Genomic DNA, 56,558 nt, shown 5'->3' with positions numbered 1-56,558 from the left:
ACAGGCGATGAAGGACGTGATACGCTGCGAAAAGCCGTGGGGAGCTGCGAATGAGCTTTGATCCATGGATCTCCGAATGGGGCAACCCACCTTAAATGCTTGGAAAATCTGATGCGCCGTTGGCGCAGGCAGTAGGAATTAGGCAATAGGCAGTGGTGGCGACACTATTGGCTAGTGCCTACTGGCTATTGCCTGATGCGTCGAAGACGCCTCAGGTTTCCAAGCATTGTGATAAGGTATCTGCACCTGAATCCATAGGGTGTAAGAAGCGAACGCAGGGAACTGAAACATCTAAGTACCTGCAGGAAAGGACATCAACCGAGACTCCGCAAGTAGTGGCGAGCGAACGCGGACCAGGCCAGTGGCAATTGTGATTAAAGTGGAACGCTCTGGAAAGTGCGGCCGTAGTGGGTGACAGCCCCGTACGCGTAGATATCACGATTGTCCTAGAGTAGGGCGGGACACGAGAAATCCTGTCTGAACATGGGGAGACCACTCTCCAAGCCTAAGTACTCGTGCATGACCGATAGCGAACAAGTACCGTGAGGGAAAGGTGAAAAGCACCCCGACAAGGGGAGTGAAATAGAACCTGAAACCGGATGCCTACAAACAGTCGGAGCCCGCAAGGGTGACGGCGTACCTTTTGTATAATGGGTCAACGACTTAGTGTAACGAGCAAGCTTAAGCCGGTAGGTGTAGGCGAAGCGAAAGCGAGTCTGAATAGGGCGTCATAGTTCGTTGCATTAGACCCGAAACCGAGTGATCTAGCCATGAGCAGGTTGAAGGTTGGGTAACACCAACTGGAGGACCGAACCCGCATCTGTTGCAATAGATTGGGATGACTTGTGGCTAGGGGTGAAAGGCCAATCAAACTCGGAAATAGCTGGTTCTCCGCGAAATCTATTTAGGTAGAGCGTCGAGCGAATACCCCCGGGGTAGAGCACTGGATGGGCTATGGGGACTCACCGTCTTACTGATCCTAACCAAACTCCGAATACCGGGGAGTACTACTCGGCAGACACACGGCGGGTGCTAACGTCCGTCGTGAAAAGGGCAACAACCCTAACCTCCAGCTAAGGTCCCCAAGTCATGGCTAAGTGGGAAAGGATGTGAGGATCCCAAAACAACCAGGATGTTGGCTTAGAAGCAGCCATCATTTAAAGAAAGCGTAACAGCTCACTGGTCTAAATAAGGGTCTTTGCGCCGAAAATGTAACGGGGCTGAAGCCATGCACCGAAGCTGAGGATTCCTCTTTGAGGAGTGGTAGCGGAGCGTTCCGTAAGCTGATGAAGGAGTACCCGTGAGGGGCTCTGGAGGTATCGGAAGTGCGAATGTTGACATGAGTAACGATAAAGAGGGTGAGAGACCCTCTCGCCGAAAGACCAAGGGTTCCTGCTTAAAGTTAATCTGAGCAGGGTTAGCCGGCCCCTAAGACGAGGCGGACACGCGTAGTCGATGGGAACCACGTTAATATTCGTGGGCCTGGTGGTAGTGACGGATTGCACAAGTTGTTCTGGTTTATTGGATTATCAGGGCAGCGGAGCGGTTCCAGGAAATAGCTCCACCGTATAGACCGTACCCGAAACCGACACAGGTGGTCAGGTAGAGTATACCAAGGCGCTTGAGAGAACTATGTTGAAGGAACTCGGCAAATTGCACGCGTAACTTCGGAAGAAGCGTGACCCCATTTTAGGCAACTATGATGGGGTGGCACAGACCAGGGGGTAGCGACTGTTTATCAAAAACACAGGGCTCTGCGAAGTCGCAAGACGACGTATAGGGTCTGACGCCTGCCCGGTGCTGGAAGGTTAAGAGGAGAGGTGCAAGCTTTGAATCGAAGCCCCAGTAAACGGCGGCCGTAACTATAACGGTCCTAAGGTAGCGAAATTCCTTGTCGGGTAAGTTCCGACCTGCACGAATGGCGTAACGACTTCCCCGCTGTCTCCAACATAGACTCAGTGAAATTGAATTCCCCGTGAAGATGCGGGGTTCCTGCGGTCAGACGGAAAGACCCCGTGCACCTTTACTATAGCTTTACACTGGCATTCGTGTCGGCATGTGTAGGATAGGTGGTAGGCTTTGAAGCGGGGACGCCAGTTTCCGTGGAGCCATCCTTGAAATACCACCCTTATCGTCATGGATGTCTAACCGCGGCCCGTCATCCGGGTCCGGGACAGTGTATGGTGGGTAGTTTGACTGGGGCGGTCGCCTCCGAAAGAGTAACGGAGGCGCGCGATGGTGGGCTCAGACCGGTCGGAAATCGGTCGTCGAGTGCAATGGCATAAGCCCGCCTGACTGCGAGACTGACAAGTCGAGCAGAGACGAAAGTCGGTCATAGTGATCCGGTGGTCCCGCGTGGAAGGGCCATCGCTCAACGGATAAAAGGTACGCCGGGGATAACAGGCTGATGACCCCCAAGAGTCCATATCGACGGGGTTGTTTGGCACCTCGATGTCGGCTCATCGCATCCTGGGGCTGGAGCAGGTCCCAAGGGTTTGGCTGTTCGCCAATTAAAGCGGTACGTGAGCTGGGTTCAGAACGTCGTGAGACAGTTCGGTCCCTATCTGCCGTGGGTGTAGGAATATTGACAGGATCTGTCCCTAGTACGAGAGGACCGGGATGGACATATCTCTGGTGGACCTGTTGTCCTGCCAAGGGCATAGCAGGGTAGCTATATATGGACGGGATAACCGCTGAAGGCATCTAAGCGGGAAACCCACCTGAAAACGAGTGTTCCCTATCAGAGCCGTGGAAGACGACCACGTTGATAGGCCGGGTGTGGAAGTGCGGCAACGCATGAAGCTTACCGGTACTAATAGCTCGATCGGCTTGATCGTTCTCATTGACAATGCTCATCAGCCAAAGCTGATGAAGCCAGAAGGGAATAGGCAGTCGGCAATAGCCACTCCTCATTCGCTTCAAAGACGTGTTCAAAAAAACGATGACAATAGCGCTATTGCCTAATGGCAACTGCCTACTGCCTCATCCCCAGCTTCTCAAAACATAAGTTGCGCTTTGCCGACCTGGTGGTTATGGCGGGGTGGCTGCACCCGTTCCCTTTCCGAACACGGCCGTGAAACGCCCCTGCGCCCATGGTACTTCGTCTTAAGACGCGGGAGAGTAGGTCGCTGCCAGGTCTGCTAAGCGCAACTTTAATCTTCTCTGATCAATCAACGGCCCACGCCGTCACAAAAGGGTCGCTCAAGCGGCCCTTTCTGCTGTAAAATAATATCGCGGGGTGGAGCAGCCCGGTAGCTCGTCAGGCTCATAACCTGAAGGCCGCAGGTTCAAATCCTGCCCCCGCAACCAAATCTCTTCCTTCTAAAAGCAGAATGCTCCTCGTGGAGCAGCCCGCTCGGCGGGCAATCGATTCACTGGATCGATTGCTTTCCGCCTCGCCTCGTCAGGCTCATAACCTGAAGGCCGCAGGTTCAAATCCTGCCCCCGCAACCAAACTTCCAAAAGCTAAAGCAAAACGATCCCCTCGGATGAGCCCGCTCGGCGGCAATCGATTCACTGGATCGATTGCTCTGCCGCCTCGCCTCGTCGTTCGCTAAGGCTCACCATAACCTGAAGGGTGAGCCTGCGAACGGTTCAAATCCTGCCCGAAACCAAATCTCTTTCCAAATAGCCCGCCTCCAGCGGGCTTTTTGATTCCGGAATATGTCAAATAACGCCCCTTCAGGGGCCCGAAAGAAGGCAAAACCGACGCAGCCGGACACAAAACTACAAACCTGGCCACCCAACCAGATCTCCTTCATTATCTCAAAAGCCGATGACGGGGGCTTTTGCGTTTCGGGACGTCAGAAATGATAGCCTTCCAAGTTGCGATCGACCTCTGGCGGTGACTATATAGTTGCTAAAGAGATAATATTCTAATATACATAGACTAGGCGCATCTTATATTTTCATTGCAGCAAGCAACGTCCGTCCATTCGGCGGCGCCTATTATCCTGTTCAGAGGGAATTCCGATTTCATGAAGTAGATCAGAGATTATAGGGGGAATCATGCGGAAATGGCGATTTTCTCTACCGACCTCTCCGTGTCGGAGGCGTCGTCTTCTTTCGGTAGTCTCCGGCTTGCCTGCTTTCTGCGCGGTGGTGTTCTTCACCGGGATCGTTCTAGCGCAAGCGCCGACCGAAGAGCAGCGCAATGCCATCAGGTCGGAGTGCCGCTCCGATTTCATCGCAAAATGCTCCGGAGTGACGCCGGGAGGCATCGAGGCGCTGACCTGTCTACAGCAGCATAGTGCGACGCTTTCGGCGGGTTGCCGGAATGCAGTTTCGGCGGTGAACGTAAAACCTAAATCGACATCCGCGGAGCCGACGCCGGCTGCGCCTGCAAGTACTGCGGTGACCACCCCGGCGCCTGCGACCGGCACGCCGGCGCCTCAGCCGACGCAAGCGCAGCGAAATGCGGTCAAATCGGCCTGCCAGCGCGACTTCATGGCGCAATGTTCCGGAGTGGCGCCGGGCGGTGCGGCGGCGCTCAGCTGTCTGCAGCAGCATAACGCCGCTTTATCGGCGCCATGTCAGCAAGCGGTTGCGGCTTTGGGGGGATCGGGGGTGCCGGCGGCCGGCGATGCGGCCGCCACCGGCGCGATTACGCCGGCCCCTCGGAGAATGATGCCAGCCTTCTCCCCACGTGAGGAAGTGATGATCCTGCGGGAAACCTGCGGAGCGGACTTCCGAGCCTTGTGCGGCATGGTGCCTTTAGGCGGAGGCCGGGGGGTTGCCTGCCTGCGCGACAATCTGCAACGCGTGTCACCGGCCTGCCATCGTGTCTTGACCTCTGGATTGTAGTGCCCGTTTGAAATTTGCTCTCTGAAAGAGCTCATCGCGCGCCAGCGAGAAATTCGGCGCGCGATCCTGCAAAAGCCGGCTGACGGCTATGCGTCCGCATGCATGCATTTGCTTCTCTCAGATTTTATGTCCGGCTGCGGCAAGTCCGCCAGCCGCTATCTGCAATTGGATGGAATCAATGACGACACCAAGGAAAGGCATTGCCATGTCATCGACCTTCTCTTTGCCGCGATGGAAGCGGATGCTCCTATATGCTTCGCTTGCCGCCACCCTCGCGCCGCCGACCAACGCATGGGCGGATGATTCGAAAGCCCTGCTCAAGACGATGTCCGATTTTCTGACGGCGCAGAAGACGATATCCTTCACCTACCAATCGTCGCTCGAAGCGGTAACGCCTGCCTTCGAGAAACTCCAGTTCGTAAGCTCCGGCACGGCCAACCTGACGCGTCCCGACAAGCTGCGCGTCACCAGGACCGGCGGCTTTGCCGACCTCGACGTCAGTTTCGACGGCTCGTCGCTGACGGTGCATGGCAAGAATCTCGACGCCTATGCCAAGATCGATGGCAAAGGTTCGCTGGATGAGCTGATCGACAGGCTGATGACCGCTGGCGTCGAGGCCCCCGGCGCCGATCTCTTGTCCACCAACGTCTACGACACGCTGATGTCGGATGTGATAGAGGCCAAGCATATTTCCAGCGCTTTCGTGGACGGGGTCGAATGCGAATATCTGGCCTTCCGGACGCCCGAGATCGACTGGCAGATATGGATACAGAGCGGCCCGCAACCGATACCCCGCCGCTATGTCATCACCAGCAAGCACGTCGTCCAGGCGCCGCAATACACGCTCGAAATCAGCGATTTCAAAAGTGGGGCTGAAGTCGCGGCCGTTTCCTACACCATCGAGGTTCCAGCCAGCGCCAAAACGGTCGATCTCAGTGAGCTGCAATCGCTCGATGAGCTGCCTGAGGCTGCCGATATGGGAGAGGTAAAATGACTTATAGCAAGCTGTTCTTCGCGCTCGGCTTTGCCGGCGTTCTGACATTTACCGGCTTTCACATCGAGGGGCAGGGATCCACGCCGGTACCGGTCGGCTTCGTCACGCCGGCGGGCGCCGCTATCGGCAGGCCGCTGACGCCGCTCTCTTATGCCGGCGTCGCCCGCCGGACGACGCGGCGGGTCGTCACCCGCACGACGACTGCTATCGCCGTGCTTCCGGCGGGCTGCCGCTATGGTCCCTATTACGGCGGCTACTATTATCGATGCGGCGGTTATTATTACGCGAAGAGCGGCAACGTTTATGTGCAGGTGATCGTGCAATAACGGCGATCGCTTCACCCGACGTTCGATATCTCCGCCTCTGTCACGCTCGCGGCCGTGTTTGCGGTCGCGCCGCGCCGCTTCCAATATTCCTCGAGGCGCTGCAGCAGCACGTAGAAGGAGGGAACGAAGAGGATGGCAAGGCAGGTCGAGGCGATCATGCCGCTGAAGACCGATATGCCGATCGACTTGCGGGCCGATGCGCCGGCGCCCGTCGCCAGCACCAGCGGCAGGACCCCGAGGATAAAGGCGAAGGACGTCATCAGGATCGGCCGGAAACGCAGACGGGCAGCCTCGACGGCCGCGTCCAGGATTTCCATGCCTTCCGTTCGTTTTTCACGCGCATATTCGACGATGAGGATGGCATTCTTGGCCGCAAGCGCAATCAGCAGGATGAGGCCGATCTGGGTGTAGAGATTGTTGGCGACGCCGGCAGCCGTGAGTGCGGCCACCGTGCCGAGGAGGGCCAGCGGCACAGCCGCTATGACCGCCAGCGGCAGGATCCAGCTTTCATATTGGCCGGCCAGCACGAAATAGACGAGCAGCATGGCAAGGGCGAAGATGAAATAGATCTGACCGCCCACAGCCTTCTCCTGATAGGAGAGCGCCGTCCATTCGAAACCGGTTCCCGCCGGCAATGTATGGTCGGCGATCTGCTCCATGACCTCCAGCGACTGGCCCGAGCTGAAACCGGCGGCTGGTCCGCCGACGATGGTGGCGGTGGGATAGAGATTGTAGAGGCTGATCAGTGAGGGACCCTGGGTCATGGTAACGTTGACGACCGTGCCGAGCGGCACCATCGTCCCGTCGCCGGCCTTGACCTTCAGATTACGGATGTCGTCAGGGCTGACGCGGAAGTCGGAAGCGGCTTGCGCATAGACCTGGAAGGTGCGGCCGAATTTATTGAACTGGGTCACATAGCTTGATCCGACATAGCCGGAGAGAGCGGAAAACACCTGGCCCACCGTAACTCCCAGCGTCTCCGCCTTGATGCGATCGACGGAGACTGCAAGCTGCGGCACGTTCGAGCGAAACGGCGTGCTCAGCCTTTGCAGCGATGACTGGGCGTTGCCGTTCTTGACGATCGTGTCGGCAAGCGTCTGCAGCAGCGGATAATCGGATACACCGTTCCTGAGCTCGACCTGCATGGTAAAACCGTTGGCATTGCCGACGCCCTGTATCGGAGGCGGCACGACCACCAGCGTTTTTGCGGTCAGCACATGCTGCAGAGCGTCATTCAGATGCTGATAGATCGACAGCAGATCCTGTCCCTTCTCCTTGCCGCGCTCGTCCCAATCCTTAAGGACGACATAGGCGACGCCGGCATTCTGCAGGCTGGCATTGTTGTCGAGAACGGAAAGGCCACTGATGGTCAACACCTGATCGACGCCGGGGGTCGCCTCGGCGATCTTGCCGACCTCTTCCATCACAGAATCCGTCCGCTCTTTCGATGCGCCGTCCGGCAATTGCGCACTAATCAGCAGATAGCCCTGATCCTCCAGGGGTAAGAACGCCGTCGGCAAGCGAGTGAGGCCCCAGACCGCAACCCCGATCAGGACGAGCGCCGCGATGGCCATGATGCCGCTGCGGCGGGTCATCGCTCCGATCAGACCGGCATAGTGGCGCTCACCCCAGTCATATCCCCTATTAAAACCGCGATAGAGAATGTTGCGTTTTTCGGGGGGCACCGGCGTGCGAAGCCAAAGGGCGCACTGCGTCGGCTTCAGCGTGACGGCATTGATGGCGCTGATCAGGGCGGTTGCGGCGATGACGAGTGCAAACTGCCGATAGAGTTGACCGGTCAGGCCGGGCAGGAAGGCGGCCGGAATGAAGACGGCCATTAGCACAAGCGTGATCCCGATGACCGGGCCGAGCAGTTCCTCCATCGCTTTCTCAGCGGCCTTTCGGCCCGACATGCCGGCCTCGATGTGGCGGGCGACGCCTTCGACGATGACGATGGCATCATCGACCACAATGCCGATCGCGAGGACGATGGCAAAGAGCGTCGATAGGTTGACCGTGAAGCCCAATGCCGCCATCGCCGCGAAGGCGCCGATGATGGTGACCGGAACGGTCGTCGCGGGCACGAGCATCGCCCGCCAATCCTGCAGGAAAACCAGAATGACAATGAGGACGAGTACGCCCGCTTCGATCAAGGTGACGTAAACCTCGTCTATGGAAGCTTCGACGAATTTCGTCGTATCGAACGGCATGTGATATTCGAGACCCGGCGGAAAGCTCTTTGAGAGTTCTTCCATCTTGGCGCGCACCGCCTTCGCCACCGCAATGGCGTTCGCCTCCGGCAGCTGGAAAATGCCGATGCCTGCTGCCGGCCGGCCGTTTTGCGTGAAGGACTGGCTGTAGGTCTGGGCGCCGAGTTCGACGCGACCGATATCGCGAACGCGGGTGATCCGGCCGCCCTGTCCGCTTTCGACCTTGACGACGATGTTCTCGTAGTCGGCCGCCTCGTTCAGCCGGCCATTGACATTCAGCGTGTACTGGAAGACCTGCCCTTTCGGCACCGGCGGAATGCCGATCTGGCCGGCAGTGACCTCCTGGCTCTGCTGCTGCACGACGTTGACGACGTCCTGCGGCGTCAGGCCGCGGGCCTGCAGCAGGTTCGGATCCATCCAGATGCGCATGGCATATTGGCCGGCGCCGAACACGGTGACATTGCCGACGCCCGGCAGGCGGGAGAGTTCGTTCTGCAGGTTGATGACGGCATAGTTCGACAGGAACAGGCTGTCATAGCGGCTGTCGGGCGAGGTCAGGCTGACGAAGCCGAGGATCGCCGTCGATTTCTTCTGCGTCGTCACGCCCTGAAGCTGCACCGCTTCGGGAAGCGACGACATTGCTATGGCGACACGGTTCTGCACCAGAACCTGCGCCTGGTCCGGATCCGTTCCGATGGCAAAGGTCACGATCAGCGAATAGGTGCCGTCGCTGGCGCTTGTGGACTGCATGTACAGCATGTCCTGCACGCCGTTGACCTGCTGCTCGATCGGCAGGGCGACGGTGTCGATGAGGGTCTGTGCGCTGGCACCGGGGAATCGCGTCGTGACCTGCACCGTCGGCGGGACGACATTGGGGTATTGCGCCACTGGCAGCTGGAACAGGGCAACCGCGCCGACCAGCACGAAGACCAATGCCAGCACGTTGGCAAGCACCGGCCGCTCAATGAAGAAACGCGAGATCATGCTGTTGCCCTCAAACGTTCAAATGGAGCGTGGTGGCGAATTCATTGCGTGGTTGTGTCTGCCTTGGCATCGCCGGCGGCGTTAGTCGTCGGGTTCATATCCATCTTCTCGGCGGTGACCTTGCTTCCCGGAATGGCCTGTTGAATTCCCTGGGTCACCACCCAGTCAGCCGGATCGAGGCCGGATTGAATGACCCGGAGCGCGCCCTCACGCTGGCCGATCTTGACCTGCTTCTGCTCGATGACATCATCGTTGCCGAGAACCAGTACGTAGGTGCCAAGTTGGTTCGTTCCGATCGTGTCGTCGCGCACCAGTAGGGCCTTGTCATCGTGGCCGACCGGTACCCGGACTCTGACGAAGAGCCCGGGCAACATGGCGTGGTCCTTGTTGTCGAACAGCGCGCGCACCTGAAGCGTGCCTGTGGAGGCATCGAGCTGAGGCGATACGTAGTCGAGATGTCCCTTGTGCGGATAGCCTTCCTCGGTCTGAAGACCGATCTCCGCGGGGATGCTTGGAAGGCCCGTCTGCCTGAAAGTATGTCCTTGCTTTGCCAGGGTTTGCTTGATCATCAACACCTGCGTTTCGCTGACGTTGAAGTAGGCATAAAGCGGATCGGTCTGGACAATGCTGGCGAGTTTGGTGGGGCCGGACACGCCGACCAGCGTGCCGATGTCGACGAGGTGGTCGGTGACGATGCCATCGAAGGGAGCGAGCACCTCCGTATAGCCGAGGTTGATCGTCGCCAGATCGACATTGGCCTGGGCGTTGAGAATGGCGGCATTCGCCTCGTCGAGCGTTGCCTTGGCGCTGTCGACCGCGGTCTGGGTGGTGACCTGTTGCTTCGACAGATTGAGCTGACGGTCATATTCCTGCTTCGCGCCGACCTGCGAGGCTTGTTGTGAGGCGAGTGATGCCTTGGCCTGATCGAGTTGCGCCTGGTAGGTGTCGCGTTCGATGCCGAAAAGCTTGGTGCCCTTCTTCACCATCATGCCGTCCTGGTAATCGATGGATTGGATAAAGCCCTGGACACGCGCCTCGATATCGACGGCATTGAGCGGCGCCGTATTGCCGGTGAGCTCGAAGTAAAGCGTTACCGGTTGCTGGACGGGCTGTGCAACCCGAACCACGGGAGGTGGAGGAGGAACATAGGTGTTCCCGCTTTCCTCACAGCCGACGAAAAGCGCCGTGCAGGCAAGTGTCAGAAAAATTCGCAGACCCTGATGCAATCCCCCACGCATTGCCGCCGCCTCGACATCTCAAGAGCCCAGTCTTCGATGCGTGCCTCGCCGGCGGCCCCCACCGGCCGGCCGAAGGTTCAAGGCATGTGATATTATGTCGCGGCATTGCTAATAATTGCAATAGTCCTTGATGCACAATTGAACTGCTTCGCAGAGGCGGAGCGCAGTGTGAAGGGCTCTGCCGGTTCAGCCGCCATCGTAAGCCGGCTACGGTTTGCCCAGACGTTCAAGGGCGGACTGCAAGGGTGCGTCGGAAACGCGGACCAGACCGATGTAAGGATTGGCCATGTCGGAAACCAGGAATACGGCACCGGCGACCGACAGGGCACAGACAAGGAGAATGGCCAGCACCGTCGGGTTGGGCGGTGCCTGAAGCCCGAAGGTTGTGAAAAGCAGCGAGAGCCAAAAGACGACAACAACAAGGAAGGACCAGGGCAAGCCCTCGCTCCCGGATTCGACCAGCAGCCAGTGGGTTTCGGCCAGCATGCCACTCACTTCGAGAGCGCGCGCTTGGAGGGAATGCTGCACAGCATCGCGCGGTGACAGCGATCGAAGAACGCCTTGAACCGCCTCGATATTCTGGTATTCCCCTGCCGCTCCGCCCGATGGCTTATCGGTGGTCTCGGCAGTCCAGCCGCGGCTCAGCCGCCTTTCGATGAGCTGACGCAGCAGCTGGCGCGCATGATCGGTTTCCGGGCCGTATTGCGCCATGACGCGGTCCAGCAGAAGAACCCGCGCAGCCGCCGTCCTCATCTCCACTTCGGCACTGTCATAGCTCGACTTAGCAGATGCGATCAGTAGACCGAGGGCCAAGGCCGACAGCGTTCCTACCACCGCGGTTGCGAGCCTGATGGCATCCTTGGATTCCGAGCTGAGATGATGATCCGGCAAGCGACCGCGCACCACCATTCCCATCGATGTCGCCGCCGACAGGAAAACAAATACAAGCCCGCCAAGCAACAGTGAGCTCAAGTCCCGTCTCCGTGCCGACACGACAATGCCGCAAGCTGCGATGCCTGCAAGCTCTATGCAAGAATGCGGCCATCATAGCGGAAGACAGAGGGAGCGTGGGAACTCCTTACTTCCTCATTCCAGAGCGGAGATCACTGCTGGAAGATCAGCAGCAGGTAAGCCAGGAAAAGCACCAGATGGACGGCGCCCTGCATGAGATGAGTGCGACCGCTGGCAAAGGTGATGATGCTGACGGCAAGGGTGAGCAGGAGCATCACCAGATCACCGTGTTCCAGCCCAAGGGTGACCGGATGTCCGTAAAGACGGCTGACGGCGAGCATCGCCGGCACGGTCAGTCCAATCGTGGACAAGACCGAACCCAGAAAGATATTGACGGAGCGCTGAAGATTATCGGCGATGGAGGCGCGCACGGCACTGATCGCCTCCGGCGTCGCGACGAGGATGGCCATGACAACGCCGCCGAACGCGGTCGGCGCATGCAATGTCTCGATGATGTAATCGATCGGCCGCGCAAGCTGTTCGACCAGAAAGACCACCGGGCCCATATAGGCGAAGAGCAGAACGGCATGCGGCCAGACCGGCCGGTGCGAAAGGGTCTGTTCGCCAGGATGCTCATGGCGATGGCCATCGGTGGTGAAATAATCCTGATGGCGGCCAGCCTGGAGAAACAGGAATGTGGTGTAAAGGCCGACCGAGATGATGCCCAGTACCAATTGCCGCGGCGCCGATGGATGCGGTCCGTCCGGACCGGCTAGAAATGTGGGCATGACGAGGCTGAGGGTCGCTAGCGGCACGATGACGCCGAGATAGGCGTTGGCGCCCTGGAGATTATGCTGTTGCTCCGGCCGCCGCCACGCCCCCAGCAGCAATGACAGGCCGACCATGCCATTGAGGATGATCATGACGACGGCAAACAGCGTGTCGCGAGCAAGCGTGGGATTGTTCTCGCCGTGAATCATCACGGCGGAGATCGCCATGACTTCGATCGAGGTTATGGCGAGCGTCAGAATGAGCGTGCCGTACGGCTCCTTCAGCCGCTCGGCCAGGTGATCCGCGTGCCGGACGACAGATAGGGCGGAGCCGAGAACGACGGCAAACAGCCATCCGAACACCACGGCGAACCAAAGCGGATCGGGAAGACGCCGGAAGAGTTGCTCCGGAAAGGCGAGGAATATCAGGCTGGTTGCGACGCTGACGCCGAGGAACCATTCCTCGCGCAGGCCGATCTCGCCCGCGGTGCGCACTGCGGGCCTGTCAGTCATCGAGACCACCGCAATTCCGCAAATTCCGTCGCAATGCGATCATCAGCACCATCGTGTCCCGCCCGCTCTCCTGCGTCACTTCAGTGAAACAAGCTCGACCCCCAAGCCGGCCCCTAGTCGCCACTCAGAATACAAAAGGACCGTATCTCACGCCAGATGGCATCCGCCCCAGGCGCGGGCGCAGCAAGCCAAGCAAGACTTTGTTATTCGCGGCCAGTCGCCGGGATTGCCGCGCCGGTGACGACGGCTGCCGCTGGCGAAATCAGGAAGGCGATGAGCCGGGCGATCGACTGTGGCGATACCCAGGCGTCCATTTTTGCGTTGGGCATGGCGGCGCGATTCTCGGGTGTATCGATCGTGCCGGGCAGAATGCAGTTGGCGGTGATGCGGTCGTCGCGGCATTCGGCTGCAAGGGCTTCCGTCAGCCGAATGACGGCAGCTTTCGAGGCTGCATAAGCGGCTTGGTTAGGGCCGGCTTTCAGGCCGGGCATCGCAGCCACGTGTACAATACGGCCGTAGCCCGCAGCCTTCATCGTCGGGAGAACCGCCGCGCTGATCGTCAGCGCCGTGCGGGCGTTTGCCGTCATCATAGTATCCCATTGCGCCGGGGCTTCCGGCCCGACCGGCCCCATCTGAAACCCGCCAACGGTATTAACCAGTGCGCCTACACCGCCAAAGCGCTTGACGGCTCGGGCGACGGCGACAGCGCAGGAGGCGTAGTCGGTGAGATCCGTTCCAGCGATCGACAGAAACTCGGCGGACGCAGGAAGCTCGCCGGCCAAAGTTTCCAGCTCCTGGCTCGAACGGTTCATGCAGACGAGTTTAACGCCGGCGCCCGCAAGCTCCCGGACAACGGCGCTGCCGAGGTTGCCGCCGGCTCCCGTGACGATCACGGCTTTCTGGTCGTTCATGGCAAGCGATCTCCTGACGGTGCCGGTGCTGGACGCCGCGCATTGTTGGTCCAGGCTGCGCCTCAACGCAACCCCGCCAATCAGATATCTTGAGAATGCGGGCGGAGCACAGGCTCCGCCCGTCATCATCCTGGTTTCGTCGGACTGATCTTCAGTGATATTTTTCCCGTTCGCGGCCGAGGATAACCGGCGCATCCAACTCAGAGATCGGGCGGGTGACATCTGCCGGAATGTCACCGGTGAGCTGCAGGTCGAGGTAGCGAGCACAGCAGACACGCAGGAAGGATGTGAAGTTTCCGAGATCATGGCCGGCATCGATCGATTCATGGTGCAGCCGAGTAATCAACTGCACGACGTTCATGCCGTCGCGCCGGGAAATTTCCTCAAGCTTCGACCAAAAGAAGTTCTCAAGCCTGACGCTCGTAACCATTCCATCGATACGCAGCGACCGGGTGGTGCTTTCCCACAGCCGCGCATCAGCCTTGATGAAGAGTTCACACATGTCGTCCTCCCGGCCCCGCCTCCTCAGGCGGCGTTGGTTTCAGGTATTGACGAGGCATCGAGCACGGTCATGAACTGCCGCAACCAGGAGGGATGCGCCGGCCATGCCGGCGCGGTGACCAGATTGCCGTCCGAGACCGCATCGGTGATAGAAATATCGGCGTAAATGCCGCCGGCAAGTTCGACTTCCGGCCGGCAGGCCGGATAGGCCGAGCAGGTGCGGCCCTTCAACACGCCGGCGGCGGCAAGCAGTTGCGCCCCGTGGCAGATGGCTGCAACGGGTTTTCCGGCATCGAAAAAATGCCGGACCGATTTGATGACCTCGGCATTGAGGCGAAGATATTCCGGTGCGCGACCGCCGGGGATAATCAGGGCATCGTAATCCTCCGCCCGCACGCTGTCGAAAGTGGCGTTCAGCGCAAAATTATGGCCGCGTTTTTCCGAGTAGGTCTGATCGCCCTCGAAATCGTGAATGGCGGTGGCGACGGTCTCACCCGCCTTCTTGCCTGGGCAGACGGCATCGACCGTATAGCCGCAGGCGAGCAGCGTCTGAAACGGCACCATCGTTTCATAGTCTTCGGTGAAGTCACCGGTGATCATCAGGATCTTAGAAGCTGGCATCGCATCCTCCTTTGAAACCAACAGACGAAGATTAACAAAGAGCGCCCAGCAGCAGGTACTATGGGAATACTACAGGCGAAATTCTCGGCCGGCGGCAGATGGGCATCACGACAAGAGCGCTTTCAGATCCTCTTTTGGATGCAACTGCACCTGTCGTGCGGCAGGCGTCAGACCGACCTGATCGTCGCATCCGGTACGGCACAGGCCTCGCCGCCGCCGAAGAGGCGGGAACGGGTAAGGAAACGTTTCTCGCGGCCGTTGTCGAGCGAGAACATGCCGCCGCGGCCCGGCACGACATCAATGATCAGCTGCGTGTGTTTCCATGCCTCGAACTGGCTGGCGCTGATATAGACCGGCACGCCGCCAATCTCCCCGAGTTTGACGTCGCTGTCGCCGACCATGAATTCATTGGCAGGATAACACATCGGTGAAGAGCCGTCGCAGCAGCCGCCGGACTGGTGGAAGAGGATATCGGGATGATCGCGCTTGATTTCCGCGATCAGGCCGAGGGCCGCGTCGGTTGCGAGAACGCGCGGTTGGCCGTTGACGGTCGTTTCCATTATTCTTCCTCCCAAAGTTTCGAGGGAGGATTCCCCTCCCCAACCCTCCCCACAAGGGGGAGGGGCTTAACGTGCGGCCTCGCCTTATTCACTCTTGAGCGTAGCATACAGGGTCGGCTTGTTGGTTTGCGCGACGGTGCCACAGCTTAGCCCCTCCCCTTGTGGGGAGGGGCTGGGGAGGGGTTTTCGACTCTCCCGCCATGCCGCTTCTCAAAAGAAACCGAGCGCCTTCGGGCTGTAGCTCACCAGCATGTTCTTGGTCTGCTGGTAGTGATCGAGCATCATCTTATGGGTTTCACGGCCGATGCCGGACTGCTTGTAGCCGCCGAAGGCCGCGTGGGCCGGGTAGGCGTGGTAGCAGTTGGTCCAGACACGGCCGGCCTGGATTTCGCGGCCGAAGCGATAGCAGGTGTTGGCGTCGCGGCTCCAGACACCGGCACCAAGACCGTAGAGCGTGTCGTTGGCGATTTCGAGCGCTTCCTTCTCGTCCTTAAAGGTCGTCACCGAGACCACCGGTCCGAAGATTTCTTCCTGGAACACACGCATCTTGTTGTGGCCCTTGAAGATCGTCGGCTTGACGTAATAGCCGTTCGCCAGCTCGCCGCCGAGATCGTTGCGCGCGCCGCCGGCCAGAACCTCCGCACCTTCCTGCTTGCCGATGTCGAGATAGGCGAGGATCTTCTCGAGCTGCTCGGTCGATGCCTGAGCGCCGATCATGGTCTCGGGATCGAGCGGGTTACCCTGCTTGATCGCTTCGACGCGTTTGACGGCCTTTTCCATGAACCGGTCGTAGATCGACTCCTGGACGAGGGCGCGGCTCGGGCAGGTGCAGACTTCGCCCTGGTTCAAGGCGAACATTGCGAAGCCTTCGAGCGCCTTGTCGAGGAAGTCGTCATCCTCAGCCATGACATCGGCGAAGAAGATATTCGGCGACTTGCCGCCGAGCTCCAACGTCACCGGAATAAGATTCTGGCTCGCATATTGCATGATGAGCCGGCCGGTGGTGGTCTCGCCGGTGAAGGCGATCTTGGCGATTCGGGGGCTGGTCGCCAGCGGTTTGCCGGCCTCGATGCCGAAGCCGTTGACGATGTTGAGCACGCCGGGCGGCAGGAGATCGCCGACGAGTTCGGCCCAGATCAGGATCGAAGCCGGGGTCTGCTCCGCGGGCTTCAGCACGACACAGTTGCCGGCGGCAAGCGCCGGCGCGAGCTTCCAGGCGGCCATCAGGATCGGGAAATTCCACGGGATGATCTGGCCGACGACGCCGAGCGGTTCATGGAAGTGATAGGCGACGGTGTCATGGTCGATTTCGCCGATCGATCCTTCCTGGGCGCGGATGCAGGAGGCGAAGTAGCGGAAGTGGTCGATCGCCAGCGGAATATCTGCCGCTATGGTTTCGCGGATCGGTTTGCCATTGTCCCAGGTTTCGGCCTGAGCCAGCAATTCCAGCTTGTCTTCCATCCGCTGGGCGATCTTCATGAGGATATTGGAGCGCTCGGCAGCCGAGGTGCGGCCCCATTTTTCCTTCGCCGCATGGGCTGCGTCGAGCGCGAGATTGATGTCCTTCTCGCCGGAGCGCGGGATGTCGCAGAGCTTGCCGCCGGTTACGGGCGTCAGGTTCTCGAAATATTTGCCCTCGACCGGCTCGCGCCACTCGCCGCCAATATAGTTGCCGTATTTCAGCTTGTACGGCGACTCGACGATTTTCTGATGAAGCATGTCATCCTCCCTTGATGATCCAGGTTCCCATCGAACCAGTGGGAGGAAAATGTGCGCGTTTTGCCGGAGAGAACAGGGTGGGTCACCAATACCGCAGTGCACACTGTCGCAGACATGCGACAGGATCGCCTGGTGATTGCCCCATGCCCGGGGAACCTTCGAGCGCCTGCTCAGTGGAGGTCGAACTTCTTCATCTTCCGGTGCAGAGTGGCGCGGCTGATCCCGAGCGCGACGGCTGCCTGCGAAACATTGCCGCTGGTGCGCGACAGCGCGCGCAGCAAGGCTGCCTTTTCCGCTTCGATGATCTCCTCCTGCTGCGAAACCCCAGCCTCATGAAGGGCATCGGCGGCGGGAATGCCGGCAGCAATCCGCTTGTCGTCCAGCTGCAGGGCGATGCGAGCGGCGCGGGTGGCGCCGAGCACAAGATCGTGCCGGTCGACCGCGAGCAGGGCGGCGGCGGAATTGGCGCCGGCCGGGACCATCAGGAAACGGGCGCCAGCAAAGGCCGAGCGGAAGAGGTTGAGTTCGATGCGCATCGCCGCATCGCGCACGGTCTGGGTCAGGATGGCAAGCGTCATCTCGCTGACGTCTTCACGGCACGTCGAGATGTCGAGGGCGGCGGCGAGCTCGCCGCGATGATCGCGGATCGGCGCCGTCGTGCAGCTCAACCGGATGTTCGAGCAGAAGAAGTGTTGGTCGCGGAAGATGGCGACGGCGCGCTCGTCGGCAAGCGCGGTGCCGATGCCATTGGTGCCGATGCTTGCCTCGGTCCAGACAGAGCCGGTCCAAAGGCCCAGATCGTAGAAGTCCTTGTCGTCGCCTGATGTGCCGCGGCGTTCCAGCGCGATGCCGTTCCTGTCGGTCAGAAGAATGCAGCAGCCGGCCTTGCCGACGGTGGTGAAGAGGCGGTCGAGCTCATCGGTCGCACCGGCGATCAGCCGTTCCGACTGTTGGCGGGCCTGGTGGAATTCCTGGTCGGTGAGGCGCAGCGGCGCACGCTCTTCTTCCGGCGCGAGCCGGTGCATGGTCATGCAGCGCCGCCACGAGGCGACGATCGGAGAACTCGCGGCAGCGGAATTGCGCTGCGCAGAAGTGTAGACATGCTCGGCATGTGCTGACTGTTCGTGCATCTGCTCCTCCCACGGAACTTCAGCATAGTCTGATGGAAACGCGCCCGGTTTGCAATTGCAGGCTTCGACGACCGCGCTCCTCTCACCCTGGGCGATCAGGGCATGATGCTGAAAAGTGTGAGCGATCTTTGCACCACACCCGCTCCGCTTCATTGATCTAGATCCGGGTTAGCATCTACTAGCGTGACAGCCAGGTCTCGATGCCGCGCGCTGCCGCCCGGCCGGTCGCAAGACAGGCGGTGAGGAGATAACCACCGGTCGGCGCCTCCCAGTCGAGCATCTCGCCGGCGACGAATGTGCCCGGCAGGGCCTTCAGCATGAAACCTTCATCAATGCCGCTCCAGCGGATGCCGCCAGCCGAAGAGATCGCCTCGGCGATCGGTCTCGTGTCGAGGAGCGGGATCGGCAGGGCCTTGATCATGTCGGCGAGATGCCGGGGATCGCTGCGATCGCGCTCCGGGGCGAGTTCGCGCAGCAGCGCCGCCTTGACGCCATCGATGCCGGCGCCCTTTCGCAGGCGGTTCGAGAAGCTTGATTTGACGTCCTGTCGCGCCAAGTCCCGCGTTAGTCTTTCGGCCGTCCGCCCCGGTGCAAGGTCAAGCGTCAGGACGGCGCGACCATGGCTTTGCAGCCGATCGCGCAGAGCGGCGGCATGGGCGTAAATCAGGCTGCCCTCGATGCCACTGCCGGTGATGACGAATTCGCCGGGAAAGGTGCCGGCCTCGGAGCTGGCGGTAACTGACTTTACCGGCTCGCCGGCGAAACGTTCTCTCAAACTCTCGCTCCAGCCGACGACGAAGCCGCAATTGGCGGGCCGGAAGGGGTCGATCTCGACGCCTCTTTCTGCCAGCCAGGGCAGCCAGCTCGCATCGGAGCCGAGGCGCGGCCAGCTTGCACCGCCGAGCGCCAGTAGAGTCGCATCGCAATGGACGACGCTGCGCCCTTGCGGCGTTTCGAAAACATAGCCCTCTTCGGCAAAACCGGTCCAGCGATGGCGGGTTCGCAGCGTAACACCCTGGCCCTCGAGCCGTCGGAGCCAGGCGCGCAGCAAGGGAGAGGCCTTCATCGTTATCGGGAATACGCGACCGGACGAGCCGACAAAGGTTTCGGTCCCCAACCCTGAAGCCCAATCCCTGATATCATTGGGCGTGAAAGCGTCGAGAGCTGCGCGCAGGCGCACAGAGGCCGTGCCGAAGCGTGTGACGAAACGGATGTAGTCCTCGGAATGGGTGATGTTGAGGCCCGATTTGCCGGCCAGCAGGAACTTGCGGGCGAAGGTGGGCATGGCGTCATAGACGGTCACCGCATGGCCGGTAAGCGAGATCCGCTCGGCCGCCGCAAGGCCCGCGGGGCCTCCGCCGATGATCGCAATCCGTTTCTGGTTCATGGATATCTTCGCCCGATTCCTGCTGGGGCAGTTTTGGCGCGAGGGCGGACCAGCCGCAAGGGCGCAAACGCGTCAGTGGTGCGCATGCGTGCACTGGCCGTGGTCGGCAAGCACCTCTATGACGCGGCATTGATCGACGCGGCCGTGGCCGCAACCTTCGACCATGATTTCCAGCTCGGCCTTCAGCGCCGTCAGGCTGCGGATACGCTGCTCGACCTCGATGAGGCGGGCCTTGGCGATGGCATCGGCCGAGGCGCAGGACTGGTTCGGATCATCCTGCAGGGTCAGCAACGTGCGGATCGCCTCGATCTCAAAACCGAGTTCGCGGGCGTGACGGATGAAGGTGAGCCGGCTGATATCCGCAGGCTCGAAGGCGCGCTGGTTGCCTTCGCTGCGGCTCGGCGCCGCGAGCAGACCGATGCTCTCGTAATAACGGACCGTCGGCACCTTGACGCCGCTCCGGCGCGCGGCTTCGCCGATGGTGATCCTTTTCATCATTTTTCCTCTTGCACCTCTAGTCACTAGAGGATGTAGGAGGGATGCTTCTATTTGGCAAGGAAGCGGATCATGGCGGAGACGAGCGAGACACGGTACCGGGTCGGCGGCATGGATTGCGCCGCCTGCGCGACCAAGATCGATGCGGCGGTCAGACGGGTGGCGGGCGTCGCCGATGTTTCAGTGTCGGTGATGGCGGGCACGATGACCGTCCGGCATGACGGCAGTGACCTCAAGGCGATCGAGAAGAAGGTGACGGGGCTTGGTTATTCCGTCTCGCCTTTTGCCGGAAGCGCAGCCCCTGTACCTGAACGCGGCTTGCATCATCATGATCACGGCGATCACGCAGACCACGACCACGCCAATCATGATCACGGTCATGAAGGCCATGGTTACAACCGCGCCCATGGCGAAAAGGAAATCAAAGGCCTGCATGGGCACGGCTACGCGCCGATGACCGGCACCTGGTGGCAGAGCAGGAAAGGGCGGTTGACCATTCTTTCGGGTGCAGCGCTCGTTGGCGCTTATGCTATCGGCCATGTCGTGCCGGCCGTCGCGCCCTATGCCTTTATCGTCGCCATGCTGGTCGGTCTGGTGCCGATCGCCCGGCGCGCGGTCATGGCGGCGCTATCCGGCACGCCTTTCTCGATCGAGATGCTGATGACGATCGCCGCCGTCGGCGCCGTCATCATCAATGCGGGAGAGGAAGCGGCAACCGTCGTCTTCCTGTTCCTCGTCGGCGAGATGCTCGAAGGCGTAGCCGCGGGCAAGGCGCGTGAAAGCATCCAGTCTCTAGCGACCCTGGTGCCGAAAACCGCGCTGCTCGAAGATAATGGGCAGATACGCGAGGTGCCGGCAGAAAGCCTCGCTGTTGACGCGATCATTATGGTTCGCCCAGGCGACCGCATCTCGGCAGACGGCATCATCGTTTCAGGCGAGATTGCGATCGACGAGGCTCCGGTGACCGGCGAAAGCACGCCGGTGCGCAAGGGCGTCGATGCCGTCGTCTATGCCGGTACGGTCAACGGCGATGCCGTGCTCAGGGTTCGCGTCACGGCAGCGGCCGCTGACAATACCATCGCTCGTGTCGTCAAGCTGGTGGAGGAGGCGCAGGAATCGAAGGCGCCGACGGAGCGCTTCATCGACCGGTTCTCTCGCTATTATACCCCCGGCGTGCTGGTGGTCGCCGCACTGGTTGCGGTCGTTCCGCCGCTGTTTTTCGGCGGTTCGTGGAGCGACTGGGTCTACAAGGGCCTTGCCATCCTTTTGATCGGCTGCCCCTGCGCCCTCGTCATCTCGACGCCGGCGGCGATCGCCGCTTCGCTGTCGGCTGGTGCGCGGCGCGGGCTCTTGATGAAGGGCGGCGCCGTCCTGGAAACGCTCGGCAAGGTGACGATGGTCGCCTTCGACAAGACAGGCACGCTGACCGAAGGCAGGCCCAAGGTGACCGACATCGTCTCCTTCGGATTGAGCAGAGCGCAGCTCTTGTCGCGCGCGGCCGTGCTGGAGCAGGGGTCCAGCCATCCGTTGGCGCTCGCCATCCTCAATCGCGCCAAGGCCGATGGTGTTCCCGTGCCGCCCGCCTTCGAACTGGAAGCACTGCCGGGCAAGGGCGTCCGCGGCAAGGTCGGCGGCGAGACGCTGGATCTGCTGTCGCCCTCCGCTGCCCGTGAGCGCGGCGCGCTGGACGGGGAACAGGAGGCGCGCGTCACCGCTCTAAACGATGAGGGCAAGAGCGTGTCGGTGCTGCTCGTCAATGGTGCTGCGGCCGGCTTGGTCGCCATGCGCGACGAGCCGCGCGAGGATGCGGTGGCCGGGCTCTCGTCGCTCAAATCGGCCGGTGTCAAGGCGATGATGCTGACCGGGGACAACAAACGGACGGCGGCGGCCGTTGCCGTCACGCTCGGGATCGACTGGTGCGGCGAGATGATGCCCGAGGACAAGCAGCGCGTCGTCGGCGAACTGAAGCGCGAAGGTTTCACCGTCGCCAAGGTCGGCGACGGCATCAACGACGCGCCGGCGCTCGCCGCCGCCGATATCGGCATCGCCATGGGCGGCGGCACCGATGTGGCGCTGGAAACCGCCGATGCCGCCGTACTGCATGGACGCGTCGGTGATGTGGCGCGAATGATCGCGCTTTCCAAGCGGACGATGCGCAATATCCTGCAGAATATCACCATCGCGCTCGGCCTGAAGGCAGTCTTCCTGGTGACGACGATCATAGGAATCACCGGGCTCTGGCCGGCGATCCTGGCCGATACCGGCGCCACCGTGCTGGTGACGATTAACGCGCTCAGGCTGCTTCGCGTAAAGATGTGAAGACCGTCGATTCGGGCCTGACCGAGAATTGAAATCGCGGAGCCGGTCGTCGGTAGGGCCGGCTCTCAGTTTGCTGACAAGTTCTCCTTCGTCATGCTCGGCCTTGTGCCGAGCATCTGACCACTGCAATTACCGGCAGAAAAACCTTTATGTTTAGACACTTAATTGACCGGGGCAGATCCTCGGCACAAGGCCGAGGATCACGTCGCGGGTGTTGCAATGGTTTGTTAGCGGCCTCAGACTCGGTCGCAGACCGGTTCTATCAGAGCCTTCTCCACAGCGTCTTTTCCGTAAGCTTTCGTTAGCCATGTTTTTCACAGGAACGCAGTGATTTCAAACAAGCCGTAACGCAATGCCCCAACCATCTGTTGACGCCATTTTGGATTCGCGTACTATATCTAGTGTTCAAGGTTCCTTCGATTCGTGAGGATCGGGGCTAAGACGGGAATACGGTGCGTCTCGCCATGAGGACGGGACAAGGCCGGAGCTGCCCCCGCAACTGTAAGCGGCGAGCAACTGTCCGATTTCAGGTCACTGAGGCATGATGCCTTGGGAAGGCTGGGGCAGGGTGCTTCGACCCGCAAGTCAGGAGACCTGCCTTGAACGAAACGTCCACGGGCGGGGTGTCCGGAAGGTCGCGTGCTTGACGGCGGAACATCCGCGCCTGTTACGCTACTCCGAACGTCCGCATCAGCACTTCGGGGTTTGAAGTCATGTCGAGAACATCAAGGCAGCCGCCCGCGCGTATCCTGCGAAGGATGCTATCAGGCGTTTAAAGCGCCAACTTTGCCAGATCATTATCAAGCGTTGCCCCGGACGCCACACGGCGCCCGATCCCAGTCCTGTGTCCTGAATCCATTGACATCACGAGGAAGATGATGAGCGTTACCGTTTACAGCAAGCCGGCCTGCGTTCAATGCACCGCCACCTATCGCGCCCTGGATCGCCTGGGCGTGGACTATGAGATCGTCGATATTTCCGAGGATGCCGAAGCGCTCGATCGCGTGCGCGGCATGGGCTACATGCAGGTGCCGGTCGTCGTTGCCGGGGAGAACCACTGGGCGGGCTTCCGTCCCGACATGATCAGCTCGCTCTCCTGATCGGAGAAAGGCGATGGGGCTGATCGTCTATTATTCCAGCCGATCCGAGAACACCCATCGATTCGTCGCCAAGCTCGGACTGCGCGCGGCGCGCATTCCCCTTGGCGCTGAAGCCATCCACATTCGCGAACCCTATGTGCTGATTTCGCCCACCTATTGCGGCGACGGCGGCCCAGGGATCGTAAAGGGGGCCGTGCCCAAGCAGGTGATCCGTTTCCTCAACGATGCGGAAAACCGCTCCAACATCCGCGGCGTGATCGCCGCGGGCAACAGTAATTTCGGCGAGACCTACGGGCTTGCCGGCGATGTCATCTCGAAGAAGTGCCAAGTGCCGTATCTTTACAGGTTCGAGCTTCTGGGAACCGCCGAGGATGTCGCCAATGTCAAAGACGGGATGGGACGATTTTGGACACGGGAACCAATTTGACGCGGGATGCGGGCGCAAAGCCGCTGAAGGCAGGGGAAACGCTCGATTATCACGCGCTGAACGCGATGCTGAACCTCTATGACGACGAGGGCAAGATCCAGCTCGACAAGGACCGCATGGCGGCCAGGCAATATTTCCTGCAGCATGTGAACCAGAATACGGTGTTCTTCCATAATCTCCGGGAGAAGCTCGATTATCTGGTCACCGAAGGCTATTACGAGGAGGAGGTGCTCGACCAGTATTCCTTCAATTTCGTCCGCGACCTGTTCGACCAGGCCTATGCCAGGAAATTCCGCTTCCCGACTTTCCTCGGCGCCTTCAAATATTACACCAGCTACACGCTGAAGACCTTCGACGGAAAACGCTATCTCGAGCGCTACGAGGACCGCATCTGCATGGTGGCGCTGACCTTGGCAAGGGGCGACGAGGCTCTCGCCCGCGACATGGTCGACGAGATCATTTCCGGCCGCTTCCAGCCGGCGACGCCGACCTTTCTCAATGCCGGCAAGAAGCAGCGCGGCGAACTTGTTTCCTGCTTCCTGCTGCGCGTCGAGGACAATATGGAATCGATCGGTCGCTCCATCAATTCGGCGCTGCAGCTCTCGAAGCGCGGCGGCGGCGTGGCGCTGTCGCTGACGAACATCCGCGAGGCCGGCGCGCCGATCAAGCAGATCGAAAACCAGTCCTCGGGCATCATCCCGGTCATGAAGCTGCTCGAAGACAGCTTCTCCTATGCGAACCAGCTCGGTGCGCGTCAGGGGGCCGGTGCGGTCTATCTCAACGCCCATCACCCCGACATCATGCGCTTCCTCGACACCAAGCGGGAAAACGCCGACGAGAAGATCCGCATCAAGACACTGTCACTCGGCGTTGTCGTGCCCGACATCACCTTCGAGCTCGCTAGGAATAATGAGGATATGTACCTCTTCTCGCCCTACGACGTGGAGCGAGTCTATGGCGTGGCCTTCACCGAGATTTCGGTGACGGAAAAGTACCGCGAGATGGTGGCGGACGCTCGCATCGCGAAGAAGAAGATCAAGGCGCGCGAGTTCTTCCAGGTGATCGCCGAAATCCAGTTCGAGAGCGGTTATCCCTACCTCATGTTCGAGGATACGGTGAACCGGGCTAACCCGGTGGCCGGGCGCATCTCCATGAGCAATCTCTGCTCGGAAATCCTGCAGGTGAGCGAGGCGAGCGAATTCAACGACGATCTCTCCTACAAACATCTCGGCAAGGACATTTCCTGCAATCTGGGCTCGCTGAACATCGCGGCAGCGATGGATTCAGCTGATTTCGGCAAGACGATCGAGACGGCGATCCGGGCGCTGACGGCGGTATCCGACATGAGCCACATCTCTTCGGTGCCTTCGATCGAGAAGGGCAATGATGAGAGCCATGCGATCGGCCTCGGACAGATGAACCTGCACGGCTATCTCGCCCGCGAACGCATCTTTTACGGCTCCGACGAAGGCGTCGATTTCACCAATATCTATTTCTACACGGTGACTTATCACGCGATCCGCGCTTCGAACCTCTTGGCGGTCGAACGCGGGGCCAGCTTCAAGGGCTTCGAAAATTCGAAATATGCCTCGGGCGAATATTTCGACAGATATACCGAGCAGGAATGGAAGCCGGCGACCGAAAAGGTGCAAGCGCTGTTCGATGATGCCGGCGTTCATATCCCAACGCAGGAAGACTGGGCGACGTTGAAGAAGGCGGTGATGGCGTCCGGCCTCTATAATCAGAACCTGCAAGCGGTGCCGCCGACCGGATCGATCTCCTATATCAACCACTCGACCTCCTCGATCCATCCGATCGTCTCGAAGATCGAGATCCGCAAGGAAGGCAAGATCGGCCGCGTCTATTATCCGGCGCCGTTCATGACCAACGACAATCTCGACTATTATCAGGACGCCTACGAGATCGGCCCAGAGAAGATCATCGATACCTATGCGGCGGCGACCCAGCATGTCGATCAGGGCCTGTCGTTGACGTTGTTCTTCCGTGACACGGCGACGACACGCGATATTAATAAGGCGCAGATTTACGCCTGGAAGAGGGGCATCAAGACCATCTACTACATCCGCCTCCGCCAGATGGCGCTGTCCGGCACCGAGGTGCAGGGCTGCGTTTCCTGTACCTTGTAATTTGATTTCGGCCGCGAGCCTTGGAGCAAATGGCCCCCTCATCTTTCTGCCGGCACCTTCTCCCCGATGGGGAGAAGACATCTGCGGCAGGCGCGACATCCCCTCTCCCCTGGGGAGAGGGCAGGGTGAGGAGGCTCCAAGCGCCATCAGATCTGTTGGAAGGACATAATCACCATGAACATCGCCGTAAAACCAACCAGCCGCGTGCGCGCCATCAACTGGAACCGCATTGAGGACGATAGGGATCTCGAAGTCTGGAACAGGCTCACCGGCAATTTCTGGCTGCCGGAAAAGGTGCCATTGTCAAACGACATTCCCTCCTGGGCGACACTGACGCCGGCGGAACAGCAACTCACCATCCGCGTCTTCACGGGTCTGACGCTTCTCGACACAATCCAGAACGGCATCGGCTCCGTCAGGCTGATGGAGGATGCGGTAACCTCGCATGAGGAGGCGGTGCTTTCCAATATCTCCTTCATGGAGGCCGTGCATGCCCGCTCATATTCCTCGATCTTCTCAACGTTATGCTCCACGCCTGACGTCGACGACGCCTATCGCTGGTCGGAGGAGAATGAGTTCCTGCAGCGCAAGTCGGCGCTGATCATGGAGCAATATGCGTCCGGCAACCCTTTGAAGAAGAAGGTCGCCAGCGTCTTCCTCGAGAGTTTTCTGTTCTATTCCGGCTTCTATCTGCCGATGTACTGGTCAAGCCGCGCCAAGCTCACCAATACGGCCGATATGATCCGGCTGATCATCCGGGACGAGGCGGTGCATGGCTACTATATCGGCTATAAGTTCCAGCGCGGGCTGGAGTTGCTGTCCGAGCAACGCCGGCGGGAAATCAAGGATTTCGCCTTCGATCTGCTGCTCGAACTCTACGACAACGAGGCCCGGTATACCGAAGCGCTCTATGACGGCGTCGGCTTGAGCGAGGATGTGAAGAAGTTTTTACATTACAACGCCAACAAGGCGCTGATGAATCTCGGCTACGAGGCGCTTTTCCCGGCTGAAGCCTGCAAGGTCAATCCGGCGATCCTGTCGGCGCTGTCACCGAATGCCGACGAGAACCACGACTTCTTCTCCGGCTCCGGCTCCTCCTATGTCATCGGCAAGGCTGTCGCAACCGAGGATGAAGACTGGGATTTCTGAGACTTAATTGCAGTCTCCCCTTATCATTTGCTTCGCCATCGACCACATTCACGGAAACTGAATTCGATATCCGCCGGTGATGCGGCGTAGTGGGGTTTCGATGTCCTCTTTTTTGAACAAGACCGGGGCTGTGGTTGAAACGAACGACGGCGCCTGGCCGATCCGCCGGAGGCGGATCCTCGACTGGCTGGTGAACGAGACGCGCGGCGAGCGCTTCATCGACAACATCCTGGTGGCAATGTGCGAGAAGCTGTTGGCCGCAGGGGTACCGGTGGCGCGCGCGACGCTGCATTTCAGGACGAATCATCCGCAATGGATCGGCGCCCGCATCCTCTGGAAGGAGGGCATGACGGAAGCGAAAATCAACACATTCGCCTATGGTGTCGAAACCACGCCGGAGTTCCTGAAGAGTCCGGTCAACGCGATCCACCAGGGGGCGGAGGAGGTGCGCCGGCGACTGGAAGGCACTGCCGACGCCGACGAGGATCCTTTCTTTCAGGAGCTGCGAGACGAGGGTCTTACGGAGTACATTGCCTGGCCGATCGAGCATACTTTCGGCAAGCGCCACGTCGCGACATTTTCCACATCCCGTCCGGGTGGCTTTACGAGCGAGCATACCGATTTCCTGCGCGATCTCCTGCCGGCGCTGACCCTCGTCAGCGAGATCAGGCTGAAGAACATCATGGCACGGACGCTGCTGCAGACCTATGTCGGACCGCATGCGAGCGAGCATATCCTTTCGGGTGTCACGACGCGCGGCAGCGGCGCGACCGTCGGCGCGGCCATCATGATCTGCGATCTGCGCGATTTCACGGCGATCTCGGATCTCTGGCCGCGCGACGATGTCATCCATCTGCTGAACGACTATTTCGACGCCATGTCGGACCCGATCGAACGGCATGGCGGGGAAATCCTGAAGTTCATGGGAGACGGCCTGCTGGCGATCTTCCCATTGGCCAAGGAGACGGCCTGCCTCGATCTGCTGCAGGCGATCCGCGAAGGGCAGGCGTCAATGGCCGAGTTGAACGAAGAGCATCTGCGCACGGGGCGCGAGCCGCTGCGCTACGGCGTCGGTGTGCATGTCGGCGATGTCATGTACGGCAATATCGGCTCGCGCCGGCGGCTTGATTTCACCGTCATCGGCCCGGCGGTCAATGTCGCGTCGCGGCTGGAAAGCCTGACCAAGGAGGTCAAACGTCCGGTGCTCCTGTCGCGGGCCTTCGTGGAAATGGCGGGCTGCGCGAAAGACATGGACAGCCTCGGCACCTTCCCGCTGCGTGGGCTCGGAGAGCCTGTCGACGTCTTCGCTTTTCCGGAACGGTAGACGAATTTAGACGCCTCGTTTGTTTCCCCAAAGCAGCACGTGCAGCTGCGGCAGGACGCGCGGCGCAAACCATTGGTCGGCCGTCACCTTCTCGACGAGCCATTGCATGCGATCCATCACGCCGTCGATATCGATGCGCGCGTCGTCGTCTTCGGGCGGCGGCGGTGTATGGTTGCCCGGCTGAAGGTACAGGGGAATATCAGGGTAGCGCTGGCCCACCTCGCGCGCAAATGCATAATCAACATCGTCGAAAACCACGATCTTCAGTGCGATCTCCGGCCCGCCGGCTGAAAGCCGAAGACAGTCATCGATCTCACCCCAATCGGTTTGCATCCCGCTCGACGGCGGCTTGGGGCTCAACACGAGGACATCGAGATCGCGAAACCAGTTCCGCGCCACACTTCCCTGGGTTTCCAGCGCGAAGCGATACCCCTCGGAATGACCGAGTTCGATCAGCGGCCCCAGGGGCTGGATAGCGGGATTGCCCCCAGAAAGGGAAACCGTCAGTGGCCTGTTTCCGGAAAGTCTTGTGACCTCCTGCCAGATCGCCTCGACGGACATCGGCATCCATTGATCCCGGAAGGCGCTGTCGACCGCATGAAGGCTGTCGCACCAGGAGCAGCGGTAATCACAGCCGCCCGTCCTGACGAACACGGTCGGCAACCCGATCAATGCGCCTTCGCCCTGTATCGTCGGGCCGAAGATCTCGCTGATGCGAATGGTATCAGTGCTCACGGCCTGTACTCCGCCCAGGTCTTCGGCGTCTCGCTGACGCGGACAGACGAGGTCTCAGGGAAGCGCTGCTTGCACCAGTCGTAGAAGTGCTTGGCCAGGAACTCGGAGGTGACTTTCGAATGGCCGAACACCTCGTTCAGGTGGCGATGATCGAGAGTATTGTCGATATAGCGCTTGAGCGGCGAGAGGTCGTGATAGTCGCGAACGAAGCCGTCATCATTGAGGGTTTCGGCAGACAGTTCGACAACGACGACATAGTTGTGGCCGTGGAGCCGGGCGCATTGATGGTCGATGGGCAGGTGATCCAGCTGATGCGAGGCGGAGAGGTGAAACTCCTTGGTGATGCGGTACATCAACGCACCTCCGCGGCTGTATATTGCGATACGGCCGCTTTCCAGAAGTCGCGGTCTTCATATTCCGTCGGATCGGCGACACCTGCAAGATGGAATGCCTCGCGGCGTTCGACGCAGGTTCCACAGCGTCCGCAGTGGAGCCTGCCGCCCTTGTAGCAGGACCAGGTCTCTGCGAAGGGTGTCTCATGTTTCGCACCGTCGGTGACAATCGCCGCCTTGGAGACCTCGACATAGGGGGCGAGCAGTTTGACGCTGGCATAACCATCCAGCGCTTGGTCCTGCATGCGCTGGAAGGCCTCGATGAAGCCCGGCCGACAGTCCGGATAGATGAAGTGATCGCCGCCATGGACGGCGACAGCAACGGCATCCGCCTTTTGCGCAGCCGCCAAGCCGAAGGCGATCGCCAGCATGATGGCATTGCGGTTCGGCACCACGGTGGCCTTCATGGTTTCCTCGGCGTAATGGCCGTCGGGGACCTCGACATTGTCGGTCAGAGCCGATCCGCTGAGGTGGCCGCCGATGGCGGCAATGTCGATGATGTGATGCGGAACAGCAAGGCGTGCGGCACATTTTGCGGCAAATTCGAGTTCCTTGCGATGCCGCTGGCCGTAATCGAAGGAAACAAGGCCGATAAGCTGTTCTTCCGCTGCCATTCTGTGGGCAAGCGAAACGGAGTCGAGTCCGCCGGAGCAGACGACGATGGTTTTCATATTTTGGATTCCCTTGTTTTGACCGGGTGGGCTGCGACCGGATTACGCGCGCGCTTTTACTGCATAATTCGGCAAAGCGGAACCGATTTTCGAATAAATTATGCCGCAACCTAAGGTGCCGCAGCGTCCATGCCCGTCTGGCGCGGCACTTCAGGCAAATCGCGCTCGCTAAACGTAGTTCACGCGCCGCCTGGGGCTAAGCGATCGGAAAGTTGATTTGTGGCGGCAGCAGGAGATGCAGGTTCTCGGCGTCCATATTGTTGATGCGCTGCAGCAGCATGCGCCCTAGATGCTCGCCGGCGGCCGTCAGGTCTTCGTGGATCGTGTCGACCTCCGGCTGCAGCTGGGTGAGAAGGCGGGACGTCTCCTTGGCGACGATATCGTAATCGATAGCCAATGTGCTGCCGACATCGCTCATGCCGCTGATGACCGCGAGCGCCGATACTTCGCCGGGGCAGATGAAACCATCGGGAGCTTCGGGGGCAACGGCGCGGCTGCAGATGAAGTCGCGCAGCTCGCCGGCCGACGTGTCGAGATCGACCGCCTCCGGAATCTCATAGGCAACACCTGCCTCCCGCACCGCGGTCATGAAGCCGTGCAGGATATGCTGGCAGAAGGTCAGCCGTTTCGGCGGCAGGATCACCGCCACCTTTGTGCGGCCCTTGGCGATCAGCCGGCGGGTGGCTTCATAGGCAAAGCTGAAGTTGTCGTAGTCGACATAGGGGTGCGGCGTCGAAAACTCGGTGCGGCCGTGACAGATGAACGGAAAGCCGGATTCGAGCAGCACGCGGACGCGGGCATCGAGCGGTTCGGTGCGGGTGAAGATCAGCCCGTCGGCGAGGTGATTGCGAATAATGTATTCGGCGGCCTCGACATTGGTGGTCGACAGGAAGTTCGGGGCGACGACGAGATGATAGGAAGTCTCTTTGAGAGCCTTGGCGATGCCGTACATGATCGAGGTGCTGAAGCCGACCACCTCCTCGTGCGGATCGAGCAGGATGGCGATGACATTGGTGCGGCCGGTCTTCAGGCGCTGGGCGGCTCGATCCGGAAGATAGCCGATTTCGCGCGCAATGCGGTGCACACGCTGGCGGGTCTCAAGCGAGATCTGCGGGGCATCGGAGAGCGCCCTTGACACGGTCGTTACAGCAAGGCTGGCGATCGTGGCGATCGTTCGCAAGGTCGGCTTGCCGCGCCTGTGGGTGGCGTCAAGATGTTCGCCGCGTTGCGGCCGGGACGGTTCAGTCACTCTGTGGCATTCCATGCTCGAATTGCCCGATACCATACCATGACGAATCCCCCGTGCAACCGGCGAATGAAAACGTTTTAAATTTTTTACGCTTATTATCGATCTTGAAAATATTATTGAATTTCAGGCTTTTATCGAAAAATCATATTTTTCTCGGGAGTCGAGAAAGGGCTTGACGACCAAGGCCTTATAACGTTTTAAATTGTCAACCGCGCAGAGGAGCGCGGCTGTGTGTTGCCCGCTGTCATAGCGGGAAGCATCAGGCGGCTGGGAGGGCCGGCCGCCGAACTTCAAATGGGAGGAAATTCATGCGCAAGTTTTTAAGCTCGGCGGCGATTGCTGTCGTGATGCTGGCTGGTGTGGGTGCGGCTGAGGCCGCTGACGTCAAGGAAGTGCAGATGCTGCACTGGTGGACGTCAGGCGGCGAGGCGGCGGCCTTGAATGTGTTGAAGGAGGATCTGTCGAAGGAGGGCTTTGCCTGGAAGGACGTGCCGGTGGCCGGCGGCGGCGGTGATGCGGCGATGACGGCGCTGAAGGCGATGGTGGCGGCCGGTACCTATCCGACGGCCTCGCAGATGCTCGGGTATACGGTGCTCGATTATGCTGAGGCCGGCGTCATGGGCGACCTGACGGAGACGGCCAAGAAGGAAGGCTGGGACAAGTCGGTGCCGGCGGCACTGCAGAAGTTCTCCGTCTATGACGGCAAGTGGGTCGCAGCCCCGGTCAACGTGCATTCGGTCAACTGGCTGTGGATCAACAAGGCTGTCATGGACAAGATCGGCGGCAGTGAGCCGAAGACCTTCGACGACCTGATCGCGCTGCTCGACAAGGCGAAGGCTGCCGGCGTCATCCCGTTGGCGCTCGGCGGCCAGAACTGGCAGGAAGCGACGATGTTCGATTCCATCGTGCTGTCGACCGGCGGGCCGGAATTCTACAAGAAGGCCTTCAACGACCTCGACGAGGAAGCGCTGAAGTCGGAGACGATGAAGAAGTCCTTCGACAACCTCGCCAAGATCGTCAAATATGTCGATCCGAACTTCTCCGGCCGCGACTGGAACCTGGCGACCGCCATGGTCATCAAGGGTGACGCGCTGGTGCAGGTGATGGGCGACTGGGCCAAGGGCGAATTCGTCGCCGCCAAGAAGACGCCGGATACCGACTTCCTGTGCTACCGCTTCCCCGGCACCGACGGCAGCGTCATCTACAACTCCGACATGTTCGGCATGTTCAACGTTCCCGACGACCGCAAGGCGGCCCAGGTGGCGCTGGCGACGGCGACGCTGTCGAAGAGCTTCCAGTCGGCCTTCAACGTCGTCAAGGGTTCGGTTCCGGCCCGCACCGACGTTCCCGACACCGACTTCGACGCCTGCGGCAAGAAGGGCATCGCCGATCTGAAGGCGGCCAATGAGGGCGGCACGCTGTTCGGTTCGCTGGCCCAGGGTTACGGCGCCCCTCCGGCGATCGCCAATGCCTATAAGGACGTCGTCTCGAAGTTCGTCCACGGCCAGATCAAGAGCTCCGACGAGGCCGTGACCCAGCTGGTCCAGGCGATCGACGACGCCCGCTGAGACGAGGCCGATGACAATGCTTCCCCGCGTCTTCGCGGGGAAGCGTCAGACTCCGCGACGAGCAGGCGGAGACGGATCGGCAAGGCCGATCCTGCGGGAAGGGAGATGATATCATGAGCACAGTTGCCACCACCGATCCGGTTCTGACGCCGGGGCAGGCGAGCGGGATCTCGCTTCGAAGCCGGCTGCAGGATGCGCTGCCGAAGATCGTGCTGGCGCCGAGCTTCGTCATCACGCTGATCTTCGTCTACGGCTTCATCGTATGGACGGCCTATCTGTCGTTCACCAATTCCAAGACCTTCCCCTCCTATCAGCTGACCGGGGCGCGCGCCTATCAGCGGCTGTGGCGCTGGACCTTCGAAAGCGACCCGCCGTCCTCCTGGTACACCTCGATCACCAACATGGCGATCTTCGGCTTCCTCTATGTCGGCATCTGTTTAGCACTCGGCCTGCTGCTCGCCATCCTGCTCGACCAGAAGATCCGCGGCGAGGGGTTGCTGCGGCCGATCTTCCTCTATCCGATGGCGCTGTCCTTCATCGTCACCGGGGTCGCCTGGAAGTGGTTCCTCGATCCCGGCCTCGGGCTCGAACAGACGCTGCACCACTTCGGCTGGACGAGCTTCCACTTCGACTGGATCAAGAACAAGGACTTCGTCATCTACACCGTCGTCATCGCCGGCGTCTGGCAGGCGTCCGGCTTCGTCATGGCGATGTTTTTGGCCGGTCTGCGCGGCATCGACGGCGAGATCATGAAGGCGGCTCAGATCGACGGCGCCTCGCCCTTGCAGCTCTACCGCCGCATCGTCATCCCGCTGCTGCGGCCGATCTTCCTGTCGGCCTTCATCGTGCTCGCCCATATGGCGATCAAGTCCTACGACCTGGTGGTGGCGCTGACCTCGGGCGGGCCTGGCGGCTCGGCCTGGCTGCCGTCCAACTTCATGTATGAATACACCTTCAAGCGCAACGAGATGGCCGTCGGCTCGGCCAGCGCCATCATCATGCTGATGACGATCTCGGCGATCATCGTGCCCTATCTCTATTCCGAACTGAAGGAGAAGGCCCGATGAGTGCGATCACCTCTCCGACGGTCGAAGGGTCGCATAGCAACAGCAACACCCGCTGGATCGGCCGCCTCGTCATCTACGGCCTGCTGGTGATCTTCGCCATCCTCTACCTGATGCCGCTCTTCGTCATGCTGACCACCTCGTTCAAGACGATGGACGAGATCCAGGGCGGCAACATGCTGGCGCTGCCGCAGTCGCCGACCTTCGATCCCTGGGTCAAGGCCTGGGGCGAAGCCTGCGTCGGGCTGACCTGCGCCGGCATCAAGGGCTACTTCTGGAACTCGATCAAGATGGTGGTGCCGGCCGTGGCGATCTCCACCTTCTTCGGCGCGCTCAACGGCTATGTCCTGACCAAGTGGCGCTTTCCCGGCCATACGCTGGTGTTCGGGCTGATGCTGTTTGCCTGCTTCATCCCGTTCCAGTCGGTGCTGCTGCCGATGGCCACCATCCTCGGTTCGCTCGGCCGCTTCGGCATGACGCTGCAGAACGCCACCGGCTGGAACTTCGGCTTCGGCAATTCGACGGTCAATCTGGTCTTCGTCCACGTCGTCTATGGCCTCGGCTTCACGACGCTGTTCTTCCGCAATTTCTACGAGGCCTTTCCGAGCGAGCTGGTCAAGGCTGCCCAGGTCGATGGTGCCAGCTTCTTCCAGATCTTCCGCCGCATCATGCTGCCGAACTCGCTGCCGATCATCGTTGTCACGGTCATCTACCAGTTCACCAACATCTGGAACGACTTCCTGTTTGCTTCCGCCTATGCCGGCACCGGTGACTCCATGCCGATGACGGTGGCGCTCAACAATGTCGTCAACACCTCGACCGGGGTGGTCGAATACAATGTCAACATGGCGGCGGCGATGATCGCCGCCGTTCCGACGCTCATCGTCTATATCCTCGCCGGCCGCTACTTCGTGCGTGGCCTGATGGCGGGCGCAGTCAAAGGGTAACCCATGGCTTTCCTGGAAATCTCCGGCCTCAGAAAGCGCTTCGGCGCCGTCGACATCCTCAAGGGTATCGATCTCGAACTCGAAAAGGGCGGCTTTCTCGTGCTGGTCGGCCCGTCCGGCTGCGGCAAGTCGACCCTGCTCAACACCATTGCCGGGCTGGAGACGATCACGTCAGGCGATATCCGCATCGACGGGCGCGCCGTCAACGGCCTGCATCCCTCCAAGCGCGACATCGCCATGGTGTTCCAGTCCTATGCGCTCTATCCGAACATGACGGTGGCGGGCAACATCGCCTTCGGCATGGAGATGCGCGGCGTGCCGCCGGAGGAGCGCAAGCAGGCGATCGACAAGGTCGCCAAGGTGCTGCAGATCGGCCATCTGCTTGACCGCAAGCCGAGCCAGCTGTCGGGCGGCCAGCGCCAGCGCGTCGCCATGGGACGGGCGCTGGTGCGCGATCCCAAGCTCTTCCTGTTCGACGAGCCGCTCTCCAATCTCGACGCGAAACTCCGCGTCGACATGCGCATCGAGATCAAAAGGCTGCACCAGGCGACCGGCAAGACCATCGTCTACGTCACCCACGACCAGATCGAGGCAATGACGCTCGCCACCCGCATCGCCGTGATGAAGGACGGCATCGTCCAGCAGTTCGGCACGCCGGCCGAGATCTACAACAATCCCGCCAACATGTTCGTCGCCGACTTCATGGGTTCGCCGGCGATGAACCTGGTCAAGGCATCGGTCGAAAACGGCGCCGGCGGTCTTGCCGTCTCGCTCGAGCGGCCGAATGCCGCGCCGCTGACGCTGCCCGTCACGACAGGCGCCAACGGCCTTTCCTCCTATGCCGGCCGGCAGGTGATCTTCGGCATCCGCCCCGAGGCGCTGACCGACCCCGACGGCGCCGACCGCAATGCCCGCTCGCTGACCGAAGGCGACTGCCTGATCGAGGTCGTCGAACCGGCCGGCTCCGACACCTTCGCCGTCACCAAGCTCGGTGGCAAGGAGGTCGTCGCCCGCCTGCGCGCCGATGCCGGCATCGCTCCAGGCCAGCACACGCGCCTCGCCTTCAACCTCGACAAGGCCGTGTTCTTCGATCCGGAAACACAGGCCCGGATCGCGTGATGTCCGTCAGGCCACCGCTGTCACGCTGAGGGTCACCGGCGCGAAACGTGAGGAGACCGCTTCGACGGTAATCTCTCCCACCAGCCCGGTCGCCTCCAGCCAGAAGCCCGATGTGCCGCCCTGCAGGGGCACATTGATCGGGCCGACGATCTTTGCCGGGCCATGCACCTTCAGCGAAATGCTGTCGTTCATGAAGGGCAGGCGCTGGCCGCACTGGTCGAGGGCGCGGATGATGACACGGGTGCTGTCGCGTTCGCGGGCCTTCAGCGTCTGGCTGTCGGCAACGATCTCAAGCGTTGTCGGCAAAGGGTCGGCGGCCAGCTTCAGGCTCGCCACCGGCTCGCCGCCGATATAACCGGTAAAGGTTCCGTCGATCCATTCGAGCCCCCAGGTGCCGAGCTCATCGGCAGTGAAATGCCGGTGGTCGAGCACGACGGGCGGATGCGGCAGATGCGGGTAGTTCTCGCGATCCGGACCGATGCGTTTGCTGAGCCCGCCATATTGCAGTTCCACCTCGTCGCAATTGGTCAGGATGATCAGCGGCAGGACGCCGCCGATATTGCGCTCGCCGCGCGCCCAGAAGGTCACGGGCTTCATGACGATTTCCTCGGAAGGGTCGCACTGGCTGATATAAGCATAGGCCGCGAATTTCGGCTCACGAAACATGTCCATGACGCCGTGATAGCAGATGCGGTCGCCGGAGCCGAAATCCTTGTGGGTGTTGTAATCGAACACGCACCAGCCGATGGCGCCCGAAATGTCGGGATCGCCATAGGCGGCATTCAGTACTTCCAGGTGGCGGCGAACATGCTCGGCCTGCCGCTGTTCCTGATCGTAGATCTTCGTCGGGTGCATGTGGCCGTTGAACTCGGTGATGAGGTACGGCACCTTCTGCGACAGGCCGGTATTTTCCTGCTGGGTGCGGAGCGCGGTGCGCGGACGGTTGGAGCCCGGCAGTTCCTCGTTGCCGAGGATGAAGTCGTTCATCGTGTAGACGTCTTCGAGCAACTCGCTCTCTGTGAGATAACGCACGCCGCCGGTCTGGCGGGTGCTGTCGAGCTCACGGGCCAGACGGTTGGTCTCGACGTAGAAGTCGTGGCTATCCTGCGACTCGTTGATGCGCACGCCCCAGATGATGATCGACGGATGGTTCCAGTCGCGCTCGATCATGCGGCGGACATTCTCGATCGATTCCTTCTGCCAGTCGGCATCGCCGATATGCTGCCAGCCGGGGATTTCCTCGAAGACGAGCAGACCGATCGCGTCGCAGCGGTCGAGGAACCATTTCGACTGCGGATAGTGCGAGGTGCGCACGATATTGCATTTCAGCACCGTCTTCATGATGTCGGCGTCGCGCTCCTGGGCGGAGCGGCCGGCGGCGTAACCGACATAGGGGAAGGCCTGATGGCGGTTGAGGCCGCGCAGCTTCAGCGGTTTGCCGTTGAGCAGAAAACCTTCAGGTGCGAATTCGGCGGTACGGAAGCCGAAGCGGGTGGAGAGACGGTCGGAGCCGTGCTCGGTCCTAAGCTCCACGTTGACTTCGTAGAGTGTGGGGTTGGTGATGTCCCAGAGGGTGATGCCCGTCAGGCCTCCGAAGGAAAGCGTCGCGCGGTCGCCGATCGTTTCGGTCGCCGCGGTGGCGATCGCCGTGCCATCGGCTTGCCTCAGCGTGGCGGTAACGGTCGCCGAAAAGCTGCGGCGCTCGGGGTTGGCGATATCGACGCGGATGGTTGCCGACTTCTCCGGGGCAAGAACATCTGATGTTTCGATCTTGAGATTGCCGATTGAAACCGGGTCGGTGACTTTCAGCCAAACGTCGCGGTAGATGCCGGCATAGGTCAAATAATCGATGCGGCCACCGAAGGGCGGAATGGCCGGGTTCTCGCTGCCGTCGATCTTGACGGTCACGAGGTTTTCGCCCTTGAGGAGCTTGCCGGTGAGGCGGGCCGTGAAGGGAGTGTAGCCGTCCTTGTGGGCGATGATCTCCTCGCCGTTCAGATAGACGACGCTATCGGCCATCGCGGCGTCGAAGATCAGCGAAACCTCGCGGCCCTCGAATTCCGGCAGCCAACGGAGAACCTTCTGATAGGTGAAGGCGCGCTGATAGCTCTTTTCATCGAAATAGTTAAAGGGCAGTTCGACGGCGGTGTGCGGCAGGCTGACCGGCTTGGCGGCGTCGAAGCTTTCGAGCAGACGCTGGCCGAAGCCTTCATGGAAACCCCAGCCTTCGTTGAAGGAGACGACGGAACGCATATCAGGCTCTCCCGGTCATGGCATCAGAAGCGGTGCGGCGCCCTTCCGCGCGTGAGAATCGGGTCATCGGATATTCCTCCTTAATGCAATAGGGCGCGAGCCGTCAGGCGCTTCGCGTCGAATCTATTCATGCGATGCGCTTTAGCTTTTTTCGGTGATTCCGTCATCCGGAACCGCCTCATACGTTCTGATGGCATGCATCAGGCAGTCGAGCCCCAGCGGGGGGTGCAGGTGAGCGTGATACTGTGCGGGCCTTCGATGCCGGCGTCGTGGCGTTCGATCAGTTCGACCACCGCATCAATGAAAGCGGTGTGGTCAAGGCTCAGCGTCGTGAGGTCATTGCAATCCCAGGCGGCCATGGCGATGCCATCCTGGCCGACGATGGCGATATCCTCCGGCGTGTTTTTGCCAAGCACGCGGCGCGCGGCATCGCGTGCGCCGATCGCCATGACGTCGTTGCCGCAGATGATGGCATCGATCTTGTCTCGGTGCAGCAGGAGCACAGCTTCCTTGAAGCCGGAATCATAGGAATAATCGCCGAAGGCCTGTGCTTCGAAGGCAAGGCCGCGTTTGGCGAGCGCTTCGGCGAACCATCCGCGCCTCAGCTTGTCGATCCAGCTCGAATTGGTGCCGGAGAGATAGGCGAAGCGCTTCTTGCCGTCCCGGGCGATCTTGTCGATGATCTCGTCGGCGGCCTTGGAGCCGTCGATGCGGATCGAGGAGACGCTTTCGGTTTCGAGCGGCTCGAAGGAGACGATGATCGGCTTGGTCGTGTGGAAAATATCAACGGCATCCTGCATCGAAACCATGTCGGAAAAGATGACGACGTGATCCACCTGATAGGTGGAGGCTAGCCGCATCAGTTGCAGTCGGTCGGAATGATCCGCACAGCAGAGGATGATCGGCAGCAGCTGCCGCGCCTGCAGGCGGTGGACAAGAAGCTGCTGCTCCTCGGCCTCGCAGGGGTTGCCGATGGCGTTGACGACGAGGGCGACGAGACGCGATCGCTGATTGTTCAGCGATCGGGCGATAGCATTCGGCTGGTAGCCATATTCACGGGCAACGGCGAGAATGCGGTCGCGCGTTGCGCGGCCGATGCGCGAATCCGGCGAGAAGGCACGGGATATGGTGGCGGAGGAGACGCCGGCAAGTTTCGCCAGCTCTTTCGAGGTTATCCGCCGCTTGTTCATTCCACTCATCTTCGCCTGTCAGGCGGCGATCCTGACGGAGGCGCCGCCGGCCGCTGCCGATTCCTTGATTGCATCCCACAGCCTAGCGAATCTGAGGCCCATTTCAACGGAGCCGGAGTTTTCCATCTTCCCTTCGCGAATGGCGAGGAAATTCTTCATGGGATTGCCGAGAATTTCGGCCTCCTCGCGCGGCTCGGCGGTGCGGCCGGTGCTGATTTCGCGCCAGCCACCCCAGGCGTCGATGCGCACGATCGCCTTCGAATAGAAGAAGGTAATGTAGGAGGCGCAGCCGGGCGGGCCTTCGCCGGCGGCTGTCAGCGTCGCCAGTGCTCCGTTCTTCAGCCGGGCGGAGACGGCGGTTGATATGTCGACCTGTTTGCCGTGATTGTTCATATAGGCCGAAACACTGTCGAAGTCGGAATTGGCGAGCAGGCACACGGTGTTCATCATGTGGGCGCCGGTATCGAACATGAAGCCGCCGCCTGATATCTCCGGCTGCTGCTTCCAATGGCCGTCGTAATTGGAAGACCAGCTTTCCCAGATCATGCCCGATATGGCGATTAGCTCGCCGAACTCACCGGCCAGCGCCCGCCGGCGGGTATCGAGCACCAGCGGCGACAGCCCGCCCTGGAAGGCGGTGACGATGGTGACACCGCTTTTTTTCTGCGCGGCGATCAGCCGCTCGGCCTCGGCGACGGTCGTTACCATCGGCTTCTCGAGGAAGAGGTCGATGCCCGCCTCGGCGACGGCGGTCGCCTGCTCGGAATGGAAAGCGTGCGGGGTGGAGATGTACACGATGTCGAGCTTACTTTTCATTTCGGCGAGCATCTCGCGATAGTCCTCGAACTCCTTCGGTTCGTACGCGCCACCCGCGAGGCAGACGTCGATCAGGCGCCGGCGCGCGGCGGCGGTCGTGTCTGCCAGTGCTGTGAATTCGATCTCCGGCATCCGTGCCCAACTCGCGGCATATTCCGCAGCCTTCAACCCGGCGCCGATGACGCCGAGGCGCAATTTCCCAGACATGAAAAATTCCTCCCTGCAGATGTTGTGCACACGATTACACAAACTTTTCGATTGAAGCAAGCCACACATATCTACGTTAAATCAATAATTTAACATTGCGACTCGAATCTCTTCAAAATCCATCTTGTCAGCAACTGGAATGCGTGTACATTTCGTGCGGCCGGTGCTGGAGGGCGCCGCGTCTCTAAAAAGGGGAGGACTTCCGTTGAAGAAAACGGTTCTTGGTGGCCTGTGCGCCATTCTGCTGAGCGCGGTTTCGACGCTGGCGCAGGCTGAAATAATCCGCATTGCAAATCACGGTCAGGCCGGCATCGACGCGATGAAGTCGACGGTCGAGCGGATCGAGAAGAAATACGGGGTCACCGTTGAGGTCGTCGAATATCCGGCCCCCGACAAGGATTACCTGACGAAGCTGCTGACTGAGCTCGGCGCCGGCAATGCGCCCGACCTGTTCTCCATTCCCACGACGGCCGCTGTCGCCGACATGGTGGAGGCCGGCTATCTCGCGCCCGTTACCAAGGAGTTCAAGGCCTGGGACGGCTACGCCAATCTCTATGACGTCGCCAAGGCGCTTGCCATCAGCCCGGATGGCGAAACCTATGTGATGCCCTTCATGCTCGGCATCCAGGAAATCTATTACCGCAAGGACGTTCTCGAAAAGGCCGGCATCTCCACCGAACAGCCAAAGACCTGGCGCGAGCTTCTCGATCGGGCGGCTGAAATCAAGCAGAAGACTGGCGCCTACGGCCTGCTCTTCCCGGCGGGCGTTTCCTGGGGAAGCGGCGCCTTCGACGAGGGCTTCCAGCACCTGCTCGTCGGCTCAAAGACGCCGCAGCTCGTCGATGCCGATGGCAAGCTCGATCTCAATGGTGAGGGTATCAAGGATGTGTTTGGCGTCTATAAGGAACTGATCGACAAGGATCTGATGCCGACCCAGCCGCTGCTCGGACCCGAGCCCTGGGTCGTGCCGAAATACCAGATGTTCCCGGAAGGTAAGCTTGCCGCCACCACCTGCGGCTCATGGTGCTACATTTTCGACTGGGGCCGCGAAAGCAAGAATCCCATTCCCGAGGTAACGAAGGTGGTCGGCACATGGACGGTTCCCGGCCAGAACAGCGGCCAGTACGTGCTCGCCAACCTTGCTGCGCCGTGGGCCGTCAATGCCAAATCGGCCAACACCGAGCTTGCGATCAAGGCGCTGATGGAGATCGGCTCCATCGAAACGCAGGTGTCCTATGCCGCCCGCATCGGCAACATTCCGGCCAGCAAGGACGCTGCGAAGAATGCCGACTTCCAGAAGCTGACGGAACTGGTTCCGATCCATGCGGCGGCCGAGAACGGCGTGTTCCTGAAGCAGGCTTCCGGCTTCGGCACGGTGGCGGAAGGTGTCGCGCGCGCCACCGAAGCGCTGCTGCGCAAGGAAACCGACGCCGCCGGCGCCCAGAAGATCCTTGCCGACTACGTCAAGGAAACGCTCGGCGACGACATGGTCAAGTAAAGGCTCGTCTCTGCCTTCTCCCGGAGCGCGGCGTCCATCGCCGCGTTCGGGGTTCATTCGTTCAGTTGTGAGCTTCCATGGCCCGAAACTCTCATGAAAAACGCGCCGAGCGGCAATGGCTGCTGATCCTGCTGCCTTCGCTCGTGCTGCTTCTGGCCTTCGTCATCTATCCGGCCATCTATTCCGTCTATCTGAGTTTCACCAACGAGGCGCTGACCGGCGCGGCGGCACTTCGACCGCGTTTCGTCGGCTTCAGGAACTATACCCGGCTCTTCAACGACGCGAAGTTCTGGAACGCGCTGTTCGTCACCTTCGTCTTCGTCATCGGGTCGGCCGTCATCGGCCAATTCGTGCTCGGCCTGATCTCGGCCATGGCGCTGCGTCGGCCGATCCGCTTCCGCAGGCTCTTCTCGTCGATCATCCTGCTGCCGAACGCCGCTCCGGAAGTCGTCGCCGGCTTCATGTGGATTTCGATGCTGGCGGGCGGCGAGAATGCCACCCTCAGCCGCATCGTCAGCTTCTTCGGCGTCACTCCAGCCGACTGGCTGCAGGTCTTTCCGCTGTCGATGATCATCATCGTCAATACCTGGCGCGGCATCGCCACGGCGATGATCCTGCTGACGGCCGGCCTCAGCACCATTCCGGCCGAGATATACGAGGCGGCCCGCATGGACGGGGCGACACCTTCGCAGATGTTCCGCCGCATCACCCTGCCGCTGATGATGCCGACGATCCTGCTCTACATGCTGATATCGGCCGTCTCCACCATCGCCGTCTTCGGTCTCGTCTATGCGCTGACGCGCGGCGGACCTGGCGGGGCAACCGAGGTCGTCAGCATCTATATCTACAACCAGTCCTTCACGGCGTTCCAGCTGGGATATGGGGCCGCGGTCGCCGTCGTCGCGCTGGTGATCTCGCTGATCCTCGGCATTGCCTATGTCCGGGCCATGAAGGTGGAGGTCTGAGATGGCCGTCGTTTCCCCGAGCGAGAGCGCAAACAAGGGTCGTTCCGATCTCATTGCCTATGCGACCTTGTCGCTGATCTCGATCTTCTGCGCCGTACCGTTCTTCTGGGTGCTGCTCGCCTCGTTCGACGGCAATGCGCAGCTTTTTCTCCATTGGCCGGAGCAGTGGACCTTGGCCAATTATGTGAGAGTGTTCAGCAAGGAGGACGGCGCCAAGTGGCTGTTCAACTCGCTCTTCGTGGTCGGCAGCGCCACTTTGCTCGTCATGGTGCTTTCGGGGCTCGGAGGTTATGCGCTGTCGCGCACCAGGGCCTGGTGGAAGCTGCCTTTCCTCTACGCGATCCTGCTCATCCGCGTGCTGCCGCCGACGGCGCTCGTCGTGCCGCTCTACAAGTTCCTGCTGACGCTGAACAATGCAGAAGCGGCGGTGCTGCGGCCGGTCTTCGGCAGCTATGCCCGCGACATCATGCGCTGGACCGGCTTCATCGACGGCTATCTCGGGCTGATCCTGGTGCTGGCAACAATGCAATTGCCGCTGGCGCTCTGGATCATGAAGACCTTCTTCGACGGGCTGCCCAGGGATTACGAAGAGGCGGCGCTGATGGACGGGGCGACGCTCGTTCAGCGCATCCGCCGGGTGCTGATCCCGCTGGCGCTGCCGGGATTGGCGGCCGCAGGGCTCTTCGCCTTCATGTCGGCCTGGGGCGATTTCCTGCTACCGCTTATCTTCCTGTCGTCCCCGGAACTGCAGACGCTGCCGCTCGGTCTCTTCCGCGCCTTCCTGCGCATCAATGAGATCGACTACGGCCTGCTGACGGCGCTCGCCTTCATCTACCTGCTGCCTGCCGTCGTCGCCTTCGGCTTTGCGCGGCGCTTCCTCGTCCAGACGTTGTCGGGCGGTGTGAAGGGCTGAGATCAGAAAGAGAAACCGATGATCAATCTCAGAAACGTTCGCAAATTCTACGGCGCGCTCGAGGTCATCAAGGGTGTCGACATCACCGTGGAAGACAGGGAATTCGCCGTTTTCGTCGGTCCGTCCGGATGCGGAAAGTCGACGCTCCTGCGCATGATCGCCGGCCTCGAAGGCATCGACGAGGGCGACCTCGTCCTCAATGGCAAGCGCATCAACGATGTGCCCCCTGACAAGCGCGGCATCGCCATGGTGTTCCAGTCCTATGCGCTCTATCCGCATATGACCGTTGCCGAAAACATCGGTTTCTCCCTCAGCTTGAAGAAGGTCCCGGAGGCCGAGATACGCCGGCAGGTGGAAGGGGTGGCTGAGATCCTGCAGCTCACCGACTATCTCGACCGCCGCCCAGCTGCCCTTTCCGGCGGCCAGCGCCAGCGCGTGGCGATCGGCCGCGCCATCATCAAGAAGCCGTCGCTGATCCTGTTCGACGAGCCGCTGTCGAACCTCGATTCGGCGCTCAGGGTACAGATGCGCGGCGAGCTGCAGCGCTTGCACCGCGAGCTGAAGGCGACCGTCGTCTACGTCACCCACGATCAGGTGGAGGCGATGACGATGGCCGACCGTATCGTCGTGCTGAACAAGGGTGTCGTCGCCCAACAGGGCGCGCCGATGGCGCTTTATCATCAGCCGGATAATGAGTTCGTGGCGACCTTCATCGGTTCGCCGAAGATGAATGTGCTGCCGATGACGGCGACGCGCCGGGATACTGGCAAGGTGCATCTGGAAAGCCCTCTCGGACTCGCGATCGATCTCTCGGATGCGAACGGTTCTGTGCCCCAGGGTGAAGCAAAGCTCGGCATCCGGCCCGAACACCTGAAACTCGCGTCAAATGGGCAGGGCGATTTTTCCGCCGAGGTCGTCATCGTCGAGCGGCTTGGTGTGGAAACCTATCTGACTGTTGGTTCGCAGCAGCAGCCAATCGTCGTGCGGGCCGAGGGCGACATGACGATCCGCCCTGGCGACCGTGTCTCGCTCACTGCCGAGCGCGCGGCCTGCCATCTGTTTGATTCCGCTGGTCGGGTCGTCCGTCCGGCCAAAGCCTGAAACATCGAGGAATGACATGACGATCAAGGTTACGATCTGGAACGAAGGACGCCACGAGCAGCTTCACAAGGAGGTCCAGGATATCTATCCGGATCGCATCGACGGCGCGATTGCCGCCGGCATTGCCCATCCGGATTTCGAAATCCGCCGTGGCACGCTTGACGATCCCGACGAGGGCTTGCCGGACAGCGTGCTCAACGATACCGACGTGCTGCTCTGGTGGGGCCATATGGCGCATGAGGAGGTCAGCGACGGGCTGATCGATCGTGTGCAGCAGCGTGTGCTGAAGGGCATGGGCCTGCTGGTGCTGCATTCCGGCCACCATTCGAAGCTCTTCCGCCGGCTGATGGGCACCAATGCGAACCTCTCCTGGCGCGAGACGCCGGACGGCGATCTGGAACGCGTCTGGGTGGTCAACCCGTCGCATCCGATCGCCGAGGGGCTGCCGCCCTATTTCGAGGTCAATGCCTCGGAAATGTACGGCGAACCCTTCGACATCCCTCAGCCGGACGAACTGGTGTTCATCTCCTGGTATTCGGGCGGCGAGGTATTCCGCAGCGGATGCACGTTCCAGCGTGGCCGCGGACGCATCTTCTTCTTCAGCCCCGGCCACGAGACTTATCCGATCTATCACGCCAAGACCGTTCACAAGGTGATCTCGAACGGCATTCGCTGGGCGCAGCAGAAACACACCGACGGCCGGATCCTGGAGAACTGGCACCGGGCCGAGCCGCTGCACGGCCGCCCGCGGTGAAGGCTAAACGCCACCCGAGCAGTTCGACGGCGCGCTCCATCCTTACGGATATTGTGCGCCGTTCGTCTTGGTATAGATCGAATAGACCGAGCGCGTCGCGGTGATAAAAAGACGGTTCTTCTTCGGACCGCCGAAGGTGAGATTGGACACCGTCTGCGGCACCAGGATCTTGCCGAGCAGTGTGCCGTCAGGCGCAAAGCAGTGCACGCCATCGGACGCACTCGTCCACAGATTGCCGCCGACATCGAAGCGAAAGCCGTCGGGATTGCCGGCGTCGAGGCTGCAGAAATAGCGGCTGTTTTCGAGCTTCCTGCCGTCAACGACGTCGAAAACTCTTATATGGCGCGGCACTTCATGTTTTGCCGAGCCGGAATCGGCAATGTAGAGCTTCGTCTCGTCTGGCGAAAAGGCAAGGCCGTTCGGCTGGATGAAATCCTCCACGACTGCCTCTATCGCGCCGCTTGCCGGGTCTATGCGGTAGACGTTGCGGCTCGGCTGCTCAGGTTCGGCCTTATGACCCTCGTAATCCGAGAGAATGCCGTAGGTCGGATCGGAGAACCAGATCCCGTCATCTGAATGAACGACGACGTCGTTCGGCGAGTTCAGCCGTTTGCCCTTGTAGCTGTCGGCGAGAACAGTGATGCTGCCGTCCAGTTCGGTGCGGGTGACCCGCCGGCCGCCATGTTCGCAGGAGATCAGCCGGCCCTGCCTGTCGCGGGTATTGCCGTTCACATAGTTTGACGGTGAGCGAAAGACCGAGACCGTTCCGTCCGGAGTCCAGCGCATCATGCGTTCGTTCGGGATATCGCTCCAGAGAAGGCAGTTCAGATCGGAAAACCAGACCGGACCTTCCGCCCAGCGGCAGCCGGAATAGAGTTCCTCGAGGGCGGCGCTGCCGATGACCAGAGCGCCGAAACGCTCATCGCGGATGTCATAAAGCGGATTGTCGGCCACGCTGGTTCCTCCCTGAATGCTGCCGTTCCTTCCTATCGACAAAAGCCCGGAGGTGCCAGAGCCCGGCTTATGGAATTGCCGGGCTGCGGTTTTCTCAAAGGGCGGCGACCGGATGCGGTGAGCCGTCATAAGCGCCCCAGATCGACTGGTCGAAGCAGATCACCGAGCCAGTCATCAGGCCGGATTCGGCCGATGACAGATAGGCGCAGGCACGAGCCACCTCATGCGGATCGACGAGACGGCCGAAGGGCTGGCTGGCGGCTGCTTTCTCCAGCCAATCGGCAGGTGCCCCGTGATATTCGCGCTGAATGCGGTCCTCGCCTTCGGAGGCCATCCACCCGATATTGAGGCCATTGACGCGGATGCGGTTGCGCAGCAACGCGTAGGCGGTGTTCTTCGTCAGCGTTTCCAATGCGCCCTTGGAGGCGCAATAGGCGGCGATGAACGGCTGGCCTGCCTTGGCCGACATCGAGCCGATATTGACGATCGTGCCCTCGATCTTTTCGCGCCGCATGACCTTCACCGCCTCCTGCATCAGGAAAAACGGCGCGCGCACATTGACGGCAAACATGGTGTCGAAGAGTTCCGGGCTGGTGTCGAGGATGGTGCCGCGATCGGTGATGGCGGCGGCATTGACCAGGGCGTCGACACGGCCGAAGGTCTCGTCGCAGATGCGCACCACATTGCTCGCGTCCTCGACATTGGCAAGGTCGGCCTTGACGTAAACGACCGCTTTGCCGGTCGCGGTCGAAATCTCCGCAGCCTTCGCCTGGCCCTTGGTTTCGTTGCGGCCGCAGATGACGATGCCCTCCGCACCGCGTTCGGCGAAGACACGGGCGATGGTTGCGCCCAATCCCTGCGTGCCGCCGGTGACGATGGCGATCTTGCCGTCGAGGCGGCTGTGGTTCGTGCTCATGTGGTTCCTCTTTGGTGATGATGTACGAACGGCTTCCCGTGGGTGCGGGAGTCTCTTATGTCGGTGCCGATTGGCGAATGAGCGGGCTCCAGGTTCCCTAGCTCAGTTTCTTCCGCGCCTGCTCGGCAAGTGCTGTCGTGAAGGCCTCATCGCTCCAGCCCTCGCGCAATGCCTCATGCATCAACTGCGCCTGCGTCTTCGGCGCCAGCCCGCCGACTGGCGGGTCGCGGTCCAGATTGGTCGGAAAGGAGTAGCCTTCGGCGCAGGCGGCGACGGCATTGGCGATTTCGTCGGGCGAGAGCTTGCCCTGCAACGTCTTCAGGGCGGGGAAGAGCGTGGCGCTCATCCTCTCGCGGTTGACGGTTTCCATGGCCCGACCGAAGGCGGAGGAAACCTGCAGGAGGTTGGCGACACGCTTGATATCGGCCGAACGGTTGGTGCCGGCCGCGTGGAAGAGGGCGGGGTTGAAGAAGACGACGTCGCCCTTTTCCAGTGGCAGCTGGACATGGTTGGTCTCAAAATAGTCCCGGAACTCCTGCCGCTTCAGCGCGAGATAGCCCGGCAAATAAGTCTGGCTGTGCGGCAAAAAGAGCGTCGGGCCGCTTACGAGCGGCATGTCACAGTGAGCGACCGCGCCCTGCAGCGTCAGCACCGGCGACAGCCGGTGCACATGCGCCGGAAACCGCTCGATTATCTCAGACGACTGAAAGCCGAGATGGTAGTCGCGATGGGCCGACTGCGCCGCACCGCCCGGATTGACGCGATTGACCTGCGCCGTCATCTGGTAGCTCGGACCCAGCCAGGCTTCGCTTGCCAAAGCGATAATGGCGTTGCCGTAATATGCGGCAAAATTCGCCGGATCGGCGAGGCAGTGTTTTTCCAGCGAATTCCAGATGCGGTCGTTGGCGCCGGGCTTGGCGAAGTGATCGCCGCCGCCGGTTGCGGTGCGGTGTTGTTCCTCGATGATGGCGTCAAAGATCGTGCTGGCGCGGTCGATAATGCCGGTGTCTTCGTAAGCGCGCTTGAACACAATGACGCCGGGACCTTCGCCGAAGGCTTCGCAGATTTCCGCCAGCAAGGCGCGCCGGTCTTCTGACGTTCCGGCCGCTGCCGTCACCTTGCGGCTGTCATAGATCAGGATGTTTTTTTCGACCGCCGATGCTGTGGGATATTCGGCAACGTCGGTCGTCTTCTCCGCAAGCCGGCGAAAATCGTCGAGATCGCAGGCGTCTTCGCTGAGCCAGATGCGGTCGGCACGCATTTTCTGCGGGTTATCGGTTTTCATCGCTGCTCCTCCCTGGTTCCGATGGAGGGCACTATACCCCGGGCTGCGAGGTGATATAGATCACTAATCCATCAAAAAACCATCAAGCGGAGCCGATGGCGCATCTCTTTCTCGTTAAGGATATTGCCTTTCAGGCGGGGCTCAGCACCGCAACCGTCGACCGGGTTCTGAACGGCAGGCCGGGTGTACGCCGGCAGACGGAAATGCGGGTGAAGGCGGCAATCGCGGAACTGGAGAAGCAGCAGGCAGGACTGATGGGCAGCGGGCGCACGCTGGCGATCGATATCGTCGTGGAGACGCCGCAGCGGTTCAGCGATGCGGTACACGTTCGGCCTTCAGGGCGATCATGAGCCGGGCACAGGCATCGGGGCGGGCGATTCCCGTCTCGCTTTCATCCATCGAAATCGTCACGCCCTATAATACACTCGCGGGTGATTGAGCCGATTGGATTTCCTTCCAAGCCGAATTCGCGCTACAGCTTAAAGAGGAGTGAAGGTGAGCGGCATGGATTACAGCGACGTCAGCACGATTGCGGCCTGGGTTACGGAGCAGGGACTGAAGGGTGCCTCGGAAGTGGAGCTCATGACCGGCTTTTGTAAAGCCTGTCGGGATGCCGGGCTGCCGCTCGACCGCGGCATGGCATTGATGGACACACTGCACCCCGTGCATGAGGGCCGCGCCTTCCGCTGGGACAGTGTTGAGGAGATCGAAACCGAATTCGAGTATGGTCCGACGAGCTCGGGCGAAGCGGCTGCGAGCTGGCAGCGCTCGGCCTTCTACCATCTTTGGTCGGGCAACGAGCGGGAGGTTCGCCGACGCCTGGGCTTCGGAGATCCGATCGATTTCACCATGCTCGACAAGATCGCCGAGGCCGGCCACACGGATTTCATCGCGATGATGCATCGTTTCAGCGAAGCCGGCACGATCGGTGAGATGGATTGCTTCTTCTCGCATTTCGCAACCAAGCATCCGCAAGGCTTTTCCGATCACGACCTCGCCATCCTGCGCAAGCTTGTGCCGGTGCTGGGGCTGGCGATCAAATGCATCGCGCTCGGGCGCATCGCCCGGACCATCGCGGAGGTCTATCTCGGCGAGGATGCGGCGCGCCAGGTGATGGAAGGCAAGATCAGCCGCGGCAAATCGGAGCGGATTTCGGCGGCACTCTGGTTTTCCGATCTCTTGAACTACACCAAGATTTCCGATCGCGTGCCGCCGGAGGAAATCATCCCGCTGCTCAACGATTACAGCGAGGTGGCGATCTCGGCGATCCACGAGGCCGGCGGCAATGTGCTGAAGCTGATCGGCGACGGTGTTCTTGCCATCTTCAAGGGCGAGCTGCCGGCAGAGACCTGCCGCGCAGCACTTGCCGCTGAATCGCTTCTGCGGGAAAAGCTCGCCAGGCTGAACGGCGAACGCGAGGCTGAAGGCCGGCCGACGACGGATGTCTATATCGGCCTGCATATCGGTGATGTCTTCTATGGCAATATCGGCAGCCAGGACCGGCTGGACTTTACCGTCATCGGCCCTGCCGTCAACGAGGTCAGCCGCATCGCCTCGATGTGCCGTTCGGTCGATCTCAACCTGCTGATCTCCTCCGATTTTGCCGCGGCGATACCGGAGGATCAGCGCGCGGCGCTCGCCTGCGTCGGACGCTATGCGCTGCGCGGCGTGCAACGCGCGCAGGAGCTCTATACGCTCGACGGCGCCCGGCTGAACAACTGACTTCAGGCTTGCTCTATCGCAGCAGGCTCTGCCCGCCATCGATCCAAATGGGTGTGCCGGTGATATGACGGGCGCGGTCCGACGCGAGGAAGAGGATCGCTTCGGCGACATCCTCGCTTGCGCCCTTCTTGCCGTTGGTGATCGGGATTTCGCCCTCCGGCCAGATGACGGGCACCTCGGTTTCTTCGCGATGCCGCATGCTGGTATTAGCGGCAATGCCGGTCTCGATCGCGCCGGGGCAGACGGCATTGATGCGGATGTGATGTTTTCCCAGCTCCAGTGCGAGTTGCTGGACCATGGCAACCTGCGCGGCCTTGGTGGCGGTATAGGCCGTCGCGCCCGGCGTGGTGAAGGTGCGCGTGCCGTTGATCGAGGACACGACGACGATGGAGCCACCGTTCCTCTTGAGATGGGGCACGGTCAGATAGAGCGTCATATAGGTGCCGCGCAGGTTCACGGAAATCGTCTGGTCCCATTCGTCCGGTTTCAGATCGTCGATCGGCGCCCAGACGCCGTTGATGCCGGCATTGGCGATGACGATGTCGATGCCGCCGAAGGCATCGGTCAGCCTGCCGATCGCCGCACGCATCTGGGCCTCGTCGCTGGTGTCGGCGGTCAACGCGATCGACTGGCCGCCGGCGTTGGCAATTTCCCGGCAGGTCTCGGTCACCTCGCTTTCCGTGCGGCTGAGCACAGCGACCCTAGCGCCTTCGGCGGCGAGCTTCAATGCGGTCGCCTTGCCGATGCCGGATCCTGCCCCGGTCACCAACGCGATCTTTCCCTGCAACTCCATGAGCGGGCTCCTCTTTGCCGAGCGGTGGAGAACAATGATCGCGGCGGCTCTTGGTTCCGGAACGGTATCGGACCGATGCACTATTTGACGAGGCTGTGCCTCAACGCCCATTTCTCCGGCCCGTGAACGGCGGCAAAGAGCAGACCGGCGAGGAAGGTGAAATGATCGACGAAGAAGCCGAACTCGGCCTGGTTCTGCTGCCAACGGGATGGTCCGTGGAAGGCGAAGGCGAGGAAGATCACGTAGATGCCGGCGAGCAGGCTCGCCTCGGTGAAGAAGGCGCCTGATATGAAGGCAAGGGCCAAGGCGATCTCGAAAAAGGCTGCGACCCAGGTGAGCAAGGTCCCCATCGGGAAGCCGGCGGCAGCGATATAGCCCGCCGTGGCGCCGATATCAGCGAACTTGAAGCCGGCTGCCATGAAGAAAATGAAACTGAAGATGATGCGGGCGGCGATGATTGCGATTGCTCTGGCCATGTGAAACCTCCTCTTGAGCTTCCATTATGACGGACGAGAGGCCCTATTTCCGACACCACGAACGAAAAAGGGCCGCTTGCGCGACCCTTCCACTCTTACCACTCGGCGAAGCTGCCGTCGGCATGGCGCCAGACCGGGTTGCGCCAGCGATGGCCCTCCTTGGCGCGTTCGATCACATTGGCCTCGTCGACCTCGATGCCGAGGCCCGGCCCCTGCGGGATGGAAACGAAACCATCGGCATGTTGGAACACTTCCTTGTTGGAGATGTTCGAGGATGCCGTTGCCGGTATTGTAGTGGATGCCGAGGCTCTGTTCCTGGAGGAAGGCGTTATAATTGGCGGCATCGACCTGCAGGATGGAGGGGCGGGATGATTATGGGCATTGCCGAAATGTCATGAACCTCTTGAATGTCCAGGCATTCTGTCAATATCTCGTAGGTGGGCCGATGCTGGCTGATCGCGGAGCTGCCCGATGCGGTCGTCAGCTGCGGGGCGACGCGGATGAACCAAGGAACAGCGGTGGACGAAATCGAATTGCGGCACGGCGACCCGTCGTTCGGGTCAGCCATCGTGGTGCCGCCGTCACCGCCGCGAACTATCGGGAGACGCCCTTTCTCGTGGCGGCCGGCGGGTCGGAAGGAACGATGGCGATTTTTGCGATGGTGCCGTTCGGCTATCGCGTGGAAGGCAACGCGATTGCCGGCCGCGACCACTCCTTCCAGCCGAATACGCCTGATCCGCTTTATCGCCGCGGCGACGATGCCTTCGAGGGCTGGAATGGGCGAGCTGTTGTCGCCTTGGGTGAGACCCTGCCGGCAAGGTGACGATCCTGATGTCGTCGCTGCCGGTTCAGCCGGAGGAAAGATGATGGGCAAGCGTTTGCAAGGCAAGAACATCCTGATCACAGGCGCTGCGCAGGGAATCGGCCTTGCGATCGCCAAGGCTTTCCTCAGGGAGGATGCCGCGGTCTTTCTCCTCGATCGCGACGCCGTGCTGCTGGCGAAGGCGGCGAAAGAGCTTCAGAGCACCGGCGGCCGGCTTGGTTTCCTGGCGGCCGACATCACCGATGCCGGAACGATAACCGCATTGGTCGCGCAGGCGAATGAAGAGATCGGGCATCTGAATGCACTCGTCAACAATGCGGGGGTCAACGTCTTCGCCGAACCGCTGAAGACGACAGACGAGGAGTGGAGCCGGTGCTTCGATGTCAATCTCAAGGGAGCTTGGAACTGCTGCAAGGCGGTGCTGCCTGTTATGATCGAACAAGGCGGTGGCGTCATCCTCAATATCGCTTCGACGCATGCCTTCACCATCATCCCGCACACGTTTCCCTATCCGTTGGCGAAACATGCGCTGCTCGGCATGACGAAATCCCTGGGCTTGGAGTACGCGCCCCGCAATATCCGGGTGAACGCGCTGGCGCCGGGTTATGTCTCGACACAGAAGGTGATCGACTACTGGAACAGCTTCCCCGATCCGCAGGCAGCTAAAGCCGAGACGATGAAGCTCCATCCCGGCGGGCGCATCGCAACGCCGGAGGAGATCGCCATGGCCGCGGTTTTCATGATCTCCGACGAATGCCCGTTCATGAACGCTACTTGCCTGACGATCGACGGCGGCCTCAGCGCGCTGCAACATACCGCCTGAAAGACTTTGTCCGCAGATTTTTACGAGCCTGTCGTCTTCCTGGGATAGAGCGTTATATTGTCCGGCGGGGAGCCTATCCAATCTCCCTCAGGGATGGAGCGGCGCCCTGCCGCTTCCTGAAAACGATCGAAAACAGGAGGACGGCATGCAGATCAATCGTACGGCTTCGGCTCATTGGGCCGGTGGACTCAAGGACGGCAAGGGCCTGATCTCGACGCAGAGCGGCGCCCTGAAGGATTATCCCTACGGCTTTGCCAGCCGCTTCGAAGGCATTCCCGGCACCAACCCGGAAGAGCTGATCGGTGCTGCCCACGCCGGCTGCTTCACCATGGCGCTGTCGCTGATCCTCGGCGAAGCCGGCTTCACCGCCGAGCATATGGAAACCTCCGCCAAGGTGACGCTGGAAAGCGTCGAAGGCGGCTTTGCCGTCACCGCCATCCATCTTTCGCTCTCCGGCCGCATTCCCGGCGCGGATGAGGCAACCTTTACCGAACTCGCCAACAAGGCGAAGGCCGGCTGCCCCATTTCCAAAGCGCTCGCCGCCGTTCCGATCACGCTCGACGTCAAGCTCGGCTGATTCCTGTCGCCGCCGACGAAGTGCCGCGCGCGTTTGACGCCGCGGCACTTTTCGTTTGCGTCCGTCTTCCATCATTGCGCCGCTTCAGAACATTCTCGCCTTCTGCCGACAACGCTCGTCGCGGCAGCCGCACAGGTGTGCCGGAGATTGACAAATGATGTTTGAAGGCTTACGACTGACGAAATTCAAAATTCGTCAGTCGTAATTCGAGGCATCGAAAAATGGACGAGATCGCGGAAAATACGCTCGACGTTACGCGGCAGGAGAATGTCACGCGCATTCTCGATGCGGCCGAGCGGCTGTTCCGGCACTATGGCTATAGCAAGACGACGGTGGCCGATATCGCGCGCGACCTCGGTATGTCCCCAGCCAATATCTATCGCTTCTTCGCATCGAAGGTGGAAATCCACCAGGCGCTCTGCGGACGCATGCTCGCCGCCGCCTATCAGATGGCTTACGACATCCGCCATCAGCCGATCAGCGCAAGCGAACGCCTGCGCCGCTATGTCGAAGCCCAGCACCAGATGACGCGGGATGTGATGCTCGACGAGATGAAGGTGCACGAGATGATCGTCGTCGCGATCGAGCGCGACTGGCACGTCATCGAAAAACACATCGACCGCATCCATGACCTCATCGCCGAAATCATTGCCGAAGGCATTGCAGCCGGTGAGTTCGCCGAGCAGGACCCGGTCGTTGCTTCGCGCTGCTTCGGCGCGGCGACGAACACGCTCTGTCATCCGCAGATGGTGGCGCAATGTCTCGCCAAGACGAACCGCGCAAGCGTCGACGAACTGATCGACTACGTGATCAAGGCGTTGAAGAAATAATAGACGGCAGCCGCCGTCGATCCCCCGAAACGATCCAGGAGTGCGGACGATGTTTTCGCTCAAGACCCTCAGCCATCGCATGCCGTCCGTCATCCGTCTCGCGCTCGTCAGCGCCATCGGCCTCGGCGTTGCCGCCTGCTCGGAAGAGAAGGCTGAGGTCAAGCAAGTCGTCCGACCAGTGAAGGTCGTGGAGATCGCCAAGGCCGGCGACAGCCGCAAGCTCGATTATTCCGGCTCGGTCAAGGCGCGCACCGAGATGAACCTCGGTTTCCGTGTCGCGGGCAAGATCACCGAACGCCTGGTCGATATCGGCGACCGGGTGACGCCGGGCGACGTTCTGGCCCGCGTCGACTCCACGGATTACCAGCTGGCGGTGAAGACGGCGGAAGCCAATCTCGCCGCGGCCGAAAGAGCCGTCGAAACCGCCGACCTCGCCAATAGACGCGCCGAGCAGCTGTTCGACAAGAACGTCGCCCCGAAGTCGCAGCTCGAACAGGCCGCACTCAGCCATGACCAGGCGATCTCGCAGCGCGATGCCGCGCTTTCGGCGCTCGACCAGGCGAAGAACCAGGTGAGCTATACCGAGCTTAAGGCCGGCCAGAACGGCATCGTCACCGCGATCAATGCCGATATCGGCCAGGTCGTCGGCTCCGGCGCCGCCGTCGTCACCGTCGCCGTCGACGGCGAGAAGGAAGTGCAGATCGCGGTTCCGGAAAGCGACATTGCCGAATTCAGGCCGGGCAAAACGGTCAAGGCGAGCTTCTGGGCCGACGACAAGCTGATACTCGACGGCAAGGTGCGCGAGGTTTCCGGTAGCGCCGACCAGCAGTCGCGCACCTTTGCGGTTCGGGTGAGCCTGCCGAACGATCCGCAGGTTCTGCTCGGCATGACGGCGACGATCGAGGCCGATGTCAGCAACGCCAACAGCTATGTCTCGATTCCGCTCAGCGCGCTGGCCGAAAAGGACGGCAAGCAGATGGTCTGGACCGTCGACCGCGACACGGCGACCGTGCATGGCCGCGACATCAAGGTCGCCGATTTCACGGGCGACGGCGTGCATGTGAGCGAAGGCCTCGATACCGGCGATCTCGTCATTTCTGCCGGCACGCAGTTCATGAGCGAGAACCTGAAGGTGAGGGTGCCGAACCAGCAGTCGGCCTTGGCCGATACCGACCAGACCGTCCGCTGATCGCGTCATAAGAGGACAGGACCATGGATGCCACCACCACCGACAAGCGGCCCTTCAATCTGTCGCGCTGGGCGATCGGCCATCCGAGCATCGCCCGCTTCCTCTTCGGACTGATCATCATCACCGGCGTGCTCGGCCTGATGCGCATG

Annotated in this window: 48 protein-coding genes, 2 tRNA genes, 2 rRNA genes, 3 pseudogenes and 1 riboswitch (2 of these 56 only partly in view); of the genes and pseudogenes, 30 read left to right on the top strand and 25 right to left on the bottom strand. The window is 60.9% G+C overall.

The annotated features are described in order from the left end of the window. The 7 genes from J0663_RS06665 to J0663_RS06640 form a co-directional block, all read left to right on the top strand. Positions 1-2,837, top strand: a 23S ribosomal RNA gene (locus J0663_RS06665) (it extends 42 nt beyond the left edge of the window). Positions 2,838-3,022: 185 nt separating this feature from the next. Beyond that, positions 3,023-3,137 (top strand): 5S ribosomal RNA (gene rrf, locus J0663_RS06660). Positions 3,138-3,232: 95 nt separating this feature from the next. Next, positions 3,233-3,309 (top strand) — tRNA-Met (locus J0663_RS06655). A 49-nt stretch (positions 3,310-3,358) separates the two neighbouring features. Beyond that, a tRNA-Leu gene (locus J0663_RS06650) sits at positions 3,359-3,449 on the top strand. A gap of 559 nt (positions 3,450-4,008) precedes the next feature. After that, the gene (locus J0663_RS31185) at positions 4,009-4,803 is read left to right on the top strand and encodes a RodZ family helix-turn-helix domain-containing protein (protein WP_246590380.1); all 795 of its coding nucleotides are present in this window, start codon (positions 4,009-4,011) and stop codon (positions 4,801-4,803) included. A 205-nt stretch (positions 4,804-5,008) separates the two neighbouring features. After that, the gene (locus J0663_RS06645) at positions 5,009-5,797 is read left to right on the top strand and encodes a DUF2092 domain-containing protein (RefSeq protein ID WP_207244450.1); all 789 of its coding nucleotides are present in this window, start codon (positions 5,009-5,011) and stop codon (positions 5,795-5,797) included. Then, positions 5,794-6,123, top strand: coding sequence for a hypothetical protein (locus tag J0663_RS06640; protein WP_207243664.1), 330 nt, complete (start codon positions 5,794-5,796; stop codon positions 6,121-6,123). The genes J0663_RS06645 and J0663_RS06640 overlap by 4 nt, the downstream gene beginning before the upstream one ends. An 11-nt stretch (positions 6,124-6,134) precedes the next feature. On the opposite strand, the gene J0663_RS06635 is transcribed toward J0663_RS06640, so the two are convergent. From J0663_RS06635 to J0663_RS06580, 12 genes are all read right to left on the bottom strand, one after another. Continuing rightward, the gene (locus J0663_RS06635; protein ID WP_207243663.1) at positions 6,135-9,317 is read right to left on the bottom strand and encodes an efflux RND transporter permease subunit; all 3,183 of its coding nucleotides are present in this window, start codon (positions 9,315-9,317) and stop codon (positions 6,135-6,137) included. 41 nt (positions 9,318-9,358) lie between these two features. After that, complete coding sequence (locus tag J0663_RS06630; protein WP_207243662.1) at positions 9,359-10,555, bottom strand: efflux RND transporter periplasmic adaptor subunit; 1,197 nt, start codon at positions 10,553-10,555, stop codon at positions 9,359-9,361. 207 nt (positions 10,556-10,762) lie between these two features. After that, positions 10,763-11,527: a bestrophin-like domain gene (locus tag J0663_RS06625; protein WP_207243661.1), complete on the bottom strand. Its 765-nt coding sequence runs from the start codon at positions 11,525-11,527 to the stop codon at positions 10,763-10,765. 131 nt (positions 11,528-11,658) lie between these two features. Then, positions 11,659-12,789 (bottom strand): calcium:cation antiporter, encoded by a 1,131-nt coding sequence (locus tag J0663_RS06620; RefSeq protein ID WP_207243660.1) that lies wholly within the window; start codon positions 12,787-12,789, stop codon positions 11,659-11,661. A gap of 203 nt (positions 12,790-12,992) precedes the next feature. Beyond that, a complete protein-coding gene (locus J0663_RS06615) occupies positions 12,993-13,700 on the bottom strand; it encodes an SDR family NAD(P)-dependent oxidoreductase (protein WP_207243659.1) in 708 nt (235 codons plus the stop codon). Positions 13,701-13,851: 151 nt separating this feature from the next. Beyond that, positions 13,852-14,202 carry a ribbon-helix-helix domain-containing protein gene (locus J0663_RS06610; RefSeq protein ID WP_207243658.1) on the bottom strand — a complete coding sequence of 117 codons (351 nt, stop codon included), beginning with the start codon at positions 14,200-14,202 and terminating at the stop codon, positions 13,852-13,854. Between the two features lie 23 nt (positions 14,203-14,225). Next, positions 14,226-14,822, bottom strand: coding sequence for a DJ-1/PfpI family protein (locus J0663_RS06605; protein ID WP_207243657.1), 597 nt, complete (start codon positions 14,820-14,822; stop codon positions 14,226-14,228). Between the two features lie 167 nt (positions 14,823-14,989). Beyond that, positions 14,990-15,382: a DUF779 domain-containing protein gene (locus tag J0663_RS06600; protein ID WP_207243656.1), complete on the bottom strand. Its 393-nt coding sequence runs from the start codon at positions 15,380-15,382 to the stop codon at positions 14,990-14,992. Positions 15,383-15,592: 210 nt separating this feature from the next. Continuing rightward, positions 15,593-17,101 (bottom strand): aldehyde dehydrogenase, encoded by a 1,509-nt coding sequence (adh, locus tag J0663_RS06595; RefSeq protein ID WP_207243655.1) that lies wholly within the window; start codon positions 17,099-17,101, stop codon positions 15,593-15,595. A 170-nt stretch (positions 17,102-17,271) separates the two neighbouring features. After that, positions 17,272-18,231: a helix-turn-helix domain-containing protein gene (locus tag J0663_RS06590; protein ID WP_138397113.1), complete on the bottom strand. Its 960-nt coding sequence runs from the start codon at positions 18,229-18,231 to the stop codon at positions 17,272-17,274. A gap of 178 nt (positions 18,232-18,409) precedes the next feature. Next, positions 18,410-19,618, bottom strand: a complete 1,209-nt coding sequence (locus J0663_RS06585; RefSeq protein ID WP_207243654.1) for a TIGR03862 family flavoprotein — start codon at positions 19,616-19,618, stop codon at positions 18,410-18,412. 72 nt (positions 19,619-19,690) lie between these two features. Beyond that, positions 19,691-20,113 carry a MerR family transcriptional regulator gene (locus J0663_RS06580; protein WP_138397115.1) on the bottom strand — a complete coding sequence of 141 codons (423 nt, stop codon included), beginning with the start codon at positions 20,111-20,113 and terminating at the stop codon, positions 19,691-19,693. 72 nt (positions 20,114-20,185) lie between these two features. Between J0663_RS06580 and J0663_RS06575 the strand changes: the two genes are divergently transcribed. The 6 genes from J0663_RS06575 (at position 20,186) to J0663_RS06550 (ending at position 28,579) form a co-directional block, all read left to right on the top strand. Continuing rightward, complete coding sequence (locus J0663_RS06575) at positions 20,186-22,432, top strand: heavy metal translocating P-type ATPase (RefSeq protein ID WP_207243653.1); 2,247 nt, start codon at positions 20,186-20,188, stop codon at positions 22,430-22,432. Positions 22,433-22,823: 391 nt separating this feature from the next. Continuing rightward, positions 22,824-23,048: riboswitch (cobalamin riboswitch) on the top strand. Between the two features lie 262 nt (positions 23,049-23,310). Then, positions 23,311-23,532 carry a glutaredoxin-like protein NrdH gene (gene nrdH / locus J0663_RS06570; RefSeq protein ID WP_207243652.1) on the top strand — a complete coding sequence of 74 codons (222 nt, stop codon included), beginning with the start codon at positions 23,311-23,313 and terminating at the stop codon, positions 23,530-23,532. A 13-nt stretch (positions 23,533-23,545) separates the two neighbouring features. Continuing rightward, on the top strand, positions 23,546-23,959 hold the full coding sequence (gene nrdI, locus J0663_RS06565) for a class Ib ribonucleoside-diphosphate reductase assembly flavoprotein NrdI (RefSeq protein ID WP_207243651.1): 414 nt from the start codon (positions 23,546-23,548) through the stop codon (positions 23,957-23,959). Continuing rightward, positions 23,938-26,106: a class 1b ribonucleoside-diphosphate reductase subunit alpha gene (nrdE, locus tag J0663_RS06560; protein ID WP_207243650.1), complete on the top strand. Its 2,169-nt coding sequence runs from the start codon at positions 23,938-23,940 to the stop codon at positions 26,104-26,106. The genes nrdI and nrdE overlap by 22 nt, the downstream gene beginning before the upstream one ends. A gap of 174 nt (positions 26,107-26,280) precedes the next feature. Further along, the gene (gene nrdF, locus J0663_RS06555; protein WP_207243649.1) at positions 26,281-27,255 is read left to right on the top strand and encodes a class 1b ribonucleoside-diphosphate reductase subunit beta; all 975 of its coding nucleotides are present in this window, start codon (positions 26,281-26,283) and stop codon (positions 27,253-27,255) included. 100 nt (positions 27,256-27,355) lie between these two features. Next, entirely contained in the window at positions 27,356-28,579 is a 1,224-nt protein-coding gene (locus J0663_RS06550; protein WP_207243648.1) for an adenylate/guanylate cyclase domain-containing protein, read from the top strand. A 6-nt stretch (positions 28,580-28,585) separates the two neighbouring features. On the opposite strand, the gene queE is transcribed toward J0663_RS06550, so the two are convergent. The 4 genes from queE to J0663_RS06530 all read right to left on the bottom strand — a co-directional run bounded on the left by queE (position 28,586) and on the right by J0663_RS06530 (position 31,626). Next, a complete protein-coding gene (gene queE, locus J0663_RS06545; RefSeq protein WP_207243647.1) occupies positions 28,586-29,314 on the bottom strand; it encodes a 7-carboxy-7-deazaguanine synthase QueE in 729 nt (242 codons plus the stop codon). Then, entirely contained in the window at positions 29,311-29,667 is a 357-nt protein-coding gene (queD, locus tag J0663_RS06540) for a 6-carboxytetrahydropterin synthase QueD (RefSeq protein WP_207243646.1), read from the bottom strand. Before queD ends, queE begins: the two co-directional genes overlap by 4 nt. After that, on the bottom strand, positions 29,667-30,377 hold the full coding sequence (gene queC / locus J0663_RS06535; protein WP_207243645.1) for a 7-cyano-7-deazaguanine synthase QueC: 711 nt from the start codon (positions 30,375-30,377) through the stop codon (positions 29,667-29,669). Before queC ends, queD begins: the two co-directional genes overlap by 1 nt. Before the next feature lie 196 nt (positions 30,378-30,573). Further along, positions 30,574-31,626 (bottom strand): LacI family transcriptional regulator, encoded by a 1,053-nt coding sequence (locus tag J0663_RS06530; RefSeq protein ID WP_207243644.1) that lies wholly within the window; start codon positions 31,624-31,626, stop codon positions 30,574-30,576. A gap of 308 nt (positions 31,627-31,934) precedes the next feature. Here J0663_RS06530 and J0663_RS06525 point away from each other — a divergent pair, with 308 nt between their 5' ends. The 4 genes from J0663_RS06525 to J0663_RS06510 all read left to right on the top strand — a co-directional run bounded on the left by J0663_RS06525 (position 31,935) and on the right by J0663_RS06510 (position 36,324). Further along, entirely contained in the window at positions 31,935-33,194 is a 1,260-nt protein-coding gene (locus tag J0663_RS06525; RefSeq protein ID WP_207243643.1) for an ABC transporter substrate-binding protein, read from the top strand. A gap of 113 nt (positions 33,195-33,307) precedes the next feature. Further along, a complete protein-coding gene (locus tag J0663_RS06520) occupies positions 33,308-34,261 on the top strand; it encodes a carbohydrate ABC transporter permease (RefSeq protein WP_207241667.1) in 954 nt (317 codons plus the stop codon). Then, positions 34,258-35,205, top strand: a complete 948-nt coding sequence (locus J0663_RS06515; RefSeq protein WP_207243642.1) for a carbohydrate ABC transporter permease — start codon at positions 34,258-34,260, stop codon at positions 35,203-35,205. Before J0663_RS06520 ends, J0663_RS06515 begins: the two co-directional genes overlap by 4 nt. Positions 35,206-35,208: 3 nt before the next feature. After that, on the top strand, positions 35,209-36,324 hold the full coding sequence (locus J0663_RS06510; RefSeq protein WP_207243641.1) for an ABC transporter ATP-binding protein: 1,116 nt from the start codon (positions 35,209-35,211) through the stop codon (positions 36,322-36,324). Positions 36,325-36,330: 6 nt separating this feature from the next. Here J0663_RS06510 and J0663_RS06505 read toward each other — a convergent pair whose 3' ends face one another. The 3 genes from J0663_RS06505 to J0663_RS06495 all read right to left on the bottom strand — a co-directional run bounded on the left by J0663_RS06505 (position 36,331) and on the right by J0663_RS06495 (position 40,790). Further along, entirely contained in the window at positions 36,331-38,577 is a 2,247-nt protein-coding gene (locus J0663_RS06505) for a glycoside hydrolase family 2 protein (RefSeq protein WP_207243640.1), read from the bottom strand. 200 nt (positions 38,578-38,777) lie between these two features. After that, positions 38,778-39,776, bottom strand: a complete 999-nt coding sequence (locus J0663_RS06500; protein WP_207243639.1) for a LacI family DNA-binding transcriptional regulator — start codon at positions 39,774-39,776, stop codon at positions 38,778-38,780. Between the two features lie 9 nt (positions 39,777-39,785). After that, positions 39,786-40,790, bottom strand: coding sequence for a Gfo/Idh/MocA family protein (locus J0663_RS06495; RefSeq protein ID WP_207243638.1), 1,005 nt, complete (start codon positions 40,788-40,790; stop codon positions 39,786-39,788). Positions 40,791-40,995: 205 nt separating this feature from the next. Here J0663_RS06495 and J0663_RS06490 point away from each other — a divergent pair, with 205 nt between their 5' ends. The 5 genes from J0663_RS06490 to J0663_RS06470 all read left to right on the top strand — a co-directional run bounded on the left by J0663_RS06490 (position 40,996) and on the right by J0663_RS06470 (position 46,021). After that, positions 40,996-42,288: an ABC transporter substrate-binding protein gene (locus J0663_RS06490; protein ID WP_207243637.1), complete on the top strand. Its 1,293-nt coding sequence runs from the start codon at positions 40,996-40,998 to the stop codon at positions 42,286-42,288. A 77-nt stretch (positions 42,289-42,365) separates the two neighbouring features. Continuing rightward, the gene (locus J0663_RS06485; protein ID WP_207243636.1) at positions 42,366-43,253 is read left to right on the top strand and encodes a carbohydrate ABC transporter permease; all 888 of its coding nucleotides are present in this window, start codon (positions 42,366-42,368) and stop codon (positions 43,251-43,253) included. Between the two features lies 1 nt (position 43,254). Further along, positions 43,255-44,166 (top strand): carbohydrate ABC transporter permease, encoded by a 912-nt coding sequence (locus J0663_RS06480; protein WP_207243635.1) that lies wholly within the window; start codon positions 43,255-43,257, stop codon positions 44,164-44,166. Between the two features lie 18 nt (positions 44,167-44,184). Beyond that, positions 44,185-45,267, top strand: a complete 1,083-nt coding sequence (locus J0663_RS06475; protein ID WP_207243634.1) for an ABC transporter ATP-binding protein — start codon at positions 44,185-44,187, stop codon at positions 45,265-45,267. A 16-nt stretch (positions 45,268-45,283) separates the two neighbouring features. Next, positions 45,284-46,021: a ThuA domain-containing protein gene (locus tag J0663_RS06470; RefSeq protein WP_207243633.1), complete on the top strand. Its 738-nt coding sequence runs from the start codon at positions 45,284-45,286 to the stop codon at positions 46,019-46,021. A gap of 42 nt (positions 46,022-46,063) precedes the next feature. On the opposite strand, the gene J0663_RS06465 is transcribed toward J0663_RS06470, so the two are convergent. The 3 genes from J0663_RS06465 to J0663_RS06455 all read right to left on the bottom strand — a co-directional run bounded on the left by J0663_RS06465 (position 46,064) and on the right by J0663_RS06455 (position 49,176). Then, positions 46,064-46,975: an SMP-30/gluconolactonase/LRE family protein gene (locus J0663_RS06465; RefSeq protein WP_207243632.1), complete on the bottom strand. Its 912-nt coding sequence runs from the start codon at positions 46,973-46,975 to the stop codon at positions 46,064-46,066. Between the two features lie 94 nt (positions 46,976-47,069). Beyond that, the gene (locus tag J0663_RS06460) at positions 47,070-47,891 is read right to left on the bottom strand and encodes an SDR family oxidoreductase (protein WP_207243631.1); all 822 of its coding nucleotides are present in this window, start codon (positions 47,889-47,891) and stop codon (positions 47,070-47,072) included. A gap of 97 nt (positions 47,892-47,988) precedes the next feature. Beyond that, positions 47,989-49,176, bottom strand: coding sequence for a phytanoyl-CoA dioxygenase family protein (locus tag J0663_RS06455; protein WP_207243630.1), 1,188 nt, complete (start codon positions 49,174-49,176; stop codon positions 47,989-47,991). A gap of 95 nt (positions 49,177-49,271) precedes the next feature. Here J0663_RS06455 and J0663_RS06450 point away from each other — a divergent pair. Together J0663_RS06450 and J0663_RS06445 are read left to right on the top strand one after the other, a co-directional pair. Next, positions 49,272-49,499: pseudogene (locus J0663_RS06450) on the top strand (helix-turn-helix domain-containing protein); the annotation flags it as partial. A 181-nt stretch (positions 49,500-49,680) separates the two neighbouring features. Further along, on the top strand, positions 49,681-50,898 hold the full coding sequence (locus J0663_RS06445) for an adenylate/guanylate cyclase domain-containing protein (RefSeq protein WP_207243629.1): 1,218 nt from the start codon (positions 49,681-49,683) through the stop codon (positions 50,896-50,898). 13 nt (positions 50,899-50,911) lie between these two features. Here the strand turns inward: J0663_RS06445 and J0663_RS06440 are convergent, their stop codons facing one another. From J0663_RS06440 to J0663_RS06430, 3 genes and pseudogenes are all read right to left on the bottom strand, one after another. Further along, positions 50,912-51,691, bottom strand: a complete 780-nt coding sequence (locus J0663_RS06440; protein WP_207243628.1) for an SDR family oxidoreductase — start codon at positions 51,689-51,691, stop codon at positions 50,912-50,914. Between the two features lie 80 nt (positions 51,692-51,771). Continuing rightward, on the bottom strand, positions 51,772-52,167 hold the full coding sequence (locus J0663_RS06435; protein ID WP_207243627.1) for a DoxX family protein: 396 nt from the start codon (positions 52,165-52,167) through the stop codon (positions 51,772-51,774). 95 nt (positions 52,168-52,262) lie between these two features. Next, positions 52,263-52,521 (bottom strand): annotated as a pseudogene (locus J0663_RS06430) (enolase C-terminal domain-like protein); the annotation flags it as partial. A 146-nt stretch (positions 52,522-52,667) separates the two neighbouring features. Between J0663_RS06430 and J0663_RS06425 the strand changes: the two are divergent. The 6 genes and pseudogenes from J0663_RS06425 to J0663_RS06400 all read left to right on the top strand — a co-directional run. Beyond that, a pseudogene (locus J0663_RS06425) lies at positions 52,668-52,942 on the top strand (aldose 1-epimerase); the annotation flags it as partial. 91 nt (positions 52,943-53,033) lie between these two features. Beyond that, on the top strand, positions 53,034-53,813 hold the full coding sequence (locus J0663_RS06420; protein ID WP_207243626.1) for an SDR family oxidoreductase: 780 nt from the start codon (positions 53,034-53,036) through the stop codon (positions 53,811-53,813). 145 nt (positions 53,814-53,958) lie between these two features. Then, a complete protein-coding gene (locus tag J0663_RS06415) occupies positions 53,959-54,390 on the top strand; it encodes an OsmC family protein (RefSeq protein ID WP_207243625.1) in 432 nt (143 codons plus the stop codon). Between the two features lie 221 nt (positions 54,391-54,611). Then, positions 54,612-55,220, top strand: a complete 609-nt coding sequence (locus tag J0663_RS06410) for a TetR/AcrR family transcriptional regulator (RefSeq protein WP_207243624.1) — start codon at positions 54,612-54,614, stop codon at positions 55,218-55,220. 49 nt (positions 55,221-55,269) lie between these two features. After that, positions 55,270-56,409 (top strand): efflux RND transporter periplasmic adaptor subunit, encoded by a 1,140-nt coding sequence (locus J0663_RS06405; RefSeq protein ID WP_207243623.1) that lies wholly within the window; start codon positions 55,270-55,272, stop codon positions 56,407-56,409. Between the two features lie 23 nt (positions 56,410-56,432). Beyond that, a protein-coding gene (locus tag J0663_RS06400) for an efflux RND transporter permease subunit (RefSeq protein ID WP_207243622.1) crosses the window boundary here: on the top strand, positions 56,433-56,558 show its 5' end (the start). Its footprint extends 3,021 nt past the window's final position; only the first 126 of its 3,147 coding nucleotides appear in the window; its start codon is at positions 56,433-56,435; its stop codon lies beyond the right edge, outside the window.

The sequence above is a fragment of the Rhizobium lentis genome (genome assembly GCF_017352135.1).
Lineage (GTDB): Bacteria > Pseudomonadota > Alphaproteobacteria > Rhizobiales > Rhizobiaceae > Rhizobium > Rhizobium lentis.
This window is presented reverse-complemented; position numbering and strand designations above follow the sequence as displayed.

What these genes read in the sequence shown, in the direction of transcription:
- J0663_RS31185 (WP_246590380.1), top strand. Translation starts at nt 4,009, where the DNA reads ATGCGGAAATGGCGATTTTCTCTACCGACCTCTCCGTGTCGGAGGCGT.
- J0663_RS06645 (WP_207244450.1), top strand. Translation starts at nt 5,009, where the DNA reads ATGTCATCGACCTTCTCTTTGCCGCGATGGAAGCGGATGCTCCTATAT.
- J0663_RS06640 (WP_207243664.1), top strand. Translation starts at nt 5,794, where the DNA reads ATGACTTATAGCAAGCTGTTCTTCGCGCTCGGCTTTGCCGGCGTTCTG.
- J0663_RS06635 (WP_207243663.1), bottom strand. Translation starts at nt 9,317, where the DNA reads ATGATCTCGCGTTTCTTCATTGAGCGGCCGGTGCTTGCCAACGTGCTG.
- J0663_RS06630 (WP_207243662.1), bottom strand. Translation starts at nt 10,555, where the DNA reads ATGCGTGGGGGATTGCATCAGGGTCTGCGAATTTTTCTGACACTTGCC.
- J0663_RS06620 (WP_207243660.1), bottom strand. Translation starts at nt 12,789, where the DNA reads ATGACTGACAGGCCCGCAGTGCGCACCGCGGGCGAGATCGGCCTGCGC.
- J0663_RS06615 (WP_207243659.1), bottom strand. Translation starts at nt 13,700, where the DNA reads ATGAACGACCAGAAAGCCGTGATCGTCACGGGAGCCGGCGGCAACCTC.
- J0663_RS06610 (WP_207243658.1), bottom strand. Translation starts at nt 14,202, where the DNA reads ATGTGTGAACTCTTCATCAAGGCTGATGCGCGGCTGTGGGAAAGCACC.
- J0663_RS06605 (WP_207243657.1), bottom strand. Translation starts at nt 14,822, where the DNA reads ATGCCAGCTTCTAAGATCCTGATGATCACCGGTGACTTCACCGAAGAC.
- J0663_RS06600 (WP_207243656.1), bottom strand. Translation starts at nt 15,382, where the DNA reads ATGGAAACGACCGTCAACGGCCAACCGCGCGTTCTCGCAACCGACGCG.
- adh (WP_207243655.1), bottom strand. Translation starts at nt 17,101, where the DNA reads ATGCTTCATCAGAAAATCGTCGAGTCGCCGTACAAGCTGAAATACGGC.
- J0663_RS06590 (WP_138397113.1), bottom strand. Translation starts at nt 18,231, where the DNA reads ATGCACGAACAGTCAGCACATGCCGAGCATGTCTACACTTCTGCGCAG.
- J0663_RS06585 (WP_207243654.1), bottom strand. Translation starts at nt 19,618, where the DNA reads ATGAACCAGAAACGGATTGCGATCATCGGCGGAGGCCCCGCGGGCCTT.
- J0663_RS06580 (WP_138397115.1), bottom strand. Translation starts at nt 20,113, where the DNA reads ATGAAAAGGATCACCATCGGCGAAGCCGCGCGCCGGAGCGGCGTCAAG.
- J0663_RS06575 (WP_207243653.1), top strand. Translation starts at nt 20,186, where the DNA reads ATGGCGGAGACGAGCGAGACACGGTACCGGGTCGGCGGCATGGATTGC.
- nrdH (WP_207243652.1), top strand. Translation starts at nt 23,311, where the DNA reads ATGAGCGTTACCGTTTACAGCAAGCCGGCCTGCGTTCAATGCACCGCC.
- nrdI (WP_207243651.1), top strand. Translation starts at nt 23,546, where the DNA reads ATGGGGCTGATCGTCTATTATTCCAGCCGATCCGAGAACACCCATCGA.
- nrdF (WP_207243649.1), top strand. Translation starts at nt 26,281, where the DNA reads ATGAACATCGCCGTAAAACCAACCAGCCGCGTGCGCGCCATCAACTGG.
- J0663_RS06550 (WP_207243648.1), top strand. Translation starts at nt 27,356, where the DNA reads ATGTCCTCTTTTTTGAACAAGACCGGGGCTGTGGTTGAAACGAACGAC.
- queD (WP_207243646.1), bottom strand. Translation starts at nt 29,667, where the DNA reads ATGTACCGCATCACCAAGGAGTTTCACCTCTCCGCCTCGCATCAGCTG.
- queC (WP_207243645.1), bottom strand. Translation starts at nt 30,377, where the DNA reads ATGAAAACCATCGTCGTCTGCTCCGGCGGACTCGACTCCGTTTCGCTT.
- J0663_RS06525 (WP_207243643.1), top strand. Translation starts at nt 31,935, where the DNA reads ATGCGCAAGTTTTTAAGCTCGGCGGCGATTGCTGTCGTGATGCTGGCT.
- J0663_RS06520 (WP_207241667.1), top strand. Translation starts at nt 33,308, where the DNA reads ATGAGCACAGTTGCCACCACCGATCCGGTTCTGACGCCGGGGCAGGCG.
- J0663_RS06515 (WP_207243642.1), top strand. Translation starts at nt 34,258, where the DNA reads ATGAGTGCGATCACCTCTCCGACGGTCGAAGGGTCGCATAGCAACAGC.
- J0663_RS06510 (WP_207243641.1), top strand. Translation starts at nt 35,209, where the DNA reads ATGGCTTTCCTGGAAATCTCCGGCCTCAGAAAGCGCTTCGGCGCCGTC.
- J0663_RS06505 (WP_207243640.1), bottom strand. Translation starts at nt 38,577, where the DNA reads ATGCGTTCCGTCGTCTCCTTCAACGAAGGCTGGGGTTTCCATGAAGGC.
- J0663_RS06500 (WP_207243639.1), bottom strand. Translation starts at nt 39,776, where the DNA reads ATGAGTGGAATGAACAAGCGGCGGATAACCTCGAAAGAGCTGGCGAAA.
- J0663_RS06495 (WP_207243638.1), bottom strand. Translation starts at nt 40,790, where the DNA reads ATGTCTGGGAAATTGCGCCTCGGCGTCATCGGCGCCGGGTTGAAGGCT.
- J0663_RS06485 (WP_207243636.1), top strand. Translation starts at nt 42,366, where the DNA reads ATGGCCCGAAACTCTCATGAAAAACGCGCCGAGCGGCAATGGCTGCTG.
- J0663_RS06480 (WP_207243635.1), top strand. Translation starts at nt 43,255, where the DNA reads ATGGCCGTCGTTTCCCCGAGCGAGAGCGCAAACAAGGGTCGTTCCGAT.
- J0663_RS06475 (WP_207243634.1), top strand. Translation starts at nt 44,185, where the DNA reads ATGATCAATCTCAGAAACGTTCGCAAATTCTACGGCGCGCTCGAGGTC.
- J0663_RS06470 (WP_207243633.1), top strand. Translation starts at nt 45,284, where the DNA reads ATGACGATCAAGGTTACGATCTGGAACGAAGGACGCCACGAGCAGCTT.
- J0663_RS06460 (WP_207243631.1), bottom strand. Translation starts at nt 47,891, where the DNA reads ATGAGCACGAACCACAGCCGCCTCGACGGCAAGATCGCCATCGTCACC.
- J0663_RS06455 (WP_207243630.1), bottom strand. Translation starts at nt 49,176, where the DNA reads ATGAAAACCGATAACCCGCAGAAAATGCGTGCCGACCGCATCTGGCTC.
- J0663_RS06445 (WP_207243629.1), top strand. Translation starts at nt 49,681, where the DNA reads ATGGATTACAGCGACGTCAGCACGATTGCGGCCTGGGTTACGGAGCAG.
- J0663_RS06440 (WP_207243628.1), bottom strand. Translation starts at nt 51,691, where the DNA reads ATGGAGTTGCAGGGAAAGATCGCGTTGGTGACCGGGGCAGGATCCGGC.
- J0663_RS06435 (WP_207243627.1), bottom strand. Translation starts at nt 52,167, where the DNA reads ATGGCCAGAGCAATCGCAATCATCGCCGCCCGCATCATCTTCAGTTTC.
- J0663_RS06420 (WP_207243626.1), top strand. Translation starts at nt 53,034, where the DNA reads ATGGGCAAGCGTTTGCAAGGCAAGAACATCCTGATCACAGGCGCTGCG.
- J0663_RS06415 (WP_207243625.1), top strand. Translation starts at nt 53,959, where the DNA reads ATGCAGATCAATCGTACGGCTTCGGCTCATTGGGCCGGTGGACTCAAG.
- J0663_RS06410 (WP_207243624.1), top strand. Translation starts at nt 54,612, where the DNA reads ATGGACGAGATCGCGGAAAATACGCTCGACGTTACGCGGCAGGAGAAT.
- J0663_RS06405 (WP_207243623.1), top strand. Translation starts at nt 55,270, where the DNA reads ATGTTTTCGCTCAAGACCCTCAGCCATCGCATGCCGTCCGTCATCCGT.